Below are 57,671 nucleotides of genomic sequence, written 5' to 3'. Positions count from 1 at the left end.
AAACAACTACCGCTAAAAAAAACGGTCGAGAACTGCAAAACATGGTTTAATAAACGTATAAATATTTCATGCTGGGAGAATAAATTATGCATATTGAACATGTTGCAATCTGGACCAATAATTTAGCAAAAATGAAGGATTTTTATCAAAAATATTTTGAAGTAGAAAGTACAGAATTGTATCTAAATCCTAAAACCCAATTCCAATCCTATTTCCTTAACTTTAAATCGGGAAGTCGATTAGAGTTGACTACTAAAAAATTTCTCTCAGGAAGAGTGGCGGATAGTTTAGGTTATAGTCATATTGCTATTTCGGTTGGAGAAAAAGCGGATGTTGATCGGTTTACGAAGCGTTTTGTTAAAGATGGGTATCCACTATTAAGCGGTCCGCGGACCACAGGGGATGGTTATTACGAAGCCGTTATTCAAGATCCAGAGGGGAATTTAATCGAATTAACCACGGATTAAATTGCGGATTGCCGGTTTCCGTCACATCCTTGATTTAGTCGAGTTCCGTCAACCAACAGTTTGTGGCTAGCGACGCTTAGAAAAACATCCACCCAACCCGTGGACCTTTTCCCAAGCTAGGCTAGTCCTCAACTGCTAATCGGTTTCCGTCACATCCTTGATTTTTTGACATCATCGTTATTTCCATCTAGAATGATATTAAGTAGTAAACCACTGACAGAGAGAAACGATTGCTGAAAAGTTTCATGGTAAGCGAAATGGAGACACAATCGGGCGAAATCCCTTATCTTTCAATCAGAGTGGTAACTTTATAGCGGAGTTACAACTTAGGTGGTACCGCGATTTTTCGTCCTATTGTTCAATTTGAATGATAGGATTTTTTATTGGAGGAAAGAACATATGACAGAAAAAAAGGTTATTTTAACGGGAGATCGCCCAACTGGTAAACTACATATCGGGCATTATGTTGGCTCGTTAAAGAATCGAGTAGAGCTACAAAATACTGGTGACTATGAAACGTTTATCATGATTGCTGACATGCAAGCGCTAACTGATAACGCCCGTGATCCAGAAAAAATTCGGAACAGCTTGATTCAAGTTGCTTTGGATTACCTTGCAGTGGGGCTTGATCCAGCTAAATCAACGATGTTTGTACAATCACAGATTCCGGCTTTGAGTGAATTAACGCAGCATTACATGAATCTTGTCAGCGTTGCGCGTTTGGAACGTAATCCGACCGTGAAAACCGAAATTAAGCAAAAATCTTTTGGTCAGAGTATCCCCGCCGGCTTCTTTACCTATCCGGTTAGTCAAGCAGCTGATATCACAGCTTTTAAGGCTGATACAGTTCCAGTTGGCGACGATCAAGAACCGATGCTAGAACAAACTCGTGAAATTGTTCGTTCATTTAACAGTATTTATCAAAAAGATGTTCTAGTTGAACCAGAGGGGTATTTCCCACCTAAAGGAATGGGCCGAATTCCAGGATTAGATGGTAATGCTAAAATGTCAAAATCGCTTGGTAACGCAATTTATCTTGCTGATGATGAAGACACCATTCAAAAGAAAGTAATGTCCATGTACACTGATCCGCAACATATTCGCGTTGAAGACCCGGGACATATTGAAGGCAACACGGTCTTTACCTATTTGGATATTTTTGATCCAGATCAACAAAAAGTTCAAGAACTAAAGGAACAATATCAGGCAGGTGGACTAGGTGACGTTAAAATTAAACGTTACTTAAATGAAGTTCTTCAAAATGAACTTCGTCCGATTCGAGAACGTCGTGAAAAATTTGCGGCAGATATCCCCGGTGTTTACCAAATTTTGAAAAATGGTAGCGATAAAGCTAATCAAATTGCGGAACAGACATTAAAAGAAGTTCGGGATGCGATTGGGATTAACTATTTTGATAAATTTTAAAAATGAAAATACGACCAAAGTCGAGTTGCTTTTAAGGACTAGCATGCCAAGCTAATAATATAAAACTTGAACTGGATAGGTGTACTTGGTGAACCAGCCGCAAAAGTTCATGTCTGTCACCAATTACACAGACCGACTTGTACTACAACTTAAAAAATACGTGAAAAATCAATTCTAGATTTTTCACGTATTTTTACTTTAATTAAACATCCGAATAATTGCTAAGGACGCCATTCCCACAACTACTATTACTAATAGGCTTTTAGTTGCAATGGCTGAAATGATCGTCGGGATTGTTGCCAGAGCATAATCCATGTTTAACTGTGGCAATTGTCCTTGATGGGCAGTAAATAGGTTACTAAACCAGAGTGTGGTCATGATGACAATTGGAACAAACGATAAAAATTCGCTCACACCTTCAGAGAGTTTAATTTTTTTTAGTAAAACGATCGGTAAGACACGCGACAACCATGTCACTAGGCCGCAACCAACAATGGTGGTTAAAATAATTTTAGAAGAAAGCATGTTTGATAAGGACCCCCGATTCACATCCAACGATGGTTACAACAATAATTACTAATGTTTTTGGTAAGAAAATCATTCCAACGTAAGTCAGGACGATGGCGGTAATGATAACTAAAACTTGTAATTTAAATGAAAATTGACGATCGGCAAGGACTTGTAAATATAAAAGTCCCCAAAACATCGCAATAATTGCGAAATCGAGACCCCATGTTTGGGGATCGCCGATTAAATTTCCAAGCTCGGCTCCAATGATGGAAGAAACAATCCAAGTTAGATATACAATGATATTTGCAGTGTTAAACCATTCAAATGATAGCTGATGATTTGTATGATTGATTTTATTCATTCCTAACGCGAAGCTTTCATCCGTAAGTAATGTTCCAATTTGAACGTTCTTTAAAACTGAATATTTCTCAAAATATGGAGCAAGAGATGCACTCATCAGAATCATTCGAGAATTTACCAAGAATGTTGCGATAATAATTGAGAGAACGGGTGCACCAGCAGTTAACATGCTAACTGTAATAAATTGTGCAGATCCCGCATAAATAATAATTGATATTAACCCGACTAACAAAGTTGAAATACCCGCAGCGTGACCAATTATGCCAAAAGCAATCCCGATTCCGATATAGCCAAAGACGGTTGGCAATGTTTCTTTGATAGCAGATTTGACGCTTAACTCACCGTTCATAGTGTCTTCCTCCTCCATGTAATATTTCTAATGTGGGCATTGCTAATTAAATATATATAGCATAGAGGTATTCTAGTTGGACGAAATCAAGGTGTCAACGAAAAATTAAAAAACATCTCATTTTATTTTAATTTTTGCGAATTAATGCATAGGATAAAGTTCCTTTTATCTCCATCCTAATGGTAAAATAAAAAAGAATATTTTAATTTAAAATGAGGATGCCATAATGAAAAATTTGGTGATTGTAGATTTAGGATCTAACTCTGTAAGAATGGCAATTAACACGATTGCGGAGGATGGATCTTTTAGGGAAATTAAGAGAATCAAGGAAGACTCGCGCATTTCTGAAGGAATGGGGCGAGAACGTCTTCTTCGGCCGCAGGCAATGAATCGAACGATTGATGCTTTACATCGTTTCAAGGTGATTTATGAAGAATACTCAAACATTGAAGTCCGCGGAATTACAACTGCAGCAGTGCGAATGGCGCGTAATCAACGTGAATTTTTAAAGCGCGTTCAAAAAGAAACTGGAATTAAATTAGACGTATTATCTGGAGATGATGAAGCTTACTATGATTACTTGGGAGTAATCAATTCGTTAGAAGTTAAGGATTGTTTGATACTAGATACAGGTGGAGCGAGCTGTGAATTAATTGATGTCCATGAGGGAAAAGCGCGGAATTTAATTAGCATTCCAATCGGAGCTGTCTCACTCTCAGAACGTTTCCATCTAAATAATGCAATTAGGGCTGATAACTTATTTTCCGCAGAAATTTTTGTAAACCAGCAACTGCGTGACATTTGGTGGATTATGGATGCGTTCAATAAACCAATTGTACTACTGGGCGGTGCCAATCGAACTTTGGCCCGCATGAACCGAAGACGACAAAAAATATCACGGATTAATAATATTCATGGGTACCGATTAAAGACGGAATCAGTTAATCGAACATTTAGGGCCTTAATTACACGTAATTTAGATGCACGAAAAAAGATGGCGGGATTGGAAACAAGTCGGGCGGATATTATCGTTGGCGGAATGTTACCTTTGGTGATGTTATTACAAATGATTGACGCCGATCGAGTTATTTTTTCAGAAAGTGGCGTTCGGGAGGGAATTATTTCCGAATACATCAATAAAGGACGAAAAGAGGAGTAACTAATGATTGAAGGGTACCATAAATTGACGCGCGCACAGCAATTGCAAGTTCTTCTTAAAGCGACCGGAATCGATTTTTCTAATTTGAAAGTTGACTCGGTCCATCAGGAGCAAATTGAAAACTACTTGACTGATTTTAGCTTACCGGAAGGAATTGGAGTTAATTTAAAAGTTAATGGAAAAGAATACGTTGTTCCGATGGTGACCGAGGAGCCTTCAGTTATTGCGGCGGCAAGTAATGGTGCTAAAATAGTCAGTCAAGCGGGGGGCTTCATTGCGCAAAGTCAGCGCCTAGTGATAGGCCAACTGTTGATAAGTAAAGCAGGATTTGAAGTAATTGACGAGTACGTTAAAATCAATCAAGAAAAACTCCTTGAAATCGCCAATGCGGCCCATCCGTCAATGCAAAAACGTGGCGGAGGTGCGCTTAAAATGTCCGCTCGCCGATTGGATACGAATAAAACATCGGTGGATTTATTCGTGGATACTAAGGAAGCTATGGGGGCCAACACGCTGAACTCGATGTTGGAAGCCTTGAAGGTCGACTTTGAAAAGCACGTAGTTGATGTTGACATGGCAATTTTATCTAATTTAGCCGATCAAGCGCTAACCGTTGTCACTTGTAAAGTACCAACTAAATCGTTGGGGGACGAACTCGCGCAAAAAATTGTTTTGGCAAGTGAATATGCACAAGTCGATCCGTATCGCGCGGCAACACACAATAAAGGAATCATGAACGGAATTGATGCAGTTGTAATCGCAACTGGAAATGATTGGCGGGCAGTTGAAAGTGGCGCACATGCTTATGCGGCAAGAGACGGGCAGTATCGAGGACTAAGTACATGGAAAATTAGTGATGATCAGTTGGTTGGTAAAATTCAACTTCCTCTACCGGTTGCGACGGTGGGTGGTTCAATCGGAATTAACGCAATGGCCCAATTGAATTTAAAGATACTGGGTTCACCCAACGCTAAACGCTTGGCTGAGATCATTGGTTCCGTTGGACTGGCTCAAAATTTTGCTGCCCTAAAGGCCATTGTTTCGGAAGGAATTCAGCGTGGACACATGCGATTACAAGCCAAATCGTTGTTATTAGAACATGGTGCACCAAATGATAAACTGTCTGAGGCAGTTGAATTGCTAGTTAGTGGGGGCCAGATTAACGCCCAAAATGCAAAAAAAGTTGTCGAAGAAATAAGAAAGAAGGATATGAAATAATGAGTGAAGTAACGGTAAGTGACACGGTCAAATCACTGCTTGAAGAAGTGAATGCAAGTTTTCCCGGAGAAGTGCGGTTAAGTTTTGGTGATGAAAAAGCGGGTTACGTTCGCCACGATCAATCGCAACAATATCATGAAGATGGGAAACTGCTGATTAAGGTTAACGACATAACCGCTCCCGATTATACGGCTTCTCATGAATTAATCCATATGTTGATGATTTTGAAGGGCTTTCCACAACTTTATTTCCAATTATCAACAGGTGAAGAAGATACTGATAATCAATTAATGTTCTTAATTACAGAACTCTACGATGTCATCGCACATGAAGTGGTTGTAGCTGAACAACGACGGCATTATCTAATTGATGACGAAATTGAAGAAGAATTTTTCAAGGGAATTCTAGATGCGGTTGAACCTGAAAAAGACGGAGCTGTGGATGGATTTAGTGCAATCCGGTTGATAATGATGATGGATGCAATTACTTTTTATGGCGAGTATTTAGGACGATTTGAAGATCGATTAATCAAAAATTATCCTACGGCATATCAAACAGCCCAAACGATTATGAAAAAATTAAATCAACGAACAATTACCACGCCGTTTGATTTTCGCCGCAAAGTTATCAAGGCCTTTACGCTGGTTGATGAGCAACTTAAAGAATGGGGATTACCAGAGTTGCATGCCTTAGAATTTGCAACTTTGGGCAGTGTTTTCAGTGAGCGTCAACTCCGATTATCAGTTAAACAGTTGTTCCAAATTTTTCATTCTGATTTACGCGAAAAGGCACAGGACACCCGAGGATTTGTGGGTTTGGGGATTAGTGATCAGCAAAATGCCTTCGTTGTTCCAACTCCTAGCGATAAACCAAGCGACGAATATTTCCGAGAGTTATATGCTAAAAATGTAAAAGAATTTTTTGAAGAAATGCAAATGCCTTATACAATTAGATAGTATGTTTGTTTCTTAAAAAACAACGTAAAACCATCTGTTCGCGACTTTTTAGTGAACAGATGGTTTTTTAGAAGCAAAGTATGAATTAATCTTCAGGCATTACCATCATCGCAACCACATAGATGATTACGCCAGGTATAAGACTTGTAAAAAGAGTTAATGCAGTGTAAATGATTCTTAGTAAAGTGGAATCTAAACCGTAAGTTTCTGCAAATCCCCCAATTACGCCAGAAAAAAAGCGATCGGTCCGTGATTTATGCAATTCTTTATTCATAATGCATCCTCCTCCTTAATTAACAGTCAAAAAGTTATCTTTTTAGTTGTTATGTTGAACCAAATAATCGGTGTCCCCAGGCTCGGCTAATCCTCAACTGCTACCCGGTTTCTGTCACATCCTTATTAGTTGAGTTCCAGCAACCGGCAGTTTGTGGTTAGCGACGCCCAGTGCAACCTCCACCCAACCCGTGGACCTTCCCCCGAGCTCGGCTAATCCTCAACTGCTACTCGGTTTCTGTCACATCCTTATTATATAATAGTTTACAACAGAAGGTTGATTTTTATTAAACGAGATGGATAGAGCATAAATTAAATGTTAAAATAATAAGTACTTACGCATTTGATTATGGAGATTTTTAATACTATGAGTGAAAAAGGTTGGAATATAGCCGCTAACGGAGCGGGAGTTCTTTCACTAGTCGCAGTTTTCTTGTTTGTTTTTAGATTAGTTACCGGAAGAATTGACTTCTGGACAATTTTATTTTTTTCATTAATTGTGACAGGTGCCGTAGCATATGCGTTAATTCACATGATTTTGAAAATTCGAAAATTAACCCCGCATGAAGAATCAGTCGTTAACCAGGTTTCGGATACTAAAGAGTTTGTTGGTTTGTTTTTTAGCATATTAGTAATGATGACAACGGCGGTTGGATTAGAGTTTTTCAGTGGTAGTTCGGTTGGCAAGACCGCCGGAACACTTCTATTCATTTATACGATTGTCGCAATTGTGGTCAAAGTATATGATATTCAGCGGATTACGAGTGCTAAAAGAAAAGGCATTAAACTCGTCCAACAGCATGATTTCAGACATCTTTCGCGTGCTGAGCAACTTGGATTAGGGATGGTGGTTTTAGGCTTGATTTTGATGATGTTCTGGCCTAATTTATCATTTCTGAGTTACATTGGACTGATGATTTTCTTGATTCGACCACTTGTTCACCGGGTTGAAGGTCGGTTGATCGATTTATTATTAATGTGGATTAATTTAATTATGGTAGGTATTTCGGCAATACTAACAATACTTAAATAAATGTAACTGTAATATAATGTGACAGAATCGGGTAACTTTTAAGGATTAAATAAAACGGGTATCAATCCGAGCTGGGTTGGTGCTCGTTTTGCTTAATTGGAAATTTATTTGTGGGGACGATAACATGATTCAAATTGGAATGAGCACGTGGGCCGATCATCCGAGTTTATCGGTCGAAGGAAAAGAGAAATCAACATTAGATGAATATGCGGGACATTTTCCAGTTGTGGAGGTAGACAGCTCCTTTTATGCAATTCCTTCATTATCGAATATTGTCAATTGGCAGCATCAGGTCCCGGAAAACTTTAAATTTATTTTTAAGGCTTCACGGGTGATGACACTTCATGACACGAATGACGACGAGGAATACCTGACTCCGGAACGTCGAATGGAATTTACCTCGTTTCGAAAAGTAATGCAACCACTGATTAACAGTCAACAATTAGAGTCGGTCTTATTTCAATTTCCACCATCGTTTCGCTGTGATTTAACAAACATCCGATACCTTTTTGAAATCCGTGAAATGATGGGAAACCTGCCAATTGCGGTTGAATTCAGAAATAGCAGCTGGTTTACGAAGGCGTTAGAGGCTGACACAATATCGTATTTAGAACGACTGAATATGATTAATGTCACCGTCGACGAACCGTTTGACGGAAACCTTGGGATGCCGTTGGTTTTACAGGTAACCAGTACTGATAAAGCAATGTTTCGTTTACATGGTCGAAACGCCAAAGGTTGGTTTAACAGTGGAAAAGAATGGCGTCGTGAGCGAACCAATTATCGCTATTCAACGGACGAGTTAAACGAGCTAGCAAAGTGGATTAAGGCAGTTGCCGAGCAGGTGTCCGATGTCACCGTGATTTTCAATAATAATGGTAATCACGATGCTGTTGACAATGGTGAAGAACTTCAGAAAATTTTGGGACTACATTTTGAAGGATTAGGACCGGTTCAAATGGATTTATTTTAATGAAATGATGTTTTAACTACTAAATAGACCGGTTTTGGACTCGTCAAAATATGATACAATTACAATTAATTAACTTGACTAGAATAGAGGAACCATAAATGGCAGAAAATAACACATACTATATCACTACTCCAATTTATTATCCGTCTGGAAAGCTACACATTGGTAATTCATACACGACCATTGCGTGTGATGCGGAAGCTCGTTTTCAACGTTTAGAAGGAAAAGACGTCTTTTTTCTAACCGGAACCGATGAACATGGATTAAAAATTGAACAGAAAGCGGAGGCGTTAAATACGACGCCTAAAGCCTATGTTGATGGCATGGCTGAGGATATCCAAAAACTTTGGAAATTGTTGGATATTTCAAACGACAAGTTTATCCGAACAACCGATGATTACCATGAAAAAGCAGTTCAGAAAATTTTTCAGCAGTTACTAGATCAAGGAGATATTTATCTCGGGGAGTATGAAGGCTGGTACTCTGTATCAGATGAAGAATACTTTACAGAATCGCAGTTAGCTGAAGTTTATCGGGATCAAGATGGCAAAGTGATCGGTGGTAAAGCCCCATCTGGGAATGAAGTAGAACTCGTCAAAGAAGAGTCATACTTCTTTAAAATGAGTAAGTACGCTGATTGGCTATTAGATTATTACCAGACTCACCCCAATTTCATCCAACCAGCTAGTCGAATGAATGAAATGATCAATAATTTCATTAAACCCGGTTTGGAAGATTTAGCTGTTACTCGAACTGGCTTTAAGTGGGGCGTTCCAATTCTAAACGATCCTAAGCATGTTATCTATGTCTGGATCGATGCCTTATCGAACTATATTACAGCATTAGGATATGGAAGCGATGATGATGGAAATTTCAAAAAATTCTGGCCAGCTAATGTCCACATGGTGGGAAAAGAAATCGTTCGGTTCCATACAATTTATTGGCCAATTATGCTGCATGCACTTGGCTTAGAACTACCCGATCAAATTTATGGTCACGGTTGGTTATTGATGAAGGATAGTAAGATGTCGAAGTCAAAGGGCAATGTAATCTATCCTGAAACAATTGTTGAAAATTATGGTCTAGATGCATTGCGTTATTACCTATTAAAAGCCATGCCTTATGGGAATGATGGTAACTTTACTCCAGAAGATTTCATTTCAAAAATTAATTTTGATTTAGCTAACGACCTTGGTAATTTACTAAATCGAACGGTTGCCATGATTAATAAATATGAGGGTGGCGTAATTCCAACCTTCCAGAGTAGTGTAAATGCTGTGGATAAAGATTTGGAAGATACGGCTGCTACAACAATTAAAAATTACGAAGAGTTAATGAACGATCTTCATTTTGCTGATGCTTTAGCAGAAATCTGGAAGTTAGTTGCTCGAACAAATAAATATATTGATGAAACAACCCCTTGGATTCTTGCAAGAAATGACGACGATGAGTCTAAGCAAAAATTAGCGAGCGTGATGAATCATCTAGCGGAAAGTTTGCGAGTTATTGCCATTTTGATTCAACCAATGATGACGCAGTCGCCAGCTAAAATTTTTGAGCAACTAGGTTTAGATCCAAAGGGACTTGAGTTGAACAATCTTAAATTTGGGATGATCCCTGCATCAACTAAGGTTGTGGAAAAAGGAACGCCAATTTTCCCACGTTTAGATGTTGATAAAGAAGTCGAATTCTTAAAGAATAAAATGACAAAATCAGATAAAAAGAAGGGAAGAGCGGCAATGGCTGAAACGAGCAAATCGCAACCTGTTGAAACTGATGGAAAAAAAGAAATCAGAATCGAAGCCTTCGATAAAGTTGAATTAAGAGTGGCATCGGTGTTGGAAGTAGGATCTGTTGAGGGTGCTGATAAATTACTTAAGTTTAAATTAGATGCCGGAGATGACCAACCACGCCAGATTCTATCAGGGATTGCTAAGTACTATCCAGATCCTAGTGTTCTAGTCGGAAAGAAAGTCGTAATTGTTGCAAACTTGAAGCCCCGTAAGATGCGCGGTGAAATGAGTCAAGGAATGATTTTATCGACTGAAAATGATGGTAATGTTAACGTTGTAATGGTTGACGAAAATCACCAAAATGGAGACGTCTTGGCTTAAGATAAGATAAACCAAAAGCGAATGATTCGGGCTTTGAATCGTTCGCTTTTCGTCGCTAGGAAGATAAAATTACCCTTTTATATTTTAAGGAGATAAGAATGAAAATTTTTGACTCGCACACTCATTTGAACGATGAAGCATTTTGGGGAAATGAGGAGCAGTATCTTAAACACGCGCAAAAGCTTGGAGTTGTTGCGACTGCGCAGGTGGGTTCTAACACACTTTTAAACGAACGCGCAATTAAGTTAGCTGAAAAGTATTCAAACACGTATGCCATTGTGGGCTGGCACCCTGAGGATGCTAAAGATTTCCATGAGGCTGAACGTACAAAATTAATGCAACAGCTCCAACATCCACGAGTGGTGGCATTGGGTGAGATTGGCTTAGACTATCACTGGGATACCTCGCCACAAAAAGTACAAAGAAAAGTTTTTGAAGAACAAATTGAAATTGCAATGAAAAACAAATTACCAATTGCGATTCATAATCGGGAAGCGACAGAGGACACGTATGCAATCCTAAAAAATGTTGGAAAAAACATCGATGGCGTTATGCACAGCTTTAACGGTAATGTGGAATGGATGGAAAAGTTTCTTGACCTCGGAATGAACATTTCATTTAGTGGAGTGGCTAGCTTTAAAAAAACTAAAGACGTTCACGAAGCAGTTCGTCAAGTTCCATTAGATCGAATCATGGTTGAAACTGACGCACCTTATCTGGCACCGGAACCATTACGTGGCAAACAAAACGAACCAGCCTATGCTCTGTATGTACTTGAGGCACTTGCAAGACATCGAGATATGAATCCAGATGTCCTGGCTCAGGCTACTTATAATAATACTTGCAAACTATATGGGATTGAAAATGAAGAAAATTAAAGAAGTAATTGTTGTTGAAGGTAAAGATGATACAAAAAGAATCAATTTAGCAGTAAACGCGGACACTCTTGAAACAAGAGGATCTGCACTTTCAGATGAGACGATCGAACAAATTCGACAACTTCAGGAAACACGAGGGGTGATTGTTTTCACCGATCCTGATTTTTCTGGAGAAAAAATTCGTAAGACGATTTCGGCCGAAGTTCCAAGCGTAAAACATGCATTTTTAAAACGCCGCGACGCCGTTCCTGATCATAAAGGGAGCCTAGGTGTTGAGCATGCTACTCCGGAGGCAATTCGTCAGGCGTTGGAACATTTGTATACGGAAGACGAGGATGCACTTCCTCAAATTACGCAGGATGATCTAATCAATGCCGGCTTAATTATTGGAAAAAATGCTAAACAGCGGCGAATTCAATTAGGGGAGCTGTTGGGAATTGGCTATGTCAATGCCAAACAACTTCCTAAAAGACTGCAACTATTTCAAGTCGAAAAGAAAGCCTTTGATGTGGCAATGACGCAAATTAATGGAGGAATTAATGAATAATCACATGGATATTGGAAACCCAACTCGAACACGGGCTATTTTAGAAAAATATGGGCTATCTGCTAAAAAAAGTTTAGGCCAAAATTTTTTAACGGATCCTAACGTGCTTCTAAATATTGTCGCAGCGGCTGAAATATCACGTGAGGACGATGTGATTGAAGTTGGACCTGGAATTGGAAGCTTAACTGAACAATTGGCTAAACAAGCACATCATGTGTTAGCTTTTGAAATTGATCAAAACTTAATGAATGTTTTGGATGAGACGCTAGACCCTTACGATAACATTACGATTGTAAATGAAGACGTGCTTAAAGCAAATGTCAATGAGGAAGTTGAGAAGTATTTAGATGGTGACCATCATATGAAAGTGGTCGCTAACCTTCCATATTACATTACAACGCCAATTTTGAAGACGTTTATGGCGAGCACATTGCCAATCGACAAAATGGTCGTGATGATGCAAAAAGAGGTTGCAGAGCGTTTAACAGCGAAACCAGGTGATAAAGAATATGGTTCTCTATCAATTGTGGTGCAATATAAAATGGATACGCAAGTTGAATTTGAGGTTCCTTCAAAGGTCTTTGTGCCGCGTCCGAAAGTTGATTCTGCCATTGTGAGCTTAACACCACACGCAAACTGGGAAGTGATGCCAGACGATGATAAAGATTTCTTTAAAACCGTCCACGGTTGTTTTATGCATCGGCGAAAAAATCTTTGGAATAATATGCAAGGATTATATGGAAAAGATCCTGCCATAAAGGCCAAAATTCAAACAGTTCTGGATGATTTGGAAATTGATCCACAAATTCGCCCAGAACGGCTTACGGTGCTAGATTTCATCAAATTGCATAATCGAATTAAAAAAGAAGGATTGATTCGAAAATAATCCGATTTCATCCCCTTAAAGCATAAAAAAATGAAATGTAAAGCGTTGATATTCAATAGATGGTGTGGTAAAATTGCAAACTTTGTGAAACTATGATAAAATGTTTCACATGGGAAGGTGAAGTTAATGCCAATCACACTAGCTACAATTAAAGATAGGCTCGATGGTCGCATCGGGGAAGAATTAATGGTGGTCGCTCAAGCTGGACGCAAGAAAGTAACAAAGCGTCGTGGACGTCTACACATGACATACCCAGCTGTTTTCGTGGTAGATTTGGATCAAGACGAGAACTCCTTCGAACGTGTGTCGTACAGTTACACGGATATTTTGACAAAGAACATCAAGATTAACTTTAACGATGAGATTGATGACGATGAAGAGTTAGCATCTGATGAAGCTGAAGACGATTTTGATGACGATGAAGAATAATATCTAATAATGGGGCAATAGTTAAGCTTTTAAGTGAATTAGCTATTAGCCTTTTTTATTTTTGCCTTTTTTTAGTATAATTTATGTTAAAAGCAAACGAAACAGGTGAACTGAATGGAAATCACCGAGAAAGCTCCGGCTAAACTGAATTTATTTTTAGATACTCCATTTAACCATGATGATGGTCTTCCAGAATGGAATATGATAATGACTTCAGTTGATTTGGCTGATTACGTAAAAATTGAGAGTATTTCGGGTAAGAAGGGCATTAAGGTACGGACTAATACCGGTTTTTTGCCAAATGATCATCGTAACTTGGCGTACCAAGCTGCTCGAATTTTACAGGAAAAGTATCGCGTTCGGGCCAAGGTAATTATTGAAATTCGAAAGCATATTCCAGTTGCGGCGGGTTTGGGTGGAGGATCATCGGACGCTGCGGCGGTTTTACGAGGTTTGAATAAACTTTGGAAGCTTAACCTTAGCCTAGAGGAACTCGCGCAAATTGGTTTAGAGATTGATTCTGACGTTCCATTTTGTGTGTACAGTCGCACGGCGCACGTTTTAGGTAAGGGGGAAAAGGTGATTCCCTTAAAAAAATTACCACCTATGTGGGTAGTATTGGCTAAACCTAAGTTAAGCGTTTCAACACCGTACATTCTCAGTAAGATTGAACATAAGGAACTGCAGCATTCAAACATTGATTTAATGCTCGACGCCATCGACCGAGAAGATTATGATAGTATTTGTCGTTGTATGGGAAACGTTTTGGAACAGGTGACTGGGAAAGAACATCCCGAGGTTTTAAAAATAAAAGACAGAATCAAGCAGTATGGGGCGGATGCCGCTCAGATGAGTGGGACGGGACCAACCGTTTTTGGAATCTGTTCTAAATCAAGTCGGGCAAAACACATCGTTAATAGTCTAAAGGGCTTTTGTCACGAGGTGTATTTAGTTCGAATTTTGTGAGGGATAAAATTAATGGCTAATCATGAAGTAACAAAACAGAAAATTGTCGATGCATTATTTAAATTACTAAAAGATAATGACTTAGCCAGTATTTCGGTAAGTAACATATGTCAAACGGCATCGGTATCAAGAATGTCATATTATCGAAGTTTTAAAACTAAAGACCAAATTATCGATTATAAAATTGACCAAATTTTTACTGATTTTTTTAATTACCTAATGCTGAGACCTAATCATGACATTGGAACGTTCTTGGAGGCTTTTTTCTCTATTTGTCGGCGGAATGCCTCATATATCGAAGCCTTAATTGATGCAAATTTAAATGACCGTTTATATGATAAATTGAATTTTTATTTAACGGACTTAATTGAGCAGGGAATTTTTAAGCTTCGCACGGATATCCCAGTCATGTGGGTAAACTTTGTGGCGGGTGGATTAAATCAAATGGTAGTGCAGTGGGTTAAAGACGGGCTAGTACAAACAAATCAGGAAATGGTAATGGTGGCACACCGCTTCTTAAGGTAAAAGCTATGGTGCAGGTGGCCGCCATTTTATTACATACTATTGGTAGCGCTATCTTAGGAAATTTATTATAATGATAATAGAAACTATAGGGGGAGTGATGGATATGCTTAAATATAAGAAAATTTTAGTTCCAGTTGATGGTTCCACTAACGGGGAACTTGCGTTAAAAAAGGCGATTTCGGTGGCGCAGCGTAACCAAGCTCACTTAGACATTGTAACTGTAATTCAGTCTTCACGTTTTTTGGATATTTATGGACACATGGGGTCAAATATGGACTACGTTGAAGTATCACTCCTAAAAGCTAAAGCGTACGTTGATGACTTAAAGGATCAGATTGAGCATAAATATGATTTCCATGATATAAGTGTCTATGTAGAAGCTGGGGAACCTAAATCAATAGTTGCTGTGGATATACCACAAAAGCTCGGAACGGACCTGGTGATGATGGGTGCAACCGGATTGAATGCCCTTCAAAGAGCGATGATTGGTTCGGTTGCGGATTATGCTGTCCGAACGGCGCAAACAGATGTATTATTAGTACGGACGGGGATTGATAATCAACCGTACTCAAGCGATAAAAATTAGCAAGGGGAGAGAAGCCATGAGTTCAAGAGAATTTGATCCAAAAAGATTTAGTAAAATTTTAGTCGGAGTCGACGATTCACCAGACGCACAGCTCGCATTCCGTTTTGCGATGAACCGTGCTAAGCAAGATGAAGCAGAGTTAGATTTAGTAACCGTAATTGAGGAAAATGATATCAATATCTACCAAGCTTTAGATAAAAATTTCATTAGCCAACAACGGGCGGAACTAGAAAAACATTTGCAAAGTTACCGTAAAATTGCAATAGAATTTGGAATTAAAAAAGTTCAAACGTACATTGCAGAGGGCGAAGCCGGTGAAACAATCGTTAAAAATGTAATCCCAAGTGTTGATCCAGACTTATTAGTCATTGGTTCTTCATCAAAGACGGGAATGGCTAAATATTTTGGATCACAAGCCTCTTACATGGCAAAATACGCACCAATTTCTGTATTGGTGGTGCGTTAATCCACTTGAAAAATTTCGTATTACGCATGATTAAATAAAACGTTTTCTCTAAAGCTAACCTTGAAAAGTTAAGGTTAGCTTTTTTTATTATTTTATGCATATCGATGGTAATTTTGATAATATATTTGCAATAATAAGTATAAGAATATGATTTAAAAATTATCAACCGACTTTTGATGGTGAAGGGGGTTATATCGATGAAATTTGAAGTAGTAAAGAGAAAAACGATGACTTTTTCTAGAGCACTATTTAAACGGTTTGGGGATGCAGAAGTATCAAATAATGCAATTGTTTTATCATACTATTCCTTGCTTTCTGTTTTTCCCGCTGTAATGTTTTTGGGAAGCATTCTGCCACTTTTAAATGTCCATTCCGACACGGCTTTGGCATATATTAAAACTGCCGTTCCTCCCGCAATCTATGAAATTATGGGACCAATTGTAAAAGACTTTTTGGAACAGGGAAATGGTGGCGTTTTTTCATTGAGTGTAATTTTAACCTTGTATTCTGCTAGTCAAGTAGTTGCCGCCTTTCGTGGTGCGATTAATCGGGCATATGGTATTGATAAGCCACAGAATTCAATCGTTAATCGGATTATTTCTTTCATTTTGACAATTATAATTGTTGTAGTTATGGGGATATTGATTATTGTATTTAGTTTTAGTCAAGCCGTGGTTGAATATCTGACACCTATTTTAAAATTACCCAGAAATTGGTTTGATGTAATTGGTCAGGTTAAGTGGCCACTAACGTTAGTTGGAATATTTATTGGTCTTATGGTGTTGTACTACCTGGCTCCAAACGTAAAAATAAAATTTAAATACGTTCTTCCTGGAGCAATTACTGCCACGATTGGCTCAATGCTACTATCGCAATTATTTTCAGTTTATTTGCAATATTTTGCCAAGTCAGTGACCAGCTATAAAACGCTAGGAACCTTTATTGTCATCATGTTTTGGTTGAATTTTTCGGCATTAATTTTATTACTCGGCGGAGTTATTAATGCAACTGTTCAGGAATTAAAGACAAAGGGCGAATTAGAAAAAAGAATCTAGCTTAATTTTAAATTTTTAAAAAATAAAACTTACGAAAAATTTTTTGTTCTGATATAGTAATCGAGTTACGTTTTTGAGAGAGGGATTATTTTGGAACAAAAAATTAGAAATAACGAAGCAATGCAAGCAAGAGTGCCAGTAGAACACCCTTTTTTGGTGATGACCAGCATGTTGATTGGGGCATTCGTCGGAATGTTTAGCGAAACATCGTTGAATATTGCGTTACCTAAATTAATGGGTAGTTTAAGTGTTGGTACGGGGACGATTCAGTGGCTGGTAACCGGATATATGTTAGTGATTGGAATTGTTTTACCTTTTTCAAGCTTGATATCTAAGTGGTTTACAACCCGTCAAATTATTATATTTGGTTTGCTAGCATTTTTGGTTGGAGCAATTATATCAGCAATGTCGGTCTCTTTTGGAATGCTTCTTTTCGGTAGGATGATCCAGGGAATTGCAACGGGATTGATTTTACCGATGATGTTTACGGTAGCAATGTTAATTTTTCCGCCGTATAAATTAGGCGCAATCATGGGCATGTGTGCGCTAGTGATCATGTTTGCCCCTGCGTTGGGTCCTACAGTTACAGGAATTGTTTTGGCTAAATTATCTTGGCAATGGGTCTTTTGGATTTTTGTGCCACTATTATTAGTAGCACTGTTTTTTGCAATTTTTTATTTAAAAAACGTTGGAGAAGTTACTAAACCAAAAGTAGACGTAATTTCATTATTTGAATCGGTAATTGGTTTTTCAAGTGTTGTGATTGGGGTCAGCTTTGCTAGTGAAAAAGGATGGACATCGCCAATCGTCGTCGGAACGTTAATTTTAGGAGTACTCGTTTTATTTATTTACGTTAAACGACAATTGACGCTTGAAGTCCCCGTTTTAAATTTAAAAATTTTTAGTATTTCTGAATTTAGGGTCGGAGCGACCATTATGATGCTGGATTTTGCGATTATTCTATCAGCAATGTATTTATTACCGCTGTATATTCAAAAAGGATTACTTCTACCAGTTGCCCTAACCGGTATTATTATGTTTCCGGGTGGCTTAGTTAATGCTTTAATGTCGGGAGTTGCTGGACGATTGTATGATCGGGTTGGAGCAAAAATGCCAGTAAGATTGGGGTTGATTATTGCTTTGATCGGTTTAATTATGATGGCAATGATGAGCACGAAAACGAGCGTTGCTTACATTATCATTGCACATATAGTTCTGATGGTGGGATGTACTTTAGCCATGTCACCAGCTCAGACCTATGCTTTAAACGCTCTTACGGGGGCACAATCTGGGGATGGTAGTACAATTATGAATACAATGCAGCAGATTGTTGGAGCAATTGCCACGGCACTGGCAACCAGTTTACTGGGGATGGGGCAGTTAGCCTACCAAAGCCAGTATGGAAGCCATGCATTAAATGCAGCATTTACCAACGGTGTCCATTATGGATTTTACTTTACTATGGTGCTGGTAGTGGTAGCGTTGCTTTTTTCTAGAAAAATAAGTTATCCAAAAAAATAATTTAAATGGACGAGGAAATCGACTTGAAGAAGAATGGTCATGGTTTTCTCGTTTTTTAATATCAAAAAACACACTTGACTAATGCGAACATTTGTTCGAAAATAAAGGTGTAAGTTCGTAACAAGGTTGGTGAATGTGATGGATTATTCTGGTGAACCGCATGGTGTGTACTTTTTAATTGATAATAAATCTTTCTATGCCAGCTGTGAGGCAGTTAAAAGGGGACTTAATCCGCTGGATGTTTCATTAGTTGTCATGTCTGAACAGGAAAATACCAACGGTGGGTTGATATTAGCGACATCACCACACGCTAAAAAAGAGTACGGGTTAAAAGCGAATGTCTCGCGACAAAGAGATTTACCGCAGGCCAATGATTTAATTGTTGTACCCCCAAGGATGAATTTATACATTCAAAAAAATTTACAAATTAATAACATCTTTCGGCGCTTTGTTCCAGATGAAGATTTATGGCCGTACTCAATTGATGAATCGATTTTGGATTTAACGCACTCATGGCGGCTATTCGGTAAAAGCCCGTTGCAGGTTGCCAGGATAATTCAGCGGACCGTCCGAGATGAATTGGGATTATATACGACAATTGGGATTGGCGAAAATCCTGTTCAAGCTAAAATTGCATTAGACGTTTATGCAAAAAAGAGTTCAGACTTAATCGGGGTGATTAACTATGGCTCAGTTCAAAAAAAGATTTGGACGATTAATTGTCTCACTGATGTATGGGGAATTGGGAGGCAGACGGAAAAGAATTTAAATCGATTGGGAATCTATAACATGAATGATTTAGCGCACGCTAATCCGTTTTATTTAAGGGAACATTTAGGCATTATTGGATGGCAGCTATTTGCCACGGCATGGGGAGTTGATCGAAGTGATTTGGAAAAACCCGCCCAAGTTAAAGAGCATAGTATTGGTAATTCACAGGTTTTGCCGCGGGATTATTCTAATCGTTCTGAGATTGAGACGGTTATTAAAGAAATTGGTGAACAAGTGGCTGCACGTTTGCGACATCGAGGAAAGCAAACGCAATGTTTAGCACTCGGAATTGGATTTTCGTATCAATCAGCGCAAGATGATGGGCGAGAGGGATTTAGTTTATCCCGAAAAATTCCACCAACAAATGGTAATCACGATGTTGTTCGAGAATTGATTGCGATGTTTAGATCACACTGGCAGGGGCAAGTTGTTCGTAATATTGCGGTATACACCAGTCGGCTATCAACAATGCGTGGCCAACAGTTGGAGCTTTTTGATCCAATTAGCCAGCAGATTAAAAAGTATGATGTGGATTGTACTGTGGATAAAATCCGGGAAAAGTTTGGCTTCAAGTCGTTGGTGTATGCACGAAGTAAACTGCGGGGAGGAACCGCGATTGATCGAGCCAATCTTGTTGGAGGACATAACGGGGGAAACGCATATGAATAGAGACTTGGATATTATTATGAGACGCATTCAGATTTTATTTAAACGAATGAATCAGACACTATATCGAATCGAAGTAGTTAACGATAAATTTGACGAAGAGTTTAATTTTTTCTTCCACATTCAACCCAAAAATCGAAGAATTAAATCGGTACCACTGCATGCGGTAAAGAAGTATGATCTGGAATATTTAGAAGAGATAATTAATTTAATTAAAAAACAGACTAATTTATCAATTGAATTTATTGGTTTTGAAGATTTGCATTGGCAATCTAATCACCGCATGATTCAACATTAACGGAACAGGAGCGAAAGGTGGCACAATGGGAATTTAAAGAAGAGGATGTCGAGGTCTTTTTCGAAAAGTATTACGTTGATCGCGGGATGATGAAGTGGCAAGGATACTATTTATCGGACCATACCAGCATGTTAAACGTGGAAGCAGAAAATAAGCGACAAAGATTGAATCAAAAAATTCGACCGCAAGACTCTAAACAACAAATTGCGGCTACAATTGAAGTCGCAATAACTAAATGCAGGGAAGTGGTTGTTCAAATTGATGAACGTGATCAAAACAATCAATTGGCAGAGGAAATCCAAGGGAAGATCTTAGGATATTCGGGGGATGAACTATATTTTGGGGATGATGTCTTTATAAAAATCGAATTAATTCGAAATATTCGATTAATAAACTAAGTCGTTTTAATATAAATAATTAATTCATCGCGATATACTCTAGGTGGTTAAAAATGAATGGAGGTAATTAAAATGTTAGATGTTAAAGATTCTTTAGATCGTTTGGAATGGACTGCAGAACACCACTTTCTACATATCCAAAATCATCATGAGTTTATGCGGGCATGGGCGATCCAATTTGAGCTGGCCTACACTGATTTTAGGACAATTCAAATGGTACTCCAAATCGATGGAAGCTATCATGAATTGTTGGCTAACTTTACCGCGCAGTATGACAAAGTTTATGCATATGAATACGAATTTGCGGCAGGAGGACTTGATGGTTTTTATGCTAAATACCATGAAGCAAGCGACCTTGAAAGTTATCAAAAGGCTCAGGAAAGTTTACGGGAATATATCTCAGATATCCGCGGAATAATGGAACAAAGTTTAACGGAAGAATGAGTATAACCGGACTAATATTTCACATAAAAATGGGAGAATGACAACCATCGATTGTCATTCTCCCATTTAAAATTAGACTAGTAAATTTTTAGTTCCTCGATATTTGCTTGCGCCTTTTCGTTGGCATTTAAATCTTGAGTGATTTGCCCATCCTTCATAACAATCAAGCGATTGCCGTATTTAACCGCATCTGTTAGATGATGAGTAATCATCATGGCGGTTAAATGATCTTCAGTCACTCTTTTTTGCGTGGCTTCCATTAGTTCGGCGCTGGTTTTAGGATCGAGCGCAGCCGTATGTTCGTCAAGCAATAAAATGTCGGGCTTTTTAATTGTAGCCATTAGGAAACTTAACGCTTGGCGTTGTCCACCGGATAAATTTCCGGTAGGCGTTTTTAAACGTTCGCTCAATTTGTTTGGCATGGTTGCGGTAATTTTTTTAAAGTCTTCCATGTGTTGATTAAGTTGACGAAGGTGAAGCCCCCGTCGTTCACCCCGTTTGGTAGCCAGAAGGAGATTTTCAGCAACCGTCATTCGAGGGGCGGTACCAAGCTTGGGATCCTGAAAAACACGGCTGATAAACTTGGTGCGTTTTTCTTCAGAGAGATGTGAAATGTCTTTTCCATCAATTAAAATTTGTCCTTCATCAATGGCTAGATTTCCCGCAATAACGTTGAAAAGAGTTGATTTTCCGGCACCATTGGAACCAAGTAACGTAATAAAGTCGTTTTTACGGACAATCAAGTTAACGTTATTTAAGATTTTAATTTCTTCGGCAGTGTGCCGGTTTACATAAACGGTAACATTTTTAAGCTCTAAAATTATTGGATTACTCATTTTCGTTACGCTCCTTTGATGGAATTGCCGTACCACGTTCAACAATCCGATTTAATTGAAATTTATTTCGAAGGGTTGGAAGCATCAGACATAGTGCCAGAACTAGGGAAGAAATTAAGTTTAAATCGTTGGTTCCAAAGCCCGCTTTTAAAACAAGCAGTAGAACGAATCGATAGATAATACTTCCACAAACGACGGCGATTAGACGTTGGTTCATGGTTAGTTCGCCAAAAACAACTTCGCCAATGATAATAGATGCAAGACCAATAACGATGATTCCAATACCCATGTTAACGTCGGAATATCCGTCACTTTGGGCAATTAAAGCACCCGAAACAGCAATTAAGCCGTTTGATACCATTAGTCCCATATTCTTCATTTGGTCGGTGTTAATTCCAAGTGACTTCGCCATTTTTTCATTATCACCGGTTGCGATAAACGATTGTCCTAGATCCGTTTGAAGAAAAAGGGCAAGTAGTGCAACAACGACAATAATAATTAACATACCAAGAAAAACGCTATCGAAGAACTTTGGTAAAGATGTTAAAAATTTAGTGCTAAAGAGTGTTTGCTTTCCAAGCAAGGAAACGTTGGATGTTCCCATGATTCGGAGATTGATGGAATAACAAGCGGTCATTACCAAGATTCCAGCGAGCAAAATTGGAATGCGGCCCTTAGTGTATAAAAGGCCCGTAATCAAGCCGGCAATCATACCGGCTCCAAACGCCAAAAGTGTAGCTAACAGGGGATTAACGCCGTGTGCAATTGCTGTAACGCTAACTGCAGCTCCCAGTGGAAATGTTCCTTCAACTGTCATATCAGGGAAATCAAGGATTCGGAATGTTAAAAATAATCCGATTCCCAGTAATCCCCATAGTAATCCTTGTCCGATTGCAGATGTAATTAAGTTCATTTGAATACCTCCCCATTCTTTTCAGCTTCCGCTAACAATTTTGCAGGAATTTTTACGCCAAGTTCAGCAGCTTGTTTGGTGTTGATTGTTAAGTCACCATGTTTAATAAATTCTACGGGTGTATTTTTAACTTTTTGACCCTTTAATATTTTGGCGGCCATCTGACCAGTTAAGACACCCAGTTTATATTGGTTAACACTGTAAGTCGCAACGCCGCCGTCTTTAACCATTGAATCAACAGTTGGAAAGACAGGTACTTTAGCAGCATCCGCATTTTTGATTAACGTGGACATCGCCCCCGCAATGGTGTTATCGGTTGGTACGAAGACGGCATCAACTTCTTGGACCATGGTTTGTGATACTTGATTAAGATCGTTTGAATTTGAAATAGAGTAAGCTTTGGTCTTTACCCCAGCGGCATCCGCCAATTTTTTAAATTTTTTATATTGGGTAACGGCGGAATTATCGCTTGATGTATAAATGATTCCGAGCGTTTTCATTTTGGGCATCAGTTCTTTAATCAAGCCTAATTGCTCTTCCAAGGGGGCTTGATCAGAAACACCAGTAATGTTTTTTTCAGGTTGATTAAGATTCTGAACAAGTTCAGCGCCTTTTGGATCAGTGACGGCACCCATTAAAATTGGCGTGCTAGAGGTTGCATTAGCAAGTGAAATCGAAGCCGGTGTAGTAATTCCAATTGCAAGATCCACATTCTCATTAACAAATTTTTCGCTCATTGTTTTTAAGTTACTTTGATTCCCCTGAGCATTTTGATAATCAACCTTCAAATTTTTTCCGACTTTATATCCAGATTCTTCCAGTCCAGCATAGATTCCTTTTTGAATTTGTTTTAGAGCCGGTTGATCCATTAACTGAAGCAGGCCAACTTCCTTGACTTGTCCCTTTTGGGTCACCTGTGAATTTGTTTCTGTAAAAAATGCGTACCCAAGAAAAATAACAATAACGGCGATAAAACCTAACATTCTCTTCATATCCAACACTCCCTTAAAATTTGGTATAAAAAAGGACAAGCCACCATGGGCTTGTCCATAAAAATAGCCCGCATGGAAATTGATTAATCCATGCAGGCGTAGTAGTCGTTTGTTCATCACAAATGAGGTCGGCACAGATACGATCTGTCGTTCAGGTCGTATCTTGCCTAGACAAAATTACAACCTGGTTACCGGCTTTGCCAACCATTATTTAAATGTGTTTGTTGTAATGTACTCATTTGAATTACCAGCTTTCGATTTTTAATACTCCATGAGTATATCTGATGTTGATTTCTTTTGTCAATATTTTTATTTAATCTTTTTGTAATTTTGCAGTGCTAATAATAACGATCTTTACTGTAATGATAAACTTATCAAAAAAATATCTTTGTTAAATATGTTAGCTTAATAAAATAACTATGGTAAACTGTAGCTGTGAACGGGTTTAATTTTACAAGGAGGACATTTGATGGAAAAGAAAAGGGCTCCAAAAGTCATCGAAGTCGGAATGTTACCTAATATGTTTTTGATGGTCAAATTTGACGATAATACTGTTAGATATTGGCGAAGTAAATTAAATCAAGAAGAAATTAATATTTTCAAAAGTGGAAAAGAAAATATTTTTGGATTCACCAGATTGACGCCCCAATTCTATTGGATTGGTAATGACATTGTCATTGATAACAATAATTTTTTCAAAGTGAACAACGTGACCTACAGTGGAAATGATATTTACAACAATGGGTTAATGCACTATTAATTGATTAGAATAAATACTAAAAAAGCTCCGAATTGAAGTTTATCGTGAAAATCAAAGTGAATTTCATGAATAAATTAGATTCGAAGCTTTTTTATTTTGTTTTAACTTTGATTTGAAGCATGAAAGTAAAACTGCATGGTCCGATCAAGATAGTAAGTTTTGGAAAAATTAAATAATACGTTATTTCTACGATAGTGAGATTGATATAAAACAATATAGTCGTCGCCTTGCGGAAATCCGGTGATGGAAGCAATCTCGGTGGGAAGGGGTTCAATCCCAACGTATTGGTCACTTGAATTTACCGAAACGTCATACTCGGTTTTAATAAACTCAAGGATGGACTCGTGCGCGGCTTCAATAGGTAAAAATGGAACCTCTTTTCGCTCATAGTATGCGTATTCTAACGTGTAAGGTCGATCATCACGAAAACGGTAACGAATGACGCGATGCAATTCATCTCCTACCTCACAGCCAAATTTTGCCGCCATGTATTCGTCAGCAATTACTCGGTCAAAGGTGATGACGCGAGATTTTAATTGGCGAGGATTAAAACCCTCCGAAATCCCCATGGTTAAATTAACAATCTGATCAGCCCTTGGACCAAAATCGTTGATATAGTAACCACTTCCTTGTACACGGCGGACGAGTCCTTTTTGACTAATAATATCAATCGCTTTTCGAATTGTATTTCGACTAACATCATATTTTTGCATCAATTCGTATTCAGTTGGTAACTTTCCCTTGAAGACATTTTGTTTAATTTTAGTAATTAGATCACTGGCAATGTATGTGTACATAAAACCGCCTCATTTATATTTTTTAAGTTTCTCAGTTATTTTTAATTAATTTCGATTATTGGTACTTGTAAAATTTGTACCCACGCTTTATAATTCAATTGTAGCGTAAGCGGTTTCATAGTCAACCGCAAAATCAAATAAAATTACAGGAGTGATTCATTATGGCTGAAAAAACAATTATGTTAGTTTGTGCCGCAGGTATGTCAACAAGTTTATTAGTTTCTAAAATGCAAAAAGCCGCTGAAGCAGAAGGTGTAGATGCTGAAATCTTTGCAACTGCAGCATCTGATGCAGATAATAAGTTGGCTGAAAAATCACCAGATATTTTAATGCTTGGACCTCAGGTTCGTTACCTTGAAGGCAATTTCAAAGAAAAATTGGATATTCCGGTTGAAGTAATTAACATGCAAGATTATGGAATGATGAACGGCGAAAAAGTCTTAAAAGAAGCCCTAACATCAATGGGTACTAAGTAAACATTTAGCCAAAAATAAAAGCGCTTTCTAAATAAATGTGGGCGCTTTTTTACATAAATAAAAGTAAGGAGTAGATTGAAATGGCAGAAGAAGAACAAAACATGGAAGCAATCATGGGTTTAATTATTAACGGTGGAAATGCGAAGAGCTCCGCTTTTGAAGCGATTAACGCTGCTAAAGAAGGAAATTTTGAAAAAGCCGACGAAAAATTACGGGAATCTGATGGTTTTTTAACGGAAGCACATAACGCACAGACGGGGATGCTGACAGAGGAAGCAAACGGCAACCACGCTAAAGTAACGTTGCTAACGGTTCATTCACAAGATCATATCATGAACGCAATTACCTTTAGAGATTTAGCCGGAGAAATTGTTGATTTATACAAAAAATTAGCAGAAAAGTAGTCGAGGTGCAGAATGACTGAAAAACATTATAAAATGCCAAAAGACTTTTTGTGGGGTGGAGCAGTTGCTGCACACCAATTTGAAGGTGGATGGCAAGAAGGCGGTAAGGGAGTAAGTATCGCTGATGTAATGACAGCCGGCAATAAGGATACAGCCCGCCGAGTAACTGACGGCGTAGTCGATGGTGAAATTTATCCAAACCACTGGGGGATTGACTTTTATCACCGTTATCCAGAAGATATCGAACTTTTTGCTGAAATGGGTTTTAAGTGTTTTAGAACATCGATTGCTTGGACTCGAATTTTTCCAAATGGTGATGAAGTCGAGCCTAACGAGGAAGGCTTGAAATTTTATGATAACGTCTTCGATGAACTTTTAAAACATGGTATCCAACCAATTATTACTTTATCGCACTTTGAAATGCCATACCACTTAGTTAAGGAATATGGTGGATGGACTAATCGAAAGCTGATCGACTTTTTTGTTAATTTTGCCGAGGTGGTAATGAAACGTTATAAAGGGAAAGTTAAGTACTGGATGACGTTTAACGAAATTAATAATCAGGTTAGTTGGGATGATCCTCACCCGTTATTGCAAGATTCTGGAATTAACGTTAAACCTGGAACTCCTGGGATGGAAGAGATGATGTACCAGGCGGCACATAATGAAATGGTTGCGAGCGCCAAGGTAGTTCAATTAGGGCATCAGATTGATAAAAATTATCAAATTGGTGCGATGATTGCAATGTGTCCGATCTATCCGTTAACGGCAAAGCCAGAAGATATTATGATGGCTGAACGTGCAATGCAAACGCGGTACTACTATGGTGACGTGCAAGCAAACGGTGAGTATCCAAATTGGTTGCCAAAATATTGGGAACGCCAAGGCATTAACGTGACGATTAGCGACGAGGACCGTGAGATTCTAAGAAAAGGTACAGTAGATTACATCGGATTTAGCTATTATATGTCGTTTACCACCAAGTCAACGGCGGAAAACCCCGAATATGTTTATACAGAATCAAAAGATCTCGTCGATAATCCATACGTCCAAAAATCGGACTGGGGTTGGCAGATCGACCCAGTTGGTTTACGCTATTCAATGAATTGGATGCAAGACCGTTGGCACAAACCACAGTTTATCGTGGAAAATGGATTTGGAGCGTATGATAAGAAAGAATCAGACGGTCGCGTCCACGATGATTATCGAATTAAATATTTTCATGACCATGTTTTAGAAATGGAAAAGGCGGTTGCACTAGATGGCGTTGATTTGATTGGATACACTCCTTGGGGCTGTATCGATTTAATCTCTGCCAGTACGGGTGAAATGGCTAAACGCTATGGATTTATTTATGTGGACCAAGATGATGAAGGTAATGGTTCTTTGGAACGTTCTAAAAAGGATTCCTTTGAGTGGTATAAGCAAGTAATTGCTTCTGATGGGGAAATTTTATAATGCAAGGTTGTTGAGTTTTAAAGAGGTGATGTTGATGTTTAGTTATGAGAAAGTTCAAACTTTAAATGAGTTAGAATTATTTGTGTATAAGTACGTAACTAGCCATCTTGAGGAATGTAAAACAATGACAATTCGGGATTTATCCACACAAAGCCATGTCTCTTCAACGACAATTTTACGTTTTTTAAAAAAGATGGGTTTTGAAGGTTTTTCTGATTTTAAATATGTTTTGCGTCACCGAGATAAGCGAGTTGATGAACGCGTATTGACGCAAGATTTGGGTCCAGTGGAACAATTTTTAGATCAGGCTAATTCGACGGAATACGCCGAGAAAATTGAAAAAGCGGCGCAAATGATTGCCAATACTAACACTAGGTTATTTTTTGGAATGGGATCCAGTGGAAGTTTAGCACAGTACGGCGCACGCGTTTTATCAAATTATGGCTTACTAACGTTGGCAATTACTGATCCGTTTCAGCCCAAACCAGTTTCGGAACGGGATTATTCTAAAACGTTGGTGATTCTGCTCTCTGTTTCAGGAGAAACGGAAGGTGTCATTACGCAGGCCAGTTATTATCGACAAAACGGCGCAAAAACGTTGGCAATTACCGCTAACAAAGCTTCGACGCTTGCAAAAATAGTTGATTATAGTCTGTCATATAACGTCCCTGAAAAGAAACTAGGCTCTTTAAACTTTACATCACAAATTCCGGTTGTTTATTTGCTAGAACAGCTGGGTGAACAAACTAATAAGTTGGTTTAAGCCTCGAAAGCCAGTTCTGAAATTTAAATGCTAAACGAAAAGGATCGCGATCAAATATTTGGTTGCGATCCTTTTTATAACGGTTCAAACAGCATGACAATGAATTAATGACAAAATCAGTTTGGTACGCTTAACGTATAAATGAATTGGTATCTTTTAGGGACGAAAATTTTAAATTAAAAACAATGTGAAAATATTGACAAAATTGTGAAAGCGGTTAATAATTTATGTATATATAGCAGGAGGTTGGTTAATTATGAAAATTGCAATTGTTGGTTGTACCCATGCGGGAACCTTTGCCGCGCAACAGATTTTAACTGAGCACCCCGATTACGAAGTAACAGTCTATGAACGTAATAATAATCTATCATTCCTATCTTGTGGAATTGCACTTTGGGTTGGAAACCATGTTTCAGACCCAAAGAAGATGTTTTATTCATCACCTGAAGCACTGACAAAATTAGGTGCAGTTATGAAGATGGAACATGACGTTTTAAATATCGACACGGATAATAAGGAATTGGAAGTCAAAGATTTAAAAACAGGCGAAATTACAACAGATACATATGACAAACTGGTGATGACAACTGGATCAGCACCAGTGATTCCACCAATTGATGGGATTGATAATAAGCGAATTAAGTTGTGCAAAAACTGGAGTGATGCATCAGAACTAAAACGGATTGATGATGACGTAAAATCAGTTATCGTAATTGGTGCAGGATACATCGGTGCGGAACTGGCTGAACAATACGCTCTAACCGGACGTGAAGTAACATTAATTGACGGTTTGCCGGGCGTTTTATCAAAGAATTTTGATCCTGAAATCTCTGATAGAGTGGCCAAAGATTATACTGATCATGGCGTAAAGTTGGCAATGAGTGAGATGGTTCAAGGATTCAGTGGCGAGGATCAAATTACCGTTAAAACTGATAAGGGAAGTTATACGGCAGACTACGCGATTTTATGTGTAGGATTCCGGCCACATACCGAATTATTGAAGGGCAAAGTTGATATGCTAAGAAATGGTGCGATCATCACAGATGAGTATATGCAAACTTCAAACCCTGATATCTTTGCGGCTGGGGATTCTTCCGTAGTCCATTACAATCCAACTGGAAAAGACGATTATATCCCATTGGCAACTAACGCTGTACGCCAAGGAATCTTGGTTGGACATAACATCGAAAAACCAACGGTTAAATATCTTGGAACGCAAGCTAGTTCGGCCGTAGCACTTTTTGGTAAAACAATGGCTAGTTCTGGTTTAACGGTGGGAGGCGCCGAAGCCCGTGGCGTCAAGGTCGATTCGATTACCCTAGAACAAGATTATCGTCCAGAATTTATGCTTTCGACGACCCCAATTTTAATGCGGTTGGTTTGGGATCCAGAAACAAGGGTGGTTCTCGGTGGAGCATTCTATAGCGAATACGATTGCGCACAGTCAGCAAATGTTATTTCGTTAGCAATTCAAAATAAAATGACCATTGATGATTTATCAATGGTTGACATGTTCTTCCAACCTAATTACGATCAACCGTTAAACTACGTCAATGCACTAGCAATGGCGGCAGTGGCAAAAAAATAGGATGTGTAGAAAGATGGGCTGGGTTCGAGGAATAGCTTAGTTTGGCGCAATGAACTGCGAAGCAAGGCGTTGTGACGGACGTAGCTAGCCACAAACCGATGACTTCTGGAGCTTAATTAAGAAATTGAAAAACATGCGGCAATGAATGATTACCGCATGTTTTTCTAAAATAATCTAAAAATAAAGGCTTGACAAAGTGATCTGGTGGTTTGTATACTCTAATCAACATTTAATTTAAATCTAATAAAGTTAAAACGTAGAAGAGAAGAGTAGTCATGGATTAGATCGATCAGAGAGTCCCGGTTGGTGCGAAGGGATGTTTTGAAAAATGATGAAGATGAGCTCTGAGAAGTTAATTGGTTAACGCCAGTTGAACGGGTGCAACCGTTATATTGCCAGGTATCGCTAGCATTGGGTATTGGAAGAGGTCCATGCAAAATGGATGAATATGAGGTGGTACCGCGAACGCGTTCGTCCTCTAGTTGTGTATAGCAACTAGAGGATGAACGCGTTTTTTATTAGAAGTTGGGGAGAAGGCCAATGACAGAATCGATTATTGATTTACAAAACATTTCGGTTGTTTTTAACAAAGAAAAGCAGCAATTGAAAGCAGTTAATGATATTAATTTACGAATTGATCGAGGTGACATTTATGGAATTATTGGGTACTCCGGGGCCGGAAAAAGCACATTGGTCAGGGTGATTAACCTTTTGCAACGACCCACAGTGGGGAAAGTAATCGTGGACGGAACGAATTTGTTAACACTTCCATCGAAAAAATTACGAACAGTTCGAAAAAAAATCGGAATGATTTTTCAACATTTCAATTTAATGAATTCGCGAACGGTGTTTAATAACGTAGAGTACCCTTTATTGCACGAAAAAATCAGTAAAGTCGAACGCCAAAAACGAGTTCAACGCTTGCTCGAACTGGTGGGTTTAAATGAGTTTGCCGGTGCTTATCCAGAGCAGCTTTCCGGTGGTCAAAAACAAAGGGTTGCAATTGCCAGAGCACTTGCCAGTCAGCCGGATATCTTAATTTCCGATGAAGCGACTAGCGCACTAGATCCTAAAACAACGGAATCGATCTTAAAATTACTACGGCGGTTGAATCACGAGTTGGGGTTGACCATCGTATTAATTACCCACGAAATGAACGTCATTAAATCGATTTGTCATAACGTGGCAGTGATTGAAGATGGAGAAATTATTGAACGAGGGTCAGTGAAAGATATTTTTACAAAACCTAAAAAGGAATTGACGCGGGACTTCGTTGATACGTCGACCAATGTGAAGAAAGCTTTACTACAAATTAAATGGGATACACAAGTTAACAGCTTAGGAGGAAATCAGCGTTTAGTTCAATTGAATTTTATTGGTGGGTCATCTAAGCAGAGTCTGATTTCAGAACTGGCGCGAGATTATCACGTTGATGCTAACATCCTGTATGCAAATGTTGATCAAATCGATGGAACAAGTATCGGTTACATGATTACCATTTTTACCGGAGCAACGGAAGCTTTGGATGAATCGGTTGAAATTTTGGAGAGAAATGGTGTCGAAGTTGTACCGATTAACTTGGATCAGATAAAGGGGGATGAAGAACAATGGTGAATTTAATACCGAACGTCGTTAACATGAAACAGCAGTTGATTGATGCGACGTGGGCAACTTTGTACATGACGATCACGTCGGCCATCATTGCCGGAATTCTAGGGCTTGGAATTGGTTTAGTATTGATTATTACGCAGCCCAACGGCATTTTAGAAGACCGAATTATTTATTCTTTTACGGACAAAGTGGTTAATATTTTACGATCGGTACCATTTATCATTTTATTGGCAGTGATTGCACCGTTAACCCAGTACTTGATTGGCACAACTGTCGGAACGACCGCTGCAATTGTTCCATTGATCTTTGGAATCTTTCCCTTCTATGCCCGACAGGTTCAAAATGCGCTATTAGAAATTGATCCGGGAGTGATCGAAGCGGCTCAGGCAATGGGATCGAGCCCGATTGAAATTATTTTTTCAGTTTATTTACGCGAAGGCCTTTCAGATATCATTCGAGTTTCGACGTTTACGCTAATAAGTTTAGTTGGATTGACTACGGTTGCTGGCGCAATTGGATCGGGTGGCTTAGGTGATGTGGCGATTACAATTGGATATGCTCGATTTGAAAATGATGTAACAATTGTGGCCATGATGATTATTTTAGCGTTAATCTTCACATTTCAAATTATTGGAGATCAACTTGCTCAAAAATTTAAGCAATTTTAGGAGGTGATGGGATGTGGAAAACCGCGAGAAGTGTGGCATGGATTGCCGGAACTCTACTAGCATCAGTAGTTTTAACAATTGGAATTCACTATTTAAGTAGTGGATTACGGGTACATAGTAGTGCTAAGTCAAGCATTAGCATCGTTTCGGAAGGTTCAGATTATGATATCTGGCGTTACATTGCCAAAAGTAATGCTGCTAAGAAGGCCGGTTTAAAAATAACAGTTAAAGAAATTACGGATGGAGTTCAAATGAATAAAGCAACCTCGCAGGGAACGGTAGATGCAAATGCTTTTCAATCTTGGACGTATTTAGGAGCTTATAATAAGCAAAATCCAAAAGGAAAATTAACCGCAGTAGGAACGACATATTTGGAACCCATGGGAATCTACTCTAAAAAGTATTCGAACGTCAAAGATATTCCGGAGGGAGCCACAATCGCGTTAGCAAATGATGCAGCAGATGAATCAAGGGGATTGCTCTTGCTACAGGAGGCGAAATTAATTAAGTTAAAGAAGAATTTCAGTGCTTTAAGTGGTGTTTCGGATATTGTTAGCAACCCCAAACAATTTAAATTTAAGACGATTGATGACCATACAGGACCACGAATTTTAAACCAGATTGATGCCGTTTTAATTTCAAACACAATCGCATTAGAGGGCGGATTACATGTTTTAACAGACTCAATTTACCATGAAAAAGTTGATCAAAGTACAAAAAACAATGTTAACGTTATCGCAACTTCAGCGAAAAATAAGAATAGTAAAAGCATAAAGAAACTAGTTAAACTTTATCACCAGAAGGATATTCAAAAGTATATCAAGCAAAAATACTATGGTACAAAAATCGAAGTACAAAAACCAATTTCATATTTAAATTAGGAGGACATTCTTATGTCAAATACAAAAACTTTAACTAAAACTAACCAAATTCCATTTCGTTACGATGTTGTCGGAAGTCTATTACGGACAGACACTTTGAAAAAAGCGCATCAGGACTATCAAGAACATAAAATTAATGACGAAGAATTAAAGCAAATTCAGCACACTGAGACAAAACGAATTGTGGAAAAGCAAATTCAGTTGGGTTTGAAAGCCGTTACGGATGGCGAATTTAATCGGAGCTGGTGGCACTTAGACTTTTTATGGGGATTAAATGGTGTGGAAAACTATGATTTTCAAAAAAGTTATCAATTTCATGGCGATCAAACAAGAACGGATAACGTGGAATTAATTGGGAAAATTGCTTTTAATCCAAACCATCCTTTTTTTGAGAGTTTTGAATTTTTAAACTCATTGGTCCCAACTGGTGTTCTGGCAAAACAAACAATCCCATCACCAACAATGCTTTTTAGAGACAATCGCAGTGATCGTTGGTCTGAATACTATCAAACTTGGGATGAGTATTTAAGTGACGTAGTGAAAGCATATCGCGAAACGATTCTACATTTTTACGACCTAGGCTGTCGATATATTCAGCTTGATGATACGACCTGGGCATTCTTGATTAGCCAATTAAACCGAACAAAAGAAAATCCGAGTGAACATCAAAAATTTGAGGGATTTGCTCAATCAAACGTCCAAGTTATTAATCGAATTTTGAAAGATCTGCCTGATGATTTAGCGGTTACCACTCATATTTGTCGGGGTAATTTTAAATCAACGTATTTATTTGAAGGCGGGTATGACGTAATTGCGGAATATTTAGGACAATTAAATTATGATGGACTATTCTTGGAGTACGATAATGACCGTTCAGGCATCTTAGAGCCAATTGCCAAAATTTGGAATAATGATCCAGATAAGCGTTTGGTACTTGGATTAATCACCTCCAAGACACCGGAGCTTGAAAGCGTCGGTGCTATCGAAAGTCGGATTAAGGAAGCTAGTCAGTACGTACCACTTGAAAATTTGGCGCTGTCGACCCAGTGCGGTTTTGCTTCAACCGAGGAAGGAAATAAATTAACCGAAGATGAACAATGGGCCAAGTTGAATTTGGTTAAACACATTGCCCAAGATGTTTGGCCGGATGCAGAAGGCTAATGATTGAGATTGCTGAAGTAAGCGAGTACGATATGATCAGAATCTTCTAAATTGTGGAGGAATGATCATGAATTCAGAAAATAAAATCATTTTGTTGGCCCCAGTTAGCGGTGAACTGATGCCAATTAATCAAGTGCGCGATCACTATTTTTCAGAAAAAAGAGCTGGAGATGGGATCGGAATTGAACCAGCTAGTGGTCCTGTTGTGGCCCCGGTTACCGGTAAAGTCGTTAAGATTTCGGATGCTAAAGAATCAATTACGTTCCAAACCGATGGTGGATTGGAAGTAGCGGTTCATCTCGGATTAGACACGGCTGATTTAAATGGGACACCTTTTACAGTAGGGGTGCGCATCGGTGATCGAGTAGAAGCAGGCGATGAAGTGGCTTTTTGGAATATCGGTCAAGTTATCGAAGCTGGAAAGCAACCCACCGTGGTGATAACGATTCCGAATTCAAGTACGGTTTTAGATGGATTGATTATCACTGGGATTAACGCGATTGTTGGATATCCGGCGGTGGAGTTAACGATTAAGTAGAAAAGATGGACATTTGATGGTGAAAGCTATCAAATGTTTTTTATTTTATATGGTCGATCAAAATAAATATTTATGTACATTAACATTTTAGGAGTATTATATTAATTGGAAGCGATTTCTTAAAAAGGGTAATCATCGGGGAATAAAAAATGAAAGCATACATTAGGTTGAAAATTAATAATATTAATATCACATACGAAAAACTAGGAAAACAAATCTGGGGGGTGCCTGGCAAAAATCCGTGGTTTAATCATTTTGGGGATGGAGAAAGCTTCAGGAAAGAATTAGACATTGGATTAGGTATATTACCTACGGATTTCAATGAAAAATGGAAGGACACACATAAAGGATGGGATCCTGTAATGATAAATGTAAAAAAATGCAGGATCGACCGGAACTACTGGTCATCACTGATTTTATTGAAGAATTACCGTATAATCAAAAGGCGTTTTACAACATGACATATTATGTCGCAACGCATGTCGGTGGAATGATTACGGATCGGAATCGTCAAGAATGGATAACTCCGGATGAATTTAAGAAGCTTCATCAGTCGATCATGGAAGAAGACTTTAACCAGTTGTTATATGAAAGTATTGTGATTGGGAAAAAAGAGACACCTGGCGCTGAAGAACCTGATGTTGATGATGTGATTTGGTAAAAATTGATAATTAAAAGATCCCCATTTCTGAAAAATTTGAAATAGGGATCTTTTAGTGTATGAAATTTTATTTCGTTAGTATCTCCCGCACACGATTCTGCAGCTCCGGTACCACATCCTGTTCAAACCAAGGATTCTTAGCCAACCAGATATTGTTGCGTGGCGAGGGATGCACAATTGGAAAATACTTTGGTAGAAAATCATAATAGTTCCGAATTAAATCGGTAATTTTAGCTGATTTAGGGACATTTAAATAGTGCTTTTGAGAGTATGAACCAATTAAAATTGTCAGTTCAATGTCGGGCATGAAATCAATCATGCGTTGATGCCAGCGTTCGGCGACATCTTTACGAGGGGGAACGTCACCACTTTTAGCCTTTCCAGGGTAGTAAAAATCCATTGGGAGAACTGCAATTTCACCGGAATTATAGAAAGTGTCGCGAGAAATCCCCATCCAATTCCGCAAACGGTCACCGCTAGGATCATTCCACATAATTTCGGTGTCCTGAACACGTTTCCCCGGAGCTTGACCGACAATTAAAATCTTAGCATGGGCGTTAACTTCATAAATCGGATGCCATCCTTTGCTAGTATATTCAGCATTTTCGGGGTCTTGCATGATTTCATTAAAAAAAGGCATATTGTAATCCATAGCGACAGTGGTTCTCCTTTATTAGTTATTCAAATTGAGCATTATATAATTTGGCGTAGTCACCGTTTTCCTTTAAGAGGCTTTCGTGAGTTCCTTGTTCAACGACCCGACCGTCATCTAAAACGATAATTTGATCGGCGTTGTGAATTGTGGAAAGTCGGTGAGCGATAACAAGTGACGTTCGTTCCTGCATTAATTTAGCTAGAGCATGCTGAATTGACTTTTCAGACTCATTATCAAGGTTAGCAGTGGCCTCATCTAAAATAACGATTGGCGCATCCTTAATTAAGGCACGAGCGATTGATATTCGTTGCTTTTGACCGCCAGAAAGTTTGACTCCACGTTCACCAATTTGGGTATCGAGCCCATCCTTTAAGCCGTGAATAAAATCAGCGATATCAGCCATTTCGGCCACCCGCCAGACATCTTCATCCGAAGCTCCTGGGCGTCCATAGACAATATTATCACGGATTGTACCATCAATCATGAAGATATCTTGTGACACTAATGCAATGTGTTCACGGAGCGAGTGAATTTTAAAATCCGTAATAGGGCGATCATCAAACAAAATTTTCCCATCTTGAATATCGTATAGGCGCTCGAGTAATTTTGTGATCGTTGTTTTTCCAGAACCAGAGTGGCCAACTAGGGCGGTCATTTTGCCAAATGGAATTGAAAAGGAAACGTCATGCAAAGTAGCGTCCGATTCCAATTTATCTCCCGGATCCACGTCGTAAGCGAATGAAACCTTATCAAAGCGAATCTCCTTTTTAATTGGTGTAAAATCAATCGCATTGTCATGATTTGTGATGGCAGGAGTCAGGCCAAGGATTTCAAAGATTCTGCCGTATGAAACGAGTGATTGCTGGAGCTGGTTAAGAAGCATCGTAAAGGAACGAATGGGAGCCTGAAGCATCGCAACGTAACTAATGTAGGCAACTAATTCACCAATGGTTAATTGGTGATTGATAACAAAGTACGCTCCGAAAAGTAAAACGATTGCTGTTCCAATGTAGTTAACCAGATTAATCAGCGGCGAAAAAATGGCCTGATTGCGGTTGGCGTTAATCATATTTTGCTTATTTTGTTGAGCATAATCGTTAAATCGATCCGATTCAACTTCCTCACTGGTATAACTTTTAATTAAAGCAATTTCGGTTAAAGTATTTTGCATCTGATTTGACATTTGAGCTTGCGATTGCCGGGCAGCACGGAAGGCATTTCGAATTCGAGTCCGAAAGACACGATAAATTAAAAACATCAAAGGAAAAGTGAAACTGACCGCGACGGCCATCTGCCAATTGACGATGAAGATAAAGACATAAACTCCGACAAAAGTGAAGAGGTTGCCAATCATTGATAACATGTTGGCGGAAATTAAATTTTGTAAGTTATTAATATCGTTGGTTAACCGAACCATTAGATCACCCGTTTTACTGGACTCAAAAAAATGAGTGTCGAGTCGTAAGGTGTAATCATACAACTCATTTCGTAGATCGGTAATGGCTTCTTGACTCATAATACTCATATAGTAAGTCGAAAAATAGGTGAACAGGCCTAAAACGATTGCACTAAGAATTAGGATCACAATCGATAGAACCAGCGAGTTCATATTTTGAGAAGGAATCACCTTATCAATAATAAATTGGGTGATTTGCGGCATTACAAATTGAAGGCCGGTAATCACTAGTAAAGCTAGAATGTTAACAATTAAAATCGTTTTTCGTTTTAAAACTTTTCCGAAGACAAAACCAAACATTTCACGCATCGTGACGTTTGATTCTGGATCATTCGCACTGTTATTTTGCATAAAAAACACCCCTAATCCCGATACATATTAACTAATCGAAGTATAGTGATTTGTAGTAATGAAGTCCACTAATCCGCTTCGTTAAAGCATATGTAAACAGTGTTGGGGATGATTTTTAGAAATAATCGGCTAAAATCGGAGTACCCTTAATAGCAAAAGAATCCAATTTCTGAATTAACTCGGCCCCCACGTTAGGAATTTTGCCAAATTGAGCTTGCGAGGCCAATGAACGGTATCCAAAAAGAACTTTTGTTAGTGCTTGAATTGTTAAGGCGTTCTTTGAATCAATTTCAGAGGTTATTTTTGTAACTTTCACCATTTGATTTGTGACTTGAACGTTCCAGCGACCGGTATTTTCAAAAATTGTTTCATCCGTGATATCAAATGTAAAGTTTAAGTCATGGATGGGAGTCGGGTAGTTAGTCAGGAAGCTTTCCAGATTGACGATCCGGGCCATCATATATGGATTGATTTGTGAAGATACGTTCCAAGGCTCATCGATCAAATCTAGTTTGGAGTTTGACGACGAACTATTGTAGACAAAAGTTTCGGCGGTGGTTCCGTGTTTAGTCACGAATTTCCATAAGGCCGTCCGACTATCATTGTTTAAGCTAGCAATTTCATGAATGATAAAATTGGTTGCGCTGCGTTCGTAGATAATATATCCCGTTGGCTGTTGCTCGGTAAATGCAACGGCTAGTTTTCGAGTGCTGAACTTCTTTGGTAAATAATGCCACCACCAATCTTCTCGTTTAAGGCCACCGTGGGTCGCGAGTTCGGATTGCTCGTAGATTGGTTTGATTAAATCAATTCCAGCATCGAAGTCCATGCGTTTAATTTTAATGGATGGATTACCACTAATACGTGGAAGTTTGTCGCTTGGAATTGAATAGTGGATGTGATCAAAGATCTGTTCATATCCGAAACGACGATAGTAACCGAAAGCAAAAGGAGCCAAGTATGATAAAGTTGTTCCGTTTGCGTACATATCGTTTAAAGCGGCGGTCATTAGTTGACTAGCACCACCTTTTCCGGAAGCTTCCGGAGCACTCATTACGTCACTAATTCCGTTCATTTTAAATGTTTTACCAAAAAAATTTACGGAGAAAGGAATACTAAGAACTCCCGTTTCAATTTGACCGTTGTTGCTGATTCCATAAGGAATGGAATGTTGGAAACGATCGTTCCAAAAGTCTTTTCGCTGAGCGCTATCTTGAGCGTTGAATGCGTATAAATATAACTGGTAAATTTGGTCTTGTTGTTGATGACTTAAAATAAAGTTGCTCATGATGACCCTCCTAATTTTATTGTTAATACAACAAATTATACCATCTTTGGAAGCGCTATCTTATGATTTATAGTAGAAAATTGAAAAACTTTTGATATAATTGTTTAAGTAAATAGTAATTATTACTCTTTGGAGGAAAAGATGCGATTAAAAATAGGATGGCTGCTGGGAATCATAATGGTGGGTGCATTTTTTATTAGTGGATGTACGAATCAAAAGGGTTCCTCGAGTGGAAAAATAGAAGTGGTTAGTACGCTAAACTTTTATGGTGAAATTGCTAAAAAAGTTGGTGGGAATCATGTTAAGGTTACAAATATTATTGATAATCCGGCGGTAGACCCGCATGATTTTGAGCCAACAACTAAAACGGCAAAATTAATGGTGAATGCTGACATCGTTCTTGAAAATGGTGTTGGCTCAGATACATGGATTCAAAAAATAACGCCGCAAAAAAAAGGAATCAAGGTTTTAAATGCGGGAAAACTGATGGATAAAAAAGATGGCGACAACCCGCATCTTTGGTATAAGTTGGCGACAATGCGGACAATGGCTCGGCACTTAGCTACCGAGTTGGGGCATAAGGATCCTAAACATCAAAAAGAATATCAAAAAAATGCTAATGCTTACGTTAAGTCGTTAGAGCCAGTTCAACAAAAGATAAACCAAATAAAAGCGAATAGCGGCGGTAAAAAGGTTGCTGTTACTGAGCCCGTTTATGACTATACGCTCAGTGAATTGAACTATAAAGTTAGTGATAATCAATTTGCGTTGGCTATCGAAAATGAAACTGATCCGTCACCGAAAATGGTAGAAAAATTACAGAATGACCTCAGAAAAAAACGAGTCGAGTTCGTTGTTAACAACAAGCAAACTGGTAATAAAGTAATTGATGAATTACTAGAACTTGCTAAAAAAAGTGACGTACCAGTGGTTAACGTGACGGAGACGATGCCGTCCGGAAAAAATTATCAGTCGTGGATGCTTTCACAATTAGATCAGATTAGTAAAATACAAGAAGGTAAAAAATAATGACAGAAACGCTGATTCAAGTACATAACCTAGCGATGGATTTTCCTGAGCAACAGTTATTTAATCAATTAAGTTTTGATGTTGATCGACGAGAATTTCTAAGTATTATTGGTGAAAATGGGGTTGGAAAGACCACATTAATTCGAATATTGCTTAACCAATTGAAGCCGACCGGCGGTGATATAAAATTTCGAAAGGGAACCAAGATTGGTTACGTTCCCCAGTTTAGAAATATTGATCAGGACTACCCATTATCAATTCGAGATTTCGTCGCTTTAAATCTACAGGATGGTAAGGCACCGTGGTTAACCAAGAGCGAGCGAATGCGTTTGGATGAGATATTGGAAGAAACCGATTTGGTCGATATTCAAAATACAAGAATGGGTCGTGCATCCGGAGGACAAAAGCAAAAAGCATATTTAGCACAAGCTTTAGTTGATCAGCCGGATTTATTGATTTTGGATGAATCTACCGCGAGTCTGGATAGTGTTCGAAAATACGAGTTATTTAATCTTGTTCAGCATTTTAATCAACAACATGATCTAACAGTGATATCGGTTACGCATGATTTTGATTTAATGAAACAGTATTCCAATCGATATTTAATGTTAAAAAAAGACCACTATGCGTTAGGCGATGTGGATGATATTAATAGCGAGGAGGATTTACTTAATGTTTAGTTTTGAATTTATGCAGAATGCGTACATTGCGGGAACATTTATCGCTATTATTTGTGGAATTATGGGAGTCTATGTCGTAGGTCGCAATATGTCGTTTCTATCGCACATGCTTTCAGAGATTGGTTTTTCAGGAGCCGCTTTCGGAATTTTTATGGGATGGCAAGCTTTGACTGGAATGTTGCTTTTCACCATTGTTAGTTCAATCTTAATCGGAAAAATGAGTGTTCAAGCATCCCGGCGCGAATCCGCAATTTCCGCGGTATCCAGCCTATTCTTGGGTCTGGGAATTTTGTTTCTATCAATTTCAAATAAAAATGTCAGCTATGCGACGAACATTTTATTTGGTAGCGTGATTGGAATTGGTCGAGACGAAGTAAATCAGGTCTTGCTACTTACGATCGTTTCGCTAGTCTTTATTTTATTTATGTATCGACCACTTAAATTTGATTCATTTGACCACATTGGAGCTTCGGTTAAGGGGATTCACACTAATTTTGTTTCGATTCTATTTTTGGTAGTGCTAGCTTTAAGTGTTAGTACGGCCGCACAAATTGTGGGATCACTATTAATTTTTGTATTGTTGACGTTGCCTGCTGCCGCAGCTAAAATTGTTGCCAGGACGGTTAGTGGAATGATGCTCTTCTCGATTGGTGCCGCATTGATTGGTGTGTGGTTAGGGCTTTATTTAGGATACATTACCAATTGGCCGGTGAGCTTCTTCATTGCGTCAATCGAATGTATCATTTATTTTGGATCCATGCTTTTCAGACAGGAAAATTAGAAGTGTAGAAGAAATGGAAGGGTTAAGAACTTTTTCTTAAACAACCTGAAGTTCTTGTACACTTCTATTTTTTATATTTTAGGCTTCAAAATCCGAACATTACTATTTAACTATGATAAAATATAGTTACGCAATCAAGTTTTGCGATTTTTATTTTTAACAGAGTGGAGTGACACCAATGAAATTGAAGCGAAGTGAAAGATTGATTGATATGACGAACTATTTAATCAATCATCCGCGAACATTAATTACTTCTGGATTTTTCGTTAAGCGATATTCATCCGCTAAATCCTCGATCAGTGAAGATTTATCAATCATGAAATCAACTTTAGAAAAACAAGAATTAGGAACAATTGAAATTACGAATGGTGCTGCGGGAGGAATCAAATTTCTTCCAGGAATTGGAAAAAGTGAAGCGCATCAGGTAGTTAAGGAACTAACCGAACAATTATCGGATCCGAGTCGGAAACTGCCGGGAGGTTATCTGTACATGTCCGATTTATTAGGACACCCCAGAACATTACGGTCAATCGGTCGAATGCTTGCAAGTGAGTACGTTCGAACGGGCGTCGACGCAGTAATGACGGTAGAGACAAAGGGAATTCCATTGGCACAAGCAGTGGCAAATTGTTTGAACGTTCCATTTATTATTGTCCGTCACGAGTCAGTAATAACAGAAGGTTCAACGATTTCAGTTAATTACGTTTCACGGTCATCAGAACGAATTCAAAAAATGGAGCTATCTAAGAGAAGTTTGCAACGTGGGATGAAAGTTCTAATTGTCGATGATTTTATGAAGGGCGGCGGCACGGTCCATGCCATGGTCGACCTATTAAAAGAATTTGAAGCCGAATTAATTGGAATTGCCGTTCTTGCCGAAGGTACATATAAAGGTCAACGTGCAATTGAAGATTTTACGTCACTATTAAACGTTGATACATCACAAGAGGGACAAGTTCAAATCAAATCTGGAAATTACTTTAATCGAAATTTTAAAGAGATTGAGGAGATTTAAATTATGGAGAAAAATACAATTATCTTAGCCGCGGGTCAAGGAACCCGAATGAAGTCAAAACTTTACAAGGTTTTACACCAAGTATGTGGAAAAGCCATGGTCGACCATGTGCTAACCCAAGTTGAGAAGACTGATATGGATCATGTTGTAACCATTATTGGACATGGTGCTGAGAAAGTGCGTGAACTACTGGGTAATCGAACCGAATATGCCGTTCAAACCGAACAATTAGGAACTGGGCATGCGGTTTTACAGGCAGAAAAAATTTTGGGCGATAAAGACGGAATGACCATGATTGTTAGTGGTGACACACCGCTTTTTACGGCAAAAACGTTTGAAAATTTATTTGAGTATCATCGTCAAAAAGGTGCTGCAGCAACGATTTTGACTGCTCGGACGGCCAATCCGTTTTCATACGGTCGAATTGTTCGAAATGAAATTGGAGTGGTCTCCAAGATTGTTGAACAAAAAGACGCAACTAACGAAGAGGCAGAAATTAACGAAATTAATACAGGAGTTTATTGTTTCGATAATAAGAAGCTTTTTGCAGCGCTTCACCAAGTTAAAAATGATAATGCACAAGGTGAATACTATCTTCCTGACGTAATTGGAATCATGAAAGATGCCGGAGAAATTGTTGCAGCTTACGAGATGGATGATTTTTCAGAATCAATGGGTGTTAACGATCGGCTAGCGCTTTCTAAAGCAACTAAGGTTATGCAACGAAGAATTAACGACGAGCACATGGTTAATGGCGTTACGATTATTGATCCTGATAGCACATATATTGATTATGGGATTGAAATCGGATCAGATACAATCATTGAGCCCGGAGTCCAATTGCAAGGGAACACTAAGATCGGTTCCGATTGTGTAATTGGAGCACATTCTAAAATTGTGGATTCGACGATTGAAGATCGTGTAACGGTTACTTCATCACATCTAGAGAAGGCTGTAATGCACCATGACAGTAATGTTGGACCGCACAGTCATTTACGTCCAAAGTCCGAAATTGGCGAGTTTGTCCACATTGGAAACTACTGTGAGGTAAAGAATGCGACATTAGGTGCGAGAACAAAAATGGGACATTTGAGCTACGTTGGGGATGCGACATTAGGTACTGACATTAACATCGGTTGTGGAGTTGTATTTGTTAATTATGATGGTGTTAATAAACATCACTCAACGGTCGGCGACTATTCATTTATCGGAAGCAACGCTAACATCGTTGCACCGGTTAAGTTGGCTGATCATAGTTATGTTGCCGCTGGCTCAACGATTACTGATGATGTCGAACAATATGAAATGGGAATTGCCCGTGGACGTCAAGTTAATAAAGAAGGATTTTTCAAGAAGTTGCCGGTATACGAGGCAGCTTTGAAGGCGGAAAAGGAGAATCGGGAGTAAAAGAGTAGTAATTACATTAGTAACTTGCTTTTAGTAGGCAAAATGAATTATGATATTATATGGAAAAATTGAATAAACTCAATATCTTATAATCTTTTGGAGGCAAACATGTCTGAACATTATTCCGATCCAAAGCTAAAAATTTTTGCTTTGAATTCGAACAAGCCCTTAGCTGAAAAGATTGCTAAGGCAGTTGGTGTAGAACTCGGTAAAACATCTGTAGATCGATTCCGAGATGGTGAGATTCGTATTAATATTGAAGAAAGTATTCGTGGTGATGAAGTTTATATTATTCAATCCACATCTGCTCCTGTTAATGATAATTTGATGGAAATGTTAATTATGATTGATGCGTTGAAACGTGCAAGCGCTAAGACTATCAACATCGTTATTCCTTATTATGGATATGCTCGTCAGGATCGTAAGGCTCGTTCACGCGAACCAATTACAGCTAAATTAGTTGCTAACATGATTGAACGTGCAGGAGCAACACGAATTATTGCTCTTGATCTCCATGCAGCTCAAATTCAAGGCTTCTTTGATATTCCTTTGGACCACCTGATGGGTGCACCACTTTTAGCCGATCACTTTATCGAACGCGGTCTTGATGAAGATACCGTGGTTGTATCGCCTGATCATGGTGGTGTAACGCGTGCTCGTAAATTAGCTGAATTTTTGAAGGCTCCAATTGCGATCATTGATAAACGTCGCCCACGTGCTAATGTTGCTGAGGTTATGAATATTATTGGTGAAGTTAAGGGCAAACGTTGTATTATGATTGACGATATGATTGATACAGCGGGAACAATCACGCTTGGTGCTCAAGCATTGATTGACGCTGGTGCAACTGAAGTTTATGCAAGTTGTACTCATCCAGTTTTGTCAGGCCCTGCAATTGAAAGAATTCAAAACTCACCAATCAAGGAATTGATTGTGACGGATTCAATTCAACTTCCAGAAGAAAAGAAAATCGATAAAATTACTAGTATTTCAGTTGGACCACTAATTGGTGAAGCAATTCGCTTAATCCACGAAAATAAACCAGTTAGTCCACTCTTCAACAATCGTTTTAGTATTGAAAAAGAGTAGCTTCTGAAAAAACGCTTGAGTTTAAGTTAAAAAAGGCCCAATGATGAAGATAATTCTTCACCATTGGGCCTTTTGGTTATGAAAAATAGTTCTTAAACCATTCTTTTGCATGATCCACAGTTGCATTGGGTTGAGCATTAAAAACATTACAAATAGAAATGTTCCACGGAAAATAAGGAATTATATCGCGATGCTCAATTTCTTTTACATCATAATTATTTTCTATTGGAGCCGCTATGATTCCAATAGAATCGGTATCTTGACACATGTTGAGGATCAAGTCCCAGGATTCAGTTTGGAAAAAAATATCAGGATCTAGATGATTTTTACATAATAAATTTTTGAACTGATACGTTACCATAAAGTTGTCAGACAATGTGATGATTTTTTCTTTAGCAATTTCAGATAGAGGAATAGCGCCCGCCATTTTATGAAATCGATGGTGTCTATTGAACCAGACGGCAACAGAATTTCTGTATATAACTGATTCTTCAATTGAATTAAACGTAACGGGTGATACCAGAACTGCGAGATCCAGCTTACCTAAGGCCAACATTTCTTGTAGTTTATAAGCACCTTTTTCAACAAGCTCCAATTTTATGCCAGGATTTTCTTGCATAAAAAGTGTTATTGCATCACTAAAAACAGTAGAAATAATGACCGGAGCGATACCAATTCTCACTGTACCGTGATCGGAAGAGGATATATTTTGTAAATGGGCCATCATTGTTGTGTAATTTTTATAAACTTTGTTTGCGTCATGGATGAGTTTGTTACCGACAGTAGTTAATCCAACGATTCTTCCTTTTTTTCTGTTAAAAATTTTGACGTCCTGTCTGTATTCCAACTCTGCTATGGATTTGCTCAGCGCAGGTTGAGTTAGATGTAGTAGCTTAGCACTCCGAGTTAAATTAAAATCATTGTCCACGATGGTAATTAAGTAGTACAGTTGATTGAATTCGATCATGATTTTCATTTCCTTTCAATAATTCGAAGAAATAAGAAGTTGATATTTTAGACAAGGGACTCAATTTGATGTTGAACGTTCAACCGTATACATCTAGTAGCAAGATTTTTTAAGGGTAAAATATGATTATTAAAGTTAACGAGATTTATCGATGTCCAGTTATAATCCATTAAAGAGTAAAACTCTTTGTCGTTCATATGATATGCTTCTTGCAATTTAAGCTTTGAGCATCGTTGTTTAAACCACTCATAGTTGTCGCTTGGACTAGAATCAATGAAAATGGAGTAATTAAGTAATGGGTAAAAATCGGGTTGTAACACGATTAATCCCTCAATAATCAATATATCAGGCTGATTGATAAATATTTTCTTATCTGGGACAATATCATTAATCTGATGGTCGTATACTGGTAAAAATATTTGGGAATTTGTATGTATGGCATCTATGAATTTATCAATTAGTGTTTGATCGTAACTCTCTGGAAATCCTTTTTTATTAAATATATTTTCTTTTTTTAAAATTGAGTTTTTCTTTAGAAAATTATCGGTAGATATAGTTTGAACATGTAAATCGGGGAAGAGAGTTTTATACGTTTGCATGAGTTTAATGGCCATTGTCGATTTCCCAGAAGCAATATTACCAGTAATTCCAATAATTGCAGATGTTTCAAAAGGATTATTTATAATTGATTCAACGGCCATTTTTTTTAAAATGGTATCCAATTTTGTCCTCCTGTAAATATGTGATTCTAAAAAAGGTGATGACAAGCATCACCTTTTAAAACTACAAGTATTAAATGACGGGTTGAACAACCTGTTCCTGATTGCGCATTAGGTCGGGTTTGAAAATTCTTCCATCCATCAATTTGAGATTTGAACTAATGTGTGGCTTGAATCCCATATGAGCAAGTATATCCTTTTCTAAATCTATACCGGGTGCAATTTCAATTAATTCAATGCCGTTCTCAACCAGTTTAAATACAGCACGTTCCGTAACATAATAGACTTGCTGCTTATTATTGAATGCGACATTACCTGAAAATGTAATTTGTTGAACGTTTCCAACTATTTTATCCGACTTGCCTTCGTGGTCGATAATTAGTTTTCCATCTTCAATATGTTCTTTCAGTCCGCCTGCAGTAAAAGTTCCGGTGAAAACAATGGCAGGTGTGTTTTGAGTGATATCAACGAAGCCGCCAGTTCCGGCAATCTTAGGTCCGAATTGAGATACATTGACATTTCCTAATTTATCCAATTCTGCAAGGCCTAAAAATGTTATATCAATACCGCCTCCATCATAAAAATCAAACATGTATGGTTCATCAATGGTAGATTCCGGTGAAATGGCACATCCAAAGTCTCCTCCACCAAGTGGAACGCCGCCAAAAGTCCCAGGCTCCACAGTAGTAATTATATTTTCGGCTTTTCCTTCTTCCTTGAGGACTAGTGAAACAGTTTCCGGATATTTACCGATTCCAAAATTAACAACTGTGTCTTTCTCGTTTTTAAGTAACGAAGCGCGACGAGCAATCACTTTTTTAGCATCTAGGGGAATATTAATTTCTCCTTCTGGAACAATGACATTTTGGTTCACAAAGTTGGGGTTGTATTGTGTTGATGTACTTTGCATAGTCATTGCTTCGTTTTCAGTTTCTACAACATAGTCGACCACAACGCCAGGGATCCTGATATCTTTTGGCTTCAAAGATCCGGCTTTAACAATTCTCTTTACTTGAACGAATACTTTTCCGCCATTATTGTGAGCAGCCATGGCAACCGATGTAGCGATTAAAGTTAATGGCTCATCGTCAAACGTAACATTTCCATTTTCGTCCGCGTAAGTGCCACGTAGTAAGGCAACGTTTGGTTTTGGAACTTCGTATGCTAAATAATCCTTTCCATGGATTGACATTTTATTAACTAAAGTAGCATTTTCAGCCGCTTTATTTAAACGACCACCACGGATGTCGGGATCAATGAAGGTTCCTAGGCCTACACGATTAATTTGGACTGGCTTATGAGCAGCAGAATCTCTGAATATTTGTGACAAAACACCCTGCGGAAAATTAAATGCCTCAAAATCGTTTTCTGCAACAAGGGGTTGTAACTGTGGGGCAAGTGCCCAATGTCCGCCAACCAATCGATGAAGGAGGCCTTTTACCGCAAAGTTATTGGTACCCTTATCTATTCCGTCGCCGATTCCGGAAGCATGCCAAACGTCAAGTGATTTAGGATGTCCTTCTTTTATATATCTACTTTTTATATTTTCTAAAATTTCCTCGGGAACGTCACTGCCAAGAAAACCGTCTAAGGCAATAGTTGCATTGTCTGGAATTAATTTGGCAGCTTGTCTACTATTAATAAATTGAACAGTCAATTGGTACATCTCCTTTTAGTCTAAAGAATCAGCCAAATGTTGAAATAATTGCATTGTTGAAAGCGCTACCTAAATTAATCAAAAAATAACTGGCTGATTGTAGCTATGTAATAAGTTGTAAATTATTACATAATCACTTTATAACGGTTTAGAGCTTTATACCAATGACTGTTATTCATAGTTCCCATAACTATTATATATACTATATAAAATTATTAAAAGAAAATTATAATCCGAAAAATATTTTGTAAAAGAAAATTCCAATTATGGCTCCTAACGTGGTTGCAATAACGGGAACCCATGCATATTCCCAATGTGAGTCGCCTTTATTTGGTATCGGTAATAACGCATGAACAATACGCGGCCCTAAATCACGTGCGGGATTTAGAGCCGGTCCAGTTGGTCCACCAACTGAAATTACGCAGGTAGTAATCATTAGACCAACGCCAATATTCGCAATATCAATCCCTTCTTTAAAAAACATACCACGGTATAATCCCATTGAAACAAATACAAGAGCAAAAGTTGCGATAGTTTCTGTTATAAATCCGTTTGATTTGCTTCCAATTGTGTCACCTGTTGAAAATGTACCTAAAACTTTGTCTGCATTATTCGTCCTTTTATAATATGGCCAATACACTAATACAACGAGAAGCTGACCAATAATCGCTCCTAAAAATTGAGCGACAATATAAGGTAAAACTTGATCCCATGGGAAAATTCCTGCTGCGGCTTGAGCAATTGTAACTGCAGGATTGATATGATTACCTGAAATTGAAGCAAACATCATGGCAGGAAGCATAACGCCAAATCCCCAACCTAATGCAATAAAAATCCAACCACCATTTGCCTGACCAGAATTACCGTTCCCCGTAGTATCCTTTAAAAAAGAATTAGCTACGGCACCATTTCCTAATAGTACTAAAAGTAAAGTTCCCGAAAATTCTGCTAAATATTTGATTAACCAAGTGCTTTGCATAAAATAACTTCCTTTCGCATATAAGTATTTTTAATACAACCCAATGTGAATATACCTGAACAAATTGATGCTTGTAACCCGTACTATCATTCATTATGTTGATAACTATAAGTTATGCTCAACCTAAACCGCTTTAAAACAAGGTTTTTGAGATCGTTAAAAACATAAACATCTTCAAAAATTATTTTTTGAAATAATTTCAATGAAAATCAAAACGTTGATTTAATGGGCTTTTTATTAAATACGGGAGAACGTTTTTTTTAGATGGAATTTGCAAATAAAAAATTGACGTCCTAGTATTTGCAGTGTTGAAAGCGCTTAATACGAAAGTGGAGGAATACTTATGACAGAATTAGGAACTTTTAAAAATGTTTTACTTAGTAATGATGATGGAATCGCAACTTTAACTATTAATCGGCCTAAGTCGTTAAATGCATTGAATTCTGCAACGCTAGAAGATATTGGTAAAGCTTTAGATGTTGTAAAATCTCACGCTGATGATGTAAAAATTTTAGTAATCACCGGTAGCGGAGAAAAATCATTTGTGGCAGGCGCTGATATTTCACAAATGCAAAGTATGAATTCAATTGAAGCTGCAAACTTATCTAAATTGGCGCACAATTCTTTTGAAAAAATTGAAAATCTTCCCCAATTTACAATTGCGGCTATTAATGGATACACTCTTGGCGGAGGTTTAGAGTTAGCTTCTTCGTGTGACATTCGTGTTGCGACAAATAAAGCAAAATTTGGGCAACCCGAAGTGACTTTAGGAATCATTCCAGGATTCGGTGGAACTCAACGATTAACACGCCTTGTTGGTCGAGGAAAAGCCAAAGAAATGATTGCAATGGGCACAATGATTGATGCGGAAGAAGCATTTAGAATCGGATTGATTGAAGAAATTGTTGAACCAGAAAATCTAGTACCTAAGGTAAAAGAAATAGCAAAACAAATCATGAAAAATGGGCTAATTGCCGTTGGAATGGCTAAATATGTTATTGATCGTGGAGCTGATTTACCGTTAGATGTTGCGATTGACTTTGAAACCCAGCTTTGGGCGGAGACGTTTGCTACAAAGGATCAAAAAGAAGGAATGTCAGCTTTTCTAGAGAAGCGTGCTGCAAACTTTCAAAATAAATAACAAGTTTAAAAATGGAGGAATTATATTATGAATAGAGTAACTAAACTATTAGACATTAAATATCCAATTATTCAGGGTGCTATGCAAGAAGTTGCTACTGCTGAACTAGCTGCTGCGGTTTCAAATGGTGGGGGTCTCGGAATCATTGCTGCTGGTGGCAAAAAACCAGAAGAAGTTCGAGAAGAAATTAAAAAAGCAAAGAAATTGACTAATGAAACTTTTGCGGTAAATCTAATGCTGATGGATCCTAATACCCCCGATGTAGTTAAAGTGGTCATAGAAGAAGGCGTTAAGGTCGTTACAACTGGAGCAGGGACACCAAAAAATTACATGAAAGATCTAAAAGCAGCAAATATTATCGTTATGCCAGTCGTTCCAAATGTGAAGATTGCCAAGAAAATGGAAGCAATGGGAGTAGATGCCGTTATCGTAGAAGGTATGGAAGGCGGAGGACATATTGGTTCATTAACATCGATGGTCCTTTGGCCTCAAGTAGCCGATGCGGTTTCAATTCCATTAATTGCCGCCGGTGGAATTGGTGATGGTCGTGGTGTAGTAAGTGCTTTTGTCGCTGGTGCGGAGGGAGTGCAGTGTGGAACAATCTTTTCGATTGCGAAGGAAAGTCCCGTTGGTGACAATTGGCGAAATGCTGTTATTGACGCAACTGATAGCTCAACCATTGTAGTTGGACAAACTATTCGAGATGCTAGTCGTGCAATCAAGAACCGCAAAACGGATCAATTATTGGAACTTGAAGAAGAAAAGGTTTCGCGAGAAGAGTTCAATGAATCAATGAATGTTGGTCTCAGAAATGCTGTAAGAAAAGATAATGCGGATACAGGTGTCTTATTCAGCGGTGCAATTTCGGGATTAATTAAGGAATCTCAATCCGCCGGAGAGATTGTGTCATCTTTGGTTAACCAAGCTAAAGATATTATTGATAATAAAAAAATAGAATTAAACTAGTAGAATTTTGAGAGGCTGATATCGGAACTGATGGTTCAATAGTAGTATTCAGTAACCTTCTTCAGCTTCTTTTTTATTCAAAATTATCGCAAAAAAAGGAGTAAATGGAGGGATTCGTCTTGGACGAAAGTTATATTTTATCAATTGACGAAGGAACAACGAGTACGAGGAGTATTATTTTCAACCACTCTGGAGAAAAGGTAATAGAATCACAAAAAGAATTTAGGCAGTATTTTCCACAGCCAGGATGGGTGGAACATGATGCCAATGAAATCTGGAATGCAGTTTTATCAACAATTGCGAATGTTTTTATAGAATCTGGCATAAAGCCAGCACAAATTAAAGGAATTGGTATTACTAATCAACGTGAAACCACGATAATTTGGGACAAGAAAACAGGATTGCCAATTTATCATGCTGTCGTTTGGCAGTCTAGACAAAGTTCAGAAATTGCTGATTGGTTGAGAGAAGATAATAATGAAGAAAAATTTCATAATAAGACAGGTTTAACTATCGATGCCTATTTTTCTGCAACAAAGGTTCGTTGGATTCTTGATCAAGTTCCTGGTGCACAAGAGCGAGCCGAAAATGGGGAATTATTGTTTGGAACAATTGATACTTGGTTAGTTTGGAAACTAACGGGCGGTAAAGTACATGTAACAGATTATTCAAATGCTAGTCGTACCATGATGTTTAACATTCATGATTTGGCTTGGGATAAGGAAATTTTAAAAATATTAAATATTCCGGAAAAGATGCTGCCTCAAATTAAGTCCAATTCCGAAATCTATGGTAAAACGGCTGACTATCATTTTTATGGCAGTCAGGTCCCAATTTCCGGAATGGCGGGAGATCAACAGGCAGCCCTGTTTGGACAATTAGCATTGGATCCCGGAACTATCAAAAATACTTATGGTACGGGGGCATTTACGGTTATGAATACAGGACAAACCGCAAAAATGTCTGAGAATAGTTTATTAACCACTATTGCTTACGGAATAAATGGAAAAGTTAATTACGCCTTAGAAGGAAGTATCTATGTTGCGGGGTCGGCAATTCAGTGGTTAAGAGATGGGATGGAGCTAATTCAAAGTGCTTCTGATTCAGAAAAAGCAGCATTAAATTCAAAAAATATTGATGAAGTATACGTTGTACCCGCCTTTACGGGACTGGGTGCCCCTTATTGGGATTCATCGGCGAGAGGCGCTGTCTTTGGATTAACCAGAGGAACAACAAGAAATGATTTTATCAAAGCAACGTTACAGTCCCTTGCTTATCAAAGTCGAGATGTGATCGATACCATGAAATCAGATTCTGATATTGAAATTCCTAAACTTAAGGTTGATGGAGGAGCGGCTAAAAATAATTATTTATTACAATTTCAGGCAGATATCTTGAATACTAAAATTATTCGAGCGGATGATTTAGAAACGACTGCACTGGGAGCAGCCTTTTTAGCCGGATTAAGTATTGGATTTTGGAAAGATGTGGACGAATTAAAGCAATTAAAAAATAAAGGAACAGAGTTTGAGCCTAAAATGTCTAATACAAAACGCGATGTGTTATACGAGGGCTGGAAAAAAGCTGTTAATGCAACGAGACAGTTTGGAAGTAAGACTAAAGTAAATTAAAAAGTTTAGGTTAGGAGAAAAAATGTCATTTTCAATTAAAGATAGAAAAAAAGAAATTACTCAACTGAAAAGTGAAGAATTAGATTTACTAATTATTGGAGGAGGAATTACAGGTGCAGGGGTTGCAATTCAGGCAAGTGCTGCTGGAATGAAAACAGGACTGATCGAAATGCAAGATTTTGGAGGAGGAACATCGTCCCGTTCGACCAGATTGGTTCATGGTGGAATTAGGTATTTAAAAACTTTTGATGTGGAGGTTGTTTCTGATACTGTAAAAGAACGTGCAGTTGTTCAACATATTGCACCACATATGACGCGGCCTGATCCTATGATTTTGCCGATTTATGATGAGCCGGGGACAACATTTTCAATGTTTTCAGTTAAAGTTGCTATGGATTTGTATGATCATTTAGCAGGGATTAATAAAAAAGATAATCTAAAAAAATATGCAAATTACACGATAGATAAGGATGAAGTTTTAAAAAGAGAGCCACAACTGAACCCAGAAAAGTTAGTTGGTGGTGGAGTTTATTTAGACTATCAAAATAATGATTCTAGACTAGTTGTAGAAAACATTAAACGTGCGCACGACGAAGGTGGATTAATGGTCAGTCGCATTAAGGCCATAGAAATTTTACACGACAAGTTTGGTGGCGTGAACGGAGTCAGGGTTAAGGACATCCTATCAGGGGAAGAATTTAATATACATTCGAAAATTGTAATAAATACTTCTGGACCATGGTCCGACTTCGTTCGTCATCTGGATGATAATGCGGATAAAAAGTCACATATGCGACCTACAAAGGGGGTTCACTTGGTGGTTGATCAGTCTAGGCTAAACGTGCCACAACCAACATACTTTGGATCTGGTACTAATGATGGCAGAATGATCTTTACCATTCCACGTGAAGGCAAAACATATTTTGGAACAACGGATACTGATTTTGACGGAGATTATGAAAATCCTAAGGTAGAACAAGGAGACGTCGATTACTTATTAGACATTATCAATAAAAAATACCCAAGTGCAAATTTAACAATCGAGGACGTCGAAGCGAGTTGGGCGGGAATTCGTCCGTTACTAGGCGTGGAAAAAAATGAAGAAGATACGGACGTTGTCACTGGTGCGAGCAACGCTGGAAGTCTATCAGCACCATCGGCTGTTTCAAGGGGGAGTGCTTTAAAGGTTGCGGACGATGGTTTGATTACATTGGCGGGAGGAAAGTTAACCGATTATAGGGTTATGGCAAATGGTGCGATGAAAAAAATTCGCCAAATTCTACGAGATGAATTTATAGAAAAATTTAATGAAGTAGACTCAGCCGAATTGAAGGTTTCGGGTGGAAATTTTGATTCGGACAATGCTGAGGAGGTGTTAAGTTCCTTTACTAAGAAGGGCGTACAAAAAGGATTAGATCTTGAAGATTCTAAAGAATTGGTTACTTTATATGGATCAAATGTAATCGAAATATTTAATGATATTGAAAAAACTAAACCAATTAAGAACTTAACACTAGCAGAAACCTTAGCTCTTAATTATTCTCTAGAACAGGAAATGACGTTAACACCCGTAGATTTTTTGCTTCGTCGAACATACAATATTTTATTTAAGAATGATGAAGTTGATAGAATGAAAAAAGGTGTTACGGAAGCCATGTCGAACTACTTTAATTGGTCAAATGAAGAAATTCAAAAGTATACAGCTGAACTTGATAATGAAATTAATCAATCAAGATTGGAATATTTAAAAAAATAGCTCATTCTAGCTAAAGAAGGATCTTAAATGTCTAAATTCAGTAGAACTTTTACGGGGTTAGGAACGGAAAATGTGTTAACTTTATATGAACCAAAAGTCGATTACTTGCTGGAAAAAAGTGAAAATCTGGTAGAAGAGTATGAAAGTATTTTAACGATTAATCGAATGAATTCAGAGGTCATTAATATTAATAATCATGCTGGAAAACATCCGGTAGTAGTTAGTAGAATTGCATTTGAAATTATCAAAAAGGCTGTTTTAATCAGCCGTGCAAATTTGGGCTTTAACGTTGCAATAGGCCCCTTAGTAAAACAATGGAGGGTTGGATTTACAGGAGCTAACCTCCCCAGTAAAACTAAGATTAAAGAATTAATGGAAATTACAAATCCTCGTGATATTATTTTAGATCAGGAAAATAGTAGTGTCTTTTTGAAACATGAAGGGATGAAAATTGACCTTGGAGGGATTGGTAAAGGTTACATAGCGGATGCTTTGAAAGATTTTTGGGTAAGTAATGGAGTAAAGAAAGGCATTATCAATCTAGGAGGCAATGTTTTACTTGTTGGTCAAGGCTCGAGAGATTTTAATAGATGGAAAATAGGAATTCAATCACCACTGGGAATACGAGATACTTCAATGGGCACCGTTGAAATCGAAGGATGTTCGGTGGTTACTACCGGTATTTACGAAAGATTTTTTAATAAAAACGGACGTCGCTATCACCATATTTTTGATCCAAAAACTGGGTACCCAGTAAACAACGATGTACTAGCAGTAACAGTTATTACGAAAACATCGGTTGATGGAGAAATATGGTCAAGCTTGGCATTTTATAATGGCCCCGAAAAAACAAAGAAACTAATTGGTAACAATGACCATGTTAAGTATATTTTTATTATGAAAAATAGAGACGTAATTATTTCAGATGATTTATATGGAAACTTTAAAATAGTAGATCCGAATTATTCGCTTAATCCACGAAAATAAACCAGTTAGTCCACTCTTCAACAATCGGTTTAGTATTGAAAAAGAGTAGTTAGCTGTTAATAGAAGTCTTGTACGTTACTGTTTAGGTAATGCATAAGGCTTTTTTATTTTTATTTTTTAAAAAATTCATTTAGAATAGCTAAAGATTTTAAGTAAAGTTTTGGTTAGCAGCTAAAATGCTTTAAAGTGGAGTATATATAATTAAATTTAAATGGGGAATCAGCAATGAAATATTGTCTAAACTGTGGTGCAAAGCTACCTGAAAATGCTAATTTTTGTCCGAACTGCGGATTTGCTGTTGGAAAAAGTGAGGAAGAAGTTAAGCCGACACGAGCGGAAATGTATAAAGATCGAGAGTTAGATGTATCGGATCTTGTTGATGAAGAAGAGCCAGAGCAAGAAAAGGCGGATCCGGATGAGACGAGTAGTCGAGTAAATTCGCATAAAAATAATTGGTGGGAAATGATTTTAAGTTATTTATCCGGTCTTGGAATTTGGATTAAGAATAATCCTTTAACGACAATAGTAACGCTGCTATTGATAATCTTGATTTATACGTTTTTGAGTAAAATGATTGCGATTGTGGTCGCAATGCTCGTTTTAGTTTGTGGTTATTTTTATGCCAAGAAAGTTGGCGTAGATAGTAAGGTCGCCGACTCAAAGATTAAGGCGGGTTTCACTAAACTCAAAGAAGCACTCGGAAAAATCACCCAAAATTCTAAAAAAAAAGAAGATAAACCAATAGCGCCAACTGACGAAAATGAAGAGGTAGAAGACTTAAGGGATCATCCGGCAGTTCACATGGATGATCCTAAAAAGGAAGATCAAAATAAAAATGTAATAAGAAAACGATCGTTTAAGGATAATCTATTAATTTTTACGGCGATTATTTTAGTTGTCACTTCGTACATTGGCCCATTTGCATCGGCCGTCGTTGCGGGATATAGTACCCCAACGACATTAATGAGTATTTTAAAATCATTAGGAAATACATCGACATTATTTGGATTACTGATTGGACCAGCACTACTAATGGTTGGAGCATTTTTCCAGAAGAGATTGTTGGTTAAAATGGGTGGCATCATCAATATCCTAATGTATGGATACGTCTTTTTTATTATTTATCAAAATGAAGCTCGGACTTCTGGGATGACCAATATGTTTAATAACGTCAAATTGGGGGCTAGTGGATATCTGGCGGTAGGAATCTCAATTTTGATTTTGGCTTTGGGGGTGGGAAGTCGAAAGTATCGACTCAACCATAAATCTGAGAATCAATCTGAGAGATAAGGGGAAAATTGCCTAATTTTAGAGGCTGTACAATATTTGGTGTGATA

The 57,671-nt window shown here is 38.1% G+C and carries 61 protein-coding genes and 1 other annotated feature; of the genes, 47 read left to right on the top strand and 14 right to left on the bottom strand.

Annotation, left to right across the window (positions count from 1 at the left end; genetic code table 11):
• Positions 1-86 precede the first annotated feature (86 nt).
• Together IV81_RS06480 and trpS are read left to right on the top strand one after the other, a co-directional pair.
• The gene (locus IV81_RS06480; protein WP_057803465.1) at positions 87-467 is read left to right on the top strand and encodes a VOC family protein; all 381 of its coding nucleotides are present in this window, start codon (positions 87-89) and stop codon (positions 465-467) included.
• A gap of 399 nt (positions 468-866) precedes the next feature.
• Positions 867-1,892 carry a tryptophan--tRNA ligase gene (trpS, locus tag IV81_RS06475; RefSeq protein WP_057803463.1) on the top strand — a complete coding sequence of 342 codons (1,026 nt, stop codon included), beginning with the start codon at positions 867-869 and terminating at the stop codon, positions 1,890-1,892.
• Between the two features lie 198 nt (positions 1,893-2,090).
• Here trpS and IV81_RS06470 read toward each other — a convergent pair whose 3' ends face one another.
• Both IV81_RS06470 and IV81_RS06465 read right to left on the bottom strand, forming a co-directional pair.
• Positions 2,091-2,417 (bottom strand): AzlD domain-containing protein, encoded by a 327-nt coding sequence (locus tag IV81_RS06470; protein WP_057803461.1) that lies wholly within the window; start codon positions 2,415-2,417, stop codon positions 2,091-2,093.
• Positions 2,404-3,111 (bottom strand): AzlC family ABC transporter permease, encoded by a 708-nt coding sequence (locus IV81_RS06465; RefSeq protein WP_057803459.1) that lies wholly within the window; start codon positions 3,109-3,111, stop codon positions 2,404-2,406. Before IV81_RS06465 ends, IV81_RS06470 begins: the two co-directional genes overlap by 14 nt.
• Positions 3,112-3,337: 226 nt before the next feature.
• Between IV81_RS06465 and IV81_RS06460 the strand changes: the two genes are divergently transcribed.
• From IV81_RS06460 to IV81_RS06450, 3 genes are read left to right on the top strand one after another with little or no spacing between them, the layout of a single operon-like run.
• The gene (locus IV81_RS06460) at positions 3,338-4,270 is read left to right on the top strand and encodes a Ppx/GppA family phosphatase (RefSeq protein WP_057803457.1); all 933 of its coding nucleotides are present in this window, start codon (positions 3,338-3,340) and stop codon (positions 4,268-4,270) included.
• A gap of 3 nt (positions 4,271-4,273) precedes the next feature.
• Complete coding sequence (locus tag IV81_RS06455; protein WP_057803455.1) at positions 4,274-5,488, top strand: hydroxymethylglutaryl-CoA reductase, degradative; 1,215 nt, start codon at positions 4,274-4,276, stop codon at positions 5,486-5,488.
• Positions 5,488-6,444, top strand: coding sequence for a hypothetical protein (locus tag IV81_RS06450; protein ID WP_057803452.1), 957 nt, complete (start codon positions 5,488-5,490; stop codon positions 6,442-6,444). The genes IV81_RS06455 and IV81_RS06450 overlap by 1 nt, the downstream gene beginning before the upstream one ends.
• An 85-nt stretch (positions 6,445-6,529) precedes the next feature.
• Here the strand turns inward: IV81_RS06450 and IV81_RS06445 are convergent, their stop codons facing one another.
• A complete protein-coding gene (locus IV81_RS06445) occupies positions 6,530-6,718 on the bottom strand; it encodes a PspC domain-containing protein (protein ID WP_057803450.1) in 189 nt (62 codons plus the stop codon).
• 366 nt (positions 6,719-7,084) lie between these two features.
• On the opposite strand from IV81_RS06445, the gene IV81_RS06440 reads away from it, so the two are divergent.
• From IV81_RS06440 to IV81_RS06360, 17 genes are all read left to right on the top strand, one after another.
• Entirely contained in the window at positions 7,085-7,750 is a 666-nt protein-coding gene (locus IV81_RS06440) for a hypothetical protein (protein ID WP_057803448.1), read from the top strand.
• 124 nt (positions 7,751-7,874) lie between these two features.
• Positions 7,875-8,723, top strand: coding sequence for a DUF72 domain-containing protein (locus IV81_RS06435; RefSeq protein WP_057803446.1), 849 nt, complete (start codon positions 7,875-7,877; stop codon positions 8,721-8,723).
• Between the two features lie 98 nt (positions 8,724-8,821).
• A complete protein-coding gene (gene metG, locus IV81_RS06430) occupies positions 8,822-10,837 on the top strand; it encodes a methionine--tRNA ligase (RefSeq protein WP_057803444.1) in 2,016 nt (671 codons plus the stop codon).
• Between the two features lie 98 nt (positions 10,838-10,935).
• Positions 10,936-11,715, top strand: a complete 780-nt coding sequence (locus tag IV81_RS06425) for a TatD family hydrolase (RefSeq protein WP_057803442.1) — start codon at positions 10,936-10,938, stop codon at positions 11,713-11,715.
• Positions 11,702-12,262, top strand: coding sequence for a ribonuclease M5 (gene rnmV, locus IV81_RS06420; protein WP_057803440.1), 561 nt, complete (start codon positions 11,702-11,704; stop codon positions 12,260-12,262). The genes IV81_RS06425 and rnmV overlap by 14 nt, the downstream gene beginning before the upstream one ends.
• The gene (rsmA, locus tag IV81_RS06415) at positions 12,255-13,148 is read left to right on the top strand and encodes a 16S rRNA (adenine(1518)-N(6)/adenine(1519)-N(6))-dimethyltransferase RsmA (RefSeq protein WP_057803438.1); all 894 of its coding nucleotides are present in this window, start codon (positions 12,255-12,257) and stop codon (positions 13,146-13,148) included. Before rnmV ends, rsmA begins: the two co-directional genes overlap by 8 nt.
• A gap of 126 nt (positions 13,149-13,274) precedes the next feature.
• Positions 13,275-13,577 (top strand): Veg family protein, encoded by a 303-nt coding sequence (locus IV81_RS06410; protein WP_057803436.1) that lies wholly within the window; start codon positions 13,275-13,277, stop codon positions 13,575-13,577.
• Positions 13,578-13,691: 114 nt separating this feature from the next.
• Positions 13,692-14,543 carry a 4-(cytidine 5'-diphospho)-2-C-methyl-D-erythritol kinase gene (ispE, locus tag IV81_RS06405; RefSeq protein ID WP_057803434.1) on the top strand — a complete coding sequence of 284 codons (852 nt, stop codon included), beginning with the start codon at positions 13,692-13,694 and terminating at the stop codon, positions 14,541-14,543.
• A 12-nt stretch (positions 14,544-14,555) separates the two neighbouring features.
• Positions 14,556-15,068: a TetR/AcrR family transcriptional regulator gene (locus tag IV81_RS06400; protein WP_057803432.1), complete on the top strand. Its 513-nt coding sequence runs from the start codon at positions 14,556-14,558 to the stop codon at positions 15,066-15,068.
• Between the two features lie 103 nt (positions 15,069-15,171).
• Positions 15,172-15,654 (top strand): universal stress protein, encoded by a 483-nt coding sequence (locus tag IV81_RS06395; RefSeq protein ID WP_057803483.1) that lies wholly within the window; start codon positions 15,172-15,174, stop codon positions 15,652-15,654.
• Positions 15,655-15,670: 16 nt separating this feature from the next.
• Positions 15,671-16,120, top strand: coding sequence for a universal stress protein (locus IV81_RS06390; RefSeq protein WP_057803430.1), 450 nt, complete (start codon positions 15,671-15,673; stop codon positions 16,118-16,120).
• Between the two features lie 197 nt (positions 16,121-16,317).
• Positions 16,318-17,175, top strand: coding sequence for a YihY/virulence factor BrkB family protein (locus IV81_RS06385; RefSeq protein WP_057803428.1), 858 nt, complete (start codon positions 16,318-16,320; stop codon positions 17,173-17,175).
• 120 nt (positions 17,176-17,295) lie between these two features.
• Positions 17,296-18,696: a DHA2 family efflux MFS transporter permease subunit gene (locus IV81_RS06380; RefSeq protein WP_057803481.1), complete on the top strand. Its 1,401-nt coding sequence runs from the start codon at positions 17,296-17,298 to the stop codon at positions 18,694-18,696.
• Between the two features lie 138 nt (positions 18,697-18,834).
• Positions 18,835-20,136 (top strand): Y-family DNA polymerase, encoded by a 1,302-nt coding sequence (locus IV81_RS06375; RefSeq protein WP_057803426.1) that lies wholly within the window; start codon positions 18,835-18,837, stop codon positions 20,134-20,136.
• Complete coding sequence (locus IV81_RS06370; protein WP_057803424.1) at positions 20,129-20,431, top strand: hypothetical protein; 303 nt, start codon at positions 20,129-20,131, stop codon at positions 20,429-20,431. The genes IV81_RS06375 and IV81_RS06370 overlap by 8 nt, the downstream gene beginning before the upstream one ends.
• Positions 20,432-20,448: 17 nt before the next feature.
• Positions 20,449-20,829, top strand: coding sequence for a hypothetical protein (locus IV81_RS06365; RefSeq protein WP_057803422.1), 381 nt, complete (start codon positions 20,449-20,451; stop codon positions 20,827-20,829).
• Positions 20,830-20,901: 72 nt separating this feature from the next.
• On the top strand, positions 20,902-21,273 hold the full coding sequence (locus IV81_RS06360) for a hypothetical protein (protein ID WP_057803420.1): 372 nt from the start codon (positions 20,902-20,904) through the stop codon (positions 21,271-21,273).
• 77 nt (positions 21,274-21,350) lie between these two features.
• On the opposite strand, the gene IV81_RS06355 is transcribed toward IV81_RS06360, so the two are convergent.
• The 3 genes from IV81_RS06355 to trpX are packed head-to-tail and all read right to left on the bottom strand — an operon-like array spanning position 21,351 to position 24,014.
• Complete coding sequence (locus IV81_RS06355; protein WP_057803418.1) at positions 21,351-22,109, bottom strand: ABC transporter ATP-binding protein; 759 nt, start codon at positions 22,107-22,109, stop codon at positions 21,351-21,353.
• Positions 22,102-23,022 carry an ABC transporter permease gene (locus IV81_RS06350; RefSeq protein ID WP_057803416.1) on the bottom strand — a complete coding sequence of 307 codons (921 nt, stop codon included), beginning with the start codon at positions 23,020-23,022 and terminating at the stop codon, positions 22,102-22,104. The genes IV81_RS06355 and IV81_RS06350 overlap by 8 nt, the downstream gene beginning before the upstream one ends.
• Complete coding sequence (gene trpX, locus IV81_RS06345; protein WP_057803414.1) at positions 23,019-24,014, bottom strand: tryptophan ABC transporter substrate-binding protein; 996 nt, start codon at positions 24,012-24,014, stop codon at positions 23,019-23,021. The genes IV81_RS06350 and trpX overlap by 4 nt, the downstream gene beginning before the upstream one ends.
• A gap of 469 nt (positions 24,015-24,483) precedes the next feature.
• Here trpX and IV81_RS06340 point away from each other — a divergent pair, with 469 nt between their 5' ends.
• Positions 24,484-24,774, top strand: coding sequence for a hypothetical protein (locus IV81_RS06340; RefSeq protein WP_057803412.1), 291 nt, complete (start codon positions 24,484-24,486; stop codon positions 24,772-24,774).
• A gap of 101 nt (positions 24,775-24,875) precedes the next feature.
• Here the strand turns inward: IV81_RS06340 and IV81_RS09540 are convergent, their stop codons facing one another.
• Positions 24,876-25,571, bottom strand: a complete 696-nt coding sequence (locus IV81_RS09540; RefSeq protein WP_057803409.1) for a GntR family transcriptional regulator — start codon at positions 25,569-25,571, stop codon at positions 24,876-24,878.
• Positions 25,572-25,732: 161 nt separating this feature from the next.
• On the opposite strand from IV81_RS09540, the gene IV81_RS06330 reads away from it, so the two are divergent.
• From IV81_RS06330 to IV81_RS06275, 12 genes are all read left to right on the top strand, one after another.
• Positions 25,733-26,047 (top strand): PTS sugar transporter subunit IIB, encoded by a 315-nt coding sequence (locus IV81_RS06330; RefSeq protein ID WP_057803407.1) that lies wholly within the window; start codon positions 25,733-25,735, stop codon positions 26,045-26,047.
• An 80-nt stretch (positions 26,048-26,127) separates the two neighbouring features.
• Positions 26,128-26,451 (top strand): PTS lactose/cellobiose transporter subunit IIA, encoded by a 324-nt coding sequence (locus IV81_RS06325; RefSeq protein WP_057803406.1) that lies wholly within the window; start codon positions 26,128-26,130, stop codon positions 26,449-26,451.
• A 12-nt stretch (positions 26,452-26,463) separates the two neighbouring features.
• Positions 26,464-27,909: a 6-phospho-beta-glucosidase gene (locus IV81_RS06320; RefSeq protein ID WP_057803404.1), complete on the top strand. Its 1,446-nt coding sequence runs from the start codon at positions 26,464-26,466 to the stop codon at positions 27,907-27,909.
• Positions 27,910-27,943: 34 nt separating this feature from the next.
• The gene (locus IV81_RS06315; RefSeq protein WP_057803402.1) at positions 27,944-28,672 is read left to right on the top strand and encodes a MurR/RpiR family transcriptional regulator; all 729 of its coding nucleotides are present in this window, start codon (positions 27,944-27,946) and stop codon (positions 28,670-28,672) included.
• 256 nt (positions 28,673-28,928) lie between these two features.
• Positions 28,929-30,260, top strand: coding sequence for an FAD-dependent oxidoreductase (locus IV81_RS06310; protein ID WP_057803400.1), 1,332 nt, complete (start codon positions 28,929-28,931; stop codon positions 30,258-30,260).
• 248 nt (positions 30,261-30,508) lie between these two features.
• Positions 30,509-30,742 (top strand) — a binding site (T-box leader).
• A gap of 58 nt (positions 30,743-30,800) precedes the next feature.
• Complete coding sequence (locus IV81_RS06305; RefSeq protein WP_057803398.1) at positions 30,801-31,874, top strand: methionine ABC transporter ATP-binding protein; 1,074 nt, start codon at positions 30,801-30,803, stop codon at positions 31,872-31,874.
• Complete coding sequence (locus tag IV81_RS06300) at positions 31,868-32,539, top strand: methionine ABC transporter permease (RefSeq protein WP_057803397.1); 672 nt, start codon at positions 31,868-31,870, stop codon at positions 32,537-32,539. Before IV81_RS06305 ends, IV81_RS06300 begins: the two co-directional genes overlap by 7 nt.
• Positions 32,540-32,550: 11 nt before the next feature.
• A complete protein-coding gene (locus IV81_RS06295) occupies positions 32,551-33,420 on the top strand; it encodes a MetQ/NlpA family ABC transporter substrate-binding protein (RefSeq protein ID WP_057803395.1) in 870 nt (289 codons plus the stop codon).
• 12 nt (positions 33,421-33,432) lie between these two features.
• Entirely contained in the window at positions 33,433-34,581 is a 1,149-nt protein-coding gene (locus tag IV81_RS06290) for a vitamin B12 independent methionine synthase (protein ID WP_057803393.1), read from the top strand.
• A gap of 67 nt (positions 34,582-34,648) precedes the next feature.
• The gene (locus IV81_RS06285; RefSeq protein ID WP_057803391.1) at positions 34,649-35,119 is read left to right on the top strand and encodes a PTS sugar transporter subunit IIA; all 471 of its coding nucleotides are present in this window, start codon (positions 34,649-34,651) and stop codon (positions 35,117-35,119) included.
• A 149-nt stretch (positions 35,120-35,268) separates the two neighbouring features.
• Positions 35,269-35,580 carry a hypothetical protein gene (locus IV81_RS06280; RefSeq protein ID WP_057803389.1) on the top strand — a complete coding sequence of 104 codons (312 nt, stop codon included), beginning with the start codon at positions 35,269-35,271 and terminating at the stop codon, positions 35,578-35,580.
• Positions 35,577-35,780: a hypothetical protein gene (locus IV81_RS06275; protein ID WP_057803387.1), complete on the top strand. Its 204-nt coding sequence runs from the start codon at positions 35,577-35,579 to the stop codon at positions 35,778-35,780. Before IV81_RS06280 ends, IV81_RS06275 begins: the two co-directional genes overlap by 4 nt.
• Positions 35,781-35,847: 67 nt before the next feature.
• Here IV81_RS06275 and IV81_RS06270 read toward each other — a convergent pair whose 3' ends face one another.
• The 3 genes from IV81_RS06270 to IV81_RS06260 form a co-directional block, all read right to left on the bottom strand.
• Positions 35,848-36,432, bottom strand: coding sequence for a uracil-DNA glycosylase family protein (locus IV81_RS06270; protein WP_057803385.1), 585 nt, complete (start codon positions 36,430-36,432; stop codon positions 35,848-35,850).
• Positions 36,433-36,457: 25 nt separating this feature from the next.
• A complete protein-coding gene (locus IV81_RS06265) occupies positions 36,458-38,242 on the bottom strand; it encodes an ABC transporter ATP-binding protein (RefSeq protein ID WP_057803382.1) in 1,785 nt (594 codons plus the stop codon).
• A gap of 115 nt (positions 38,243-38,357) precedes the next feature.
• The gene (locus IV81_RS06260; protein ID WP_057803380.1) at positions 38,358-39,530 is read right to left on the bottom strand and encodes a GNAT family N-acetyltransferase; all 1,173 of its coding nucleotides are present in this window, start codon (positions 39,528-39,530) and stop codon (positions 38,358-38,360) included.
• Positions 39,531-39,671: 141 nt separating this feature from the next.
• On the opposite strand from IV81_RS06260, the gene IV81_RS06255 reads away from it, so the two are divergent.
• The 6 genes from IV81_RS06255 to IV81_RS06230 all read left to right on the top strand — a co-directional run bounded on the left by IV81_RS06255 (position 39,672) and on the right by IV81_RS06230 (position 45,531).
• Entirely contained in the window at positions 39,672-40,559 is an 888-nt protein-coding gene (locus IV81_RS06255; protein ID WP_057803378.1) for a metal ABC transporter solute-binding protein, Zn/Mn family, read from the top strand.
• The gene (locus IV81_RS06250) at positions 40,559-41,239 is read left to right on the top strand and encodes a metal ABC transporter ATP-binding protein (RefSeq protein ID WP_057803376.1); all 681 of its coding nucleotides are present in this window, start codon (positions 40,559-40,561) and stop codon (positions 41,237-41,239) included. Before IV81_RS06255 ends, IV81_RS06250 begins: the two co-directional genes overlap by 1 nt.
• Positions 41,232-42,020, top strand: coding sequence for a metal ABC transporter permease (locus tag IV81_RS06245; RefSeq protein WP_057803374.1), 789 nt, complete (start codon positions 41,232-41,234; stop codon positions 42,018-42,020). Before IV81_RS06250 ends, IV81_RS06245 begins: the two co-directional genes overlap by 8 nt.
• A 178-nt stretch (positions 42,021-42,198) precedes the next feature.
• Positions 42,199-43,035 (top strand): pur operon repressor, encoded by an 837-nt coding sequence (purR, locus tag IV81_RS06240; protein WP_057803372.1) that lies wholly within the window; start codon positions 42,199-42,201, stop codon positions 43,033-43,035.
• A 3-nt stretch (positions 43,036-43,038) separates the two neighbouring features.
• The gene (gene glmU / locus IV81_RS06235; RefSeq protein ID WP_057803371.1) at positions 43,039-44,442 is read left to right on the top strand and encodes a bifunctional UDP-N-acetylglucosamine diphosphorylase/glucosamine-1-phosphate N-acetyltransferase GlmU; all 1,404 of its coding nucleotides are present in this window, start codon (positions 43,039-43,041) and stop codon (positions 44,440-44,442) included.
• A 108-nt stretch (positions 44,443-44,550) separates the two neighbouring features.
• Positions 44,551-45,531 (top strand): ribose-phosphate diphosphokinase, encoded by a 981-nt coding sequence (locus IV81_RS06230; RefSeq protein ID WP_057803369.1) that lies wholly within the window; start codon positions 44,551-44,553, stop codon positions 45,529-45,531.
• A gap of 76 nt (positions 45,532-45,607) precedes the next feature.
• Here IV81_RS06230 and IV81_RS06225 read toward each other — a convergent pair whose 3' ends face one another.
• The 4 genes from IV81_RS06225 to IV81_RS06210 all read right to left on the bottom strand — a co-directional run bounded on the left by IV81_RS06225 (position 45,608) and on the right by IV81_RS06210 (position 49,853).
• Positions 45,608-46,498, bottom strand: a complete 891-nt coding sequence (locus IV81_RS06225) for a LysR family transcriptional regulator (RefSeq protein WP_236696840.1) — start codon at positions 46,496-46,498, stop codon at positions 45,608-45,610.
• Positions 46,499-46,545: 47 nt separating this feature from the next.
• Positions 46,546-47,220, bottom strand: coding sequence for a type I pantothenate kinase (locus IV81_RS06220; RefSeq protein WP_057803367.1), 675 nt, complete (start codon positions 47,218-47,220; stop codon positions 46,546-46,548).
• A gap of 70 nt (positions 47,221-47,290) precedes the next feature.
• The gene (locus tag IV81_RS06215) at positions 47,291-48,874 is read right to left on the bottom strand and encodes an acyl CoA:acetate/3-ketoacid CoA transferase (RefSeq protein WP_201780922.1); all 1,584 of its coding nucleotides are present in this window, start codon (positions 48,872-48,874) and stop codon (positions 47,291-47,293) included.
• A gap of 226 nt (positions 48,875-49,100) precedes the next feature.
• Positions 49,101-49,853: an MIP/aquaporin family protein gene (locus IV81_RS06210; protein ID WP_057803362.1), complete on the bottom strand. Its 753-nt coding sequence runs from the start codon at positions 49,851-49,853 to the stop codon at positions 49,101-49,103.
• A gap of 343 nt (positions 49,854-50,196) precedes the next feature.
• On the opposite strand from IV81_RS06210, the gene IV81_RS06205 reads away from it, so the two are divergent.
• The 6 genes from IV81_RS06205 (at position 50,197) to IV81_RS06180 (ending at position 57,624) form a co-directional block, all read left to right on the top strand.
• Positions 50,197-50,994 carry an enoyl-CoA hydratase-related protein gene (locus IV81_RS06205; protein WP_057803361.1) on the top strand — a complete coding sequence of 266 codons (798 nt, stop codon included), beginning with the start codon at positions 50,197-50,199 and terminating at the stop codon, positions 50,992-50,994.
• A gap of 27 nt (positions 50,995-51,021) precedes the next feature.
• The gene (locus tag IV81_RS06200) at positions 51,022-51,960 is read left to right on the top strand and encodes a nitronate monooxygenase (protein ID WP_057803359.1); all 939 of its coding nucleotides are present in this window, start codon (positions 51,022-51,024) and stop codon (positions 51,958-51,960) included.
• Between the two features lie 119 nt (positions 51,961-52,079).
• Complete coding sequence (gene glpK, locus IV81_RS06195) at positions 52,080-53,591, top strand: glycerol kinase GlpK (RefSeq protein WP_157059758.1); 1,512 nt, start codon at positions 52,080-52,082, stop codon at positions 53,589-53,591.
• A 22-nt stretch (positions 53,592-53,613) separates the two neighbouring features.
• Positions 53,614-55,347, top strand: a complete 1,734-nt coding sequence (locus tag IV81_RS06190) for an FAD-dependent oxidoreductase (protein ID WP_057803355.1) — start codon at positions 53,614-53,616, stop codon at positions 55,345-55,347.
• Between the two features lie 27 nt (positions 55,348-55,374).
• On the top strand, positions 55,375-56,334 hold the full coding sequence (locus IV81_RS06185) for an FAD:protein FMN transferase (RefSeq protein ID WP_057803353.1): 960 nt from the start codon (positions 55,375-55,377) through the stop codon (positions 56,332-56,334).
• A 225-nt stretch (positions 56,335-56,559) separates the two neighbouring features.
• On the top strand, positions 56,560-57,624 hold the full coding sequence (locus tag IV81_RS06180) for a zinc ribbon domain-containing protein (RefSeq protein WP_057803351.1): 1,065 nt from the start codon (positions 56,560-56,562) through the stop codon (positions 57,622-57,624).
• Positions 57,625-57,671: the final 47 nt, after the last annotated feature.

The sequence above is a fragment of the Pediococcus stilesii genome (genome assembly GCF_001437075.1).
Classification (GTDB): Bacteria; Bacillota; Bacilli; order Lactobacillales; family Lactobacillaceae; genus Pediococcus; species Pediococcus stilesii.
Note: the sequence above shows the minus strand (reverse complement) of the source record. Positions and strands in the feature narration are given on the sequence as shown.

Excerpts from the sequence above, each read along its gene's own strand:
- IV81_RS06480 (WP_057803465.1), top strand. The coding sequence starts at position 87 with ATGCATATTGAACATGTTGCAATCTGGACCAATAATTTAGCAAAAATG.
- trpS (WP_057803463.1), top strand. The coding sequence starts at position 867 with ATGACAGAAAAAAAGGTTATTTTAACGGGAGATCGCCCAACTGGTAAA.
- IV81_RS06470 (WP_057803461.1), bottom strand. The coding sequence starts at position 2,417 with ATGCTTTCTTCTAAAATTATTTTAACCACCATTGTTGGTTGCGGCCTA.
- IV81_RS06465 (WP_057803459.1), bottom strand. The coding sequence starts at position 3,111 with ATGAACGGTGAGTTAAGCGTCAAATCTGCTATCAAAGAAACATTGCCA.
- IV81_RS06460 (WP_057803457.1), top strand. The coding sequence starts at position 3,338 with ATGAAAAATTTGGTGATTGTAGATTTAGGATCTAACTCTGTAAGAATG.
- IV81_RS06455 (WP_057803455.1), top strand. The coding sequence starts at position 4,274 with ATGATTGAAGGGTACCATAAATTGACGCGCGCACAGCAATTGCAAGTT.
- IV81_RS06450 (WP_057803452.1), top strand. The coding sequence starts at position 5,488 with ATGAGTGAAGTAACGGTAAGTGACACGGTCAAATCACTGCTTGAAGAA.
- IV81_RS06445 (WP_057803450.1), bottom strand. The coding sequence starts at position 6,718 with ATGAATAAAGAATTGCATAAATCACGGACCGATCGCTTTTTTTCTGGC.
- IV81_RS06440 (WP_057803448.1), top strand. The coding sequence starts at position 7,085 with ATGAGTGAAAAAGGTTGGAATATAGCCGCTAACGGAGCGGGAGTTCTT.
- IV81_RS06435 (WP_057803446.1), top strand. The coding sequence starts at position 7,875 with ATGATTCAAATTGGAATGAGCACGTGGGCCGATCATCCGAGTTTATCG.
- metG (WP_057803444.1), top strand. The coding sequence starts at position 8,822 with ATGGCAGAAAATAACACATACTATATCACTACTCCAATTTATTATCCG.
- IV81_RS06425 (WP_057803442.1), top strand. The coding sequence starts at position 10,936 with ATGAAAATTTTTGACTCGCACACTCATTTGAACGATGAAGCATTTTGG.
- rnmV (WP_057803440.1), top strand. The coding sequence starts at position 11,702 with ATGAAGAAAATTAAAGAAGTAATTGTTGTTGAAGGTAAAGATGATACA.
- rsmA (WP_057803438.1), top strand. The coding sequence starts at position 12,255 with ATGAATAATCACATGGATATTGGAAACCCAACTCGAACACGGGCTATT.
- IV81_RS06410 (WP_057803436.1), top strand. The coding sequence starts at position 13,275 with ATGCCAATCACACTAGCTACAATTAAAGATAGGCTCGATGGTCGCATC.
- ispE (WP_057803434.1), top strand. The coding sequence starts at position 13,692 with ATGGAAATCACCGAGAAAGCTCCGGCTAAACTGAATTTATTTTTAGAT.
- IV81_RS06400 (WP_057803432.1), top strand. The coding sequence starts at position 14,556 with ATGGCTAATCATGAAGTAACAAAACAGAAAATTGTCGATGCATTATTT.
- IV81_RS06395 (WP_057803483.1), top strand. The coding sequence starts at position 15,172 with ATGCTTAAATATAAGAAAATTTTAGTTCCAGTTGATGGTTCCACTAAC.
- IV81_RS06390 (WP_057803430.1), top strand. The coding sequence starts at position 15,671 with ATGAGTTCAAGAGAATTTGATCCAAAAAGATTTAGTAAAATTTTAGTC.
- IV81_RS06385 (WP_057803428.1), top strand. The coding sequence starts at position 16,318 with ATGAAATTTGAAGTAGTAAAGAGAAAAACGATGACTTTTTCTAGAGCA.
- IV81_RS06380 (WP_057803481.1), top strand. The coding sequence starts at position 17,296 with ATGCAAGCAAGAGTGCCAGTAGAACACCCTTTTTTGGTGATGACCAGC.
- IV81_RS06375 (WP_057803426.1), top strand. The coding sequence starts at position 18,835 with ATGGATTATTCTGGTGAACCGCATGGTGTGTACTTTTTAATTGATAAT.
- IV81_RS06370 (WP_057803424.1), top strand. The coding sequence starts at position 20,129 with ATGAATAGAGACTTGGATATTATTATGAGACGCATTCAGATTTTATTT.
- IV81_RS06360 (WP_057803420.1), top strand. The coding sequence starts at position 20,902 with ATGTTAGATGTTAAAGATTCTTTAGATCGTTTGGAATGGACTGCAGAA.
- IV81_RS06355 (WP_057803418.1), bottom strand. The coding sequence starts at position 22,109 with ATGAGTAATCCAATAATTTTAGAGCTTAAAAATGTTACCGTTTATGTA.
- IV81_RS06350 (WP_057803416.1), bottom strand. The coding sequence starts at position 23,022 with ATGAACTTAATTACATCTGCAATCGGACAAGGATTACTATGGGGATTA.
- trpX (WP_057803414.1), bottom strand. The coding sequence starts at position 24,014 with ATGAAGAGAATGTTAGGTTTTATCGCCGTTATTGTTATTTTTCTTGGG.
- IV81_RS06340 (WP_057803412.1), top strand. The coding sequence starts at position 24,484 with ATGGAAAAGAAAAGGGCTCCAAAAGTCATCGAAGTCGGAATGTTACCT.
- IV81_RS09540 (WP_057803409.1), bottom strand. The coding sequence starts at position 25,571 with ATGTACACATACATTGCCAGTGATCTAATTACTAAAATTAAACAAAAT.
- IV81_RS06330 (WP_057803407.1), top strand. The coding sequence starts at position 25,733 with ATGGCTGAAAAAACAATTATGTTAGTTTGTGCCGCAGGTATGTCAACA.
- IV81_RS06325 (WP_057803406.1), top strand. The coding sequence starts at position 26,128 with ATGGCAGAAGAAGAACAAAACATGGAAGCAATCATGGGTTTAATTATT.
- IV81_RS06320 (WP_057803404.1), top strand. The coding sequence starts at position 26,464 with ATGACTGAAAAACATTATAAAATGCCAAAAGACTTTTTGTGGGGTGGA.
- IV81_RS06315 (WP_057803402.1), top strand. The coding sequence starts at position 27,944 with ATGTTTAGTTATGAGAAAGTTCAAACTTTAAATGAGTTAGAATTATTT.
- IV81_RS06310 (WP_057803400.1), top strand. The coding sequence starts at position 28,929 with ATGAAAATTGCAATTGTTGGTTGTACCCATGCGGGAACCTTTGCCGCG.
- IV81_RS06305 (WP_057803398.1), top strand. The coding sequence starts at position 30,801 with ATGACAGAATCGATTATTGATTTACAAAACATTTCGGTTGTTTTTAAC.
- IV81_RS06300 (WP_057803397.1), top strand. The coding sequence starts at position 31,868 with ATGGTGAATTTAATACCGAACGTCGTTAACATGAAACAGCAGTTGATT.
- IV81_RS06295 (WP_057803395.1), top strand. The coding sequence starts at position 32,551 with ATGTGGAAAACCGCGAGAAGTGTGGCATGGATTGCCGGAACTCTACTA.
- IV81_RS06290 (WP_057803393.1), top strand. The coding sequence starts at position 33,433 with ATGTCAAATACAAAAACTTTAACTAAAACTAACCAAATTCCATTTCGT.
- IV81_RS06285 (WP_057803391.1), top strand. The coding sequence starts at position 34,649 with ATGAATTCAGAAAATAAAATCATTTTGTTGGCCCCAGTTAGCGGTGAA.
- IV81_RS06280 (WP_057803389.1), top strand. The coding sequence starts at position 35,269 with ATGAAAGCATACATTAGGTTGAAAATTAATAATATTAATATCACATAC.
- IV81_RS06275 (WP_057803387.1), top strand. The coding sequence starts at position 35,577 with ATGACATATTATGTCGCAACGCATGTCGGTGGAATGATTACGGATCGG.
- IV81_RS06270 (WP_057803385.1), bottom strand. The coding sequence starts at position 36,432 with ATGGATTACAATATGCCTTTTTTTAATGAAATCATGCAAGACCCCGAA.
- IV81_RS06265 (WP_057803382.1), bottom strand. The coding sequence starts at position 38,242 with ATGCAAAATAACAGTGCGAATGATCCAGAATCAAACGTCACGATGCGT.
- IV81_RS06260 (WP_057803380.1), bottom strand. The coding sequence starts at position 39,530 with ATGAGCAACTTTATTTTAAGTCATCAACAACAAGACCAAATTTACCAG.
- IV81_RS06255 (WP_057803378.1), top strand. The coding sequence starts at position 39,672 with ATGCGATTAAAAATAGGATGGCTGCTGGGAATCATAATGGTGGGTGCA.
- IV81_RS06250 (WP_057803376.1), top strand. The coding sequence starts at position 40,559 with ATGACAGAAACGCTGATTCAAGTACATAACCTAGCGATGGATTTTCCT.
- IV81_RS06245 (WP_057803374.1), top strand. The coding sequence starts at position 41,232 with ATGTTTAGTTTTGAATTTATGCAGAATGCGTACATTGCGGGAACATTT.
- purR (WP_057803372.1), top strand. The coding sequence starts at position 42,199 with ATGAAATTGAAGCGAAGTGAAAGATTGATTGATATGACGAACTATTTA.
- glmU (WP_057803371.1), top strand. The coding sequence starts at position 43,039 with ATGGAGAAAAATACAATTATCTTAGCCGCGGGTCAAGGAACCCGAATG.
- IV81_RS06230 (WP_057803369.1), top strand. The coding sequence starts at position 44,551 with ATGTCTGAACATTATTCCGATCCAAAGCTAAAAATTTTTGCTTTGAAT.
- IV81_RS06225 (WP_236696840.1), bottom strand. The coding sequence starts at position 46,498 with ATGATCGAATTCAATCAACTGTACTACTTAATTACCATCGTGGACAAT.
- IV81_RS06210 (WP_057803362.1), bottom strand. The coding sequence starts at position 49,853 with ATGCAAAGCACTTGGTTAATCAAATATTTAGCAGAATTTTCGGGAACT.
- IV81_RS06205 (WP_057803361.1), top strand. The coding sequence starts at position 50,197 with ATGACAGAATTAGGAACTTTTAAAAATGTTTTACTTAGTAATGATGAT.
- IV81_RS06200 (WP_057803359.1), top strand. The coding sequence starts at position 51,022 with ATGAATAGAGTAACTAAACTATTAGACATTAAATATCCAATTATTCAG.
- IV81_RS06190 (WP_057803355.1), top strand. The coding sequence starts at position 53,614 with ATGTCATTTTCAATTAAAGATAGAAAAAAAGAAATTACTCAACTGAAA.
- IV81_RS06185 (WP_057803353.1), top strand. The coding sequence starts at position 55,375 with ATGTCTAAATTCAGTAGAACTTTTACGGGGTTAGGAACGGAAAATGTG.
- IV81_RS06180 (WP_057803351.1), top strand. The coding sequence starts at position 56,560 with ATGAAATATTGTCTAAACTGTGGTGCAAAGCTACCTGAAAATGCTAAT.